This window comes from Parahoeflea alexandrii (assembly GCF_027214025.1).
Lineage (GTDB): Bacteria > Pseudomonadota > Alphaproteobacteria > Rhizobiales > Rhizobiaceae > Hoeflea > Hoeflea alexandrii_A.
Genome location: NZ_JAPWHB010000005.1, coordinates 529,899 through 587,569 on the forward strand (window position 1 = coordinate 529,899; position 57,671 = coordinate 587,569).

Annotated in this window: 48 protein-coding genes and 1 tRNA gene (1 of these 49 only partly in view); 22 read left to right on the forward strand and 27 right to left on the reverse strand. The window is 62.4% G+C overall.

Annotation, left to right across the window (positions count from 1 at the left end):
• The first annotated feature begins 479 nt into the window (after positions 1 to 479).
• The 3 genes from O4H62_RS18845 (at position 480) to O4H62_RS18855 (ending at position 4,028) form a co-directional block, all read left to right on the forward strand.
• The gene (locus O4H62_RS18845) at positions 480 to 1,514 is read left to right on the forward strand and encodes a TRAP transporter substrate-binding protein (protein WP_269390181.1); all 1,035 of its coding nucleotides are present in this window, start codon (positions 480 to 482) and stop codon (positions 1,512 to 1,514) included.
• A 158-nt stretch (positions 1,515 to 1,672) separates the two neighbouring features.
• Positions 1,673 to 2,425 carry a TRAP transporter small permease subunit gene (locus O4H62_RS18850; RefSeq protein WP_269390182.1) on the forward strand — a complete coding sequence of 251 codons (753 nt, stop codon included), beginning with the start codon at positions 1,673 to 1,675 and terminating at the stop codon, positions 2,423 to 2,425.
• Positions 2,426 to 2,429: 4 nt separating this feature from the next.
• On the forward strand, positions 2,430 to 4,028 hold the full coding sequence (locus tag O4H62_RS18855) for a TRAP transporter large permease (RefSeq protein ID WP_269390184.1): 1,599 nt from the start codon (positions 2,430 to 2,432) through the stop codon (positions 4,026 to 4,028).
• An 88-nt stretch (positions 4,029 to 4,116) separates the two neighbouring features.
• On the opposite strand, the gene O4H62_RS18860 is transcribed toward O4H62_RS18855, so the two are convergent.
• The 3 genes from O4H62_RS18860 to O4H62_RS18870 form a co-directional block, all read right to left on the reverse strand.
• On the reverse strand, positions 4,117 to 5,595 hold the full coding sequence (locus tag O4H62_RS18860) for an NAD-dependent succinate-semialdehyde dehydrogenase (RefSeq protein ID WP_269390187.1): 1,479 nt from the start codon (positions 5,593 to 5,595) through the stop codon (positions 4,117 to 4,119).
• Positions 5,595 to 6,890: a 4-aminobutyrate--2-oxoglutarate transaminase gene (locus O4H62_RS18865; protein WP_269390188.1), complete on the reverse strand. Its 1,296-nt coding sequence runs from the start codon at positions 6,888 to 6,890 to the stop codon at positions 5,595 to 5,597. Before O4H62_RS18865 ends, O4H62_RS18860 begins: the two co-directional genes overlap by 1 nt.
• Positions 6,891 to 7,161: 271 nt before the next feature.
• Positions 7,162 to 9,591 (reverse strand): beta-mannosidase, encoded by a 2,430-nt coding sequence (locus tag O4H62_RS18870; RefSeq protein WP_269390189.1) that lies wholly within the window; start codon positions 9,589 to 9,591, stop codon positions 7,162 to 7,164.
• A gap of 213 nt (positions 9,592 to 9,804) precedes the next feature.
• Here O4H62_RS18870 and O4H62_RS18875 point away from each other — a divergent pair, with 213 nt between their 5' ends.
• The 12 genes from O4H62_RS18875 (at position 9,805) to O4H62_RS18930 (ending at position 24,419) form a co-directional block, all read left to right on the forward strand.
• Complete coding sequence (locus O4H62_RS18875) at positions 9,805 to 11,319, forward strand: AMP-binding protein (RefSeq protein WP_269390190.1); 1,515 nt, start codon at positions 9,805 to 9,807, stop codon at positions 11,317 to 11,319.
• Between the two features lie 250 nt (positions 11,320 to 11,569).
• A complete protein-coding gene (locus tag O4H62_RS18880; RefSeq protein ID WP_269390192.1) occupies positions 11,570 to 12,220 on the forward strand; it encodes a helix-turn-helix domain-containing protein in 651 nt (216 codons plus the stop codon).
• A gap of 35 nt (positions 12,221 to 12,255) precedes the next feature.
• Positions 12,256 to 13,851: an ABC transporter substrate-binding protein gene (locus O4H62_RS18885; RefSeq protein ID WP_269390194.1), complete on the forward strand. Its 1,596-nt coding sequence runs from the start codon at positions 12,256 to 12,258 to the stop codon at positions 13,849 to 13,851.
• A gap of 82 nt (positions 13,852 to 13,933) precedes the next feature.
• Positions 13,934 to 14,959 (forward strand): ABC transporter permease, encoded by a 1,026-nt coding sequence (locus O4H62_RS18890; protein WP_269390195.1) that lies wholly within the window; start codon positions 13,934 to 13,936, stop codon positions 14,957 to 14,959.
• A complete protein-coding gene (locus O4H62_RS18895) occupies positions 14,956 to 15,789 on the forward strand; it encodes an ABC transporter permease (protein ID WP_269390197.1) in 834 nt (277 codons plus the stop codon). Before O4H62_RS18890 ends, O4H62_RS18895 begins: the two co-directional genes overlap by 4 nt.
• Entirely contained in the window at positions 15,786 to 16,664 is an 879-nt protein-coding gene (locus O4H62_RS18900; protein WP_269390198.1) for an ABC transporter ATP-binding protein, read from the forward strand. Before O4H62_RS18895 ends, O4H62_RS18900 begins: the two co-directional genes overlap by 4 nt.
• Entirely contained in the window at positions 16,661 to 17,479 is an 819-nt protein-coding gene (locus O4H62_RS18905) for an ABC transporter ATP-binding protein (RefSeq protein ID WP_269390199.1), read from the forward strand. The genes O4H62_RS18900 and O4H62_RS18905 overlap by 4 nt, the downstream gene beginning before the upstream one ends.
• Positions 17,476 to 17,976, forward strand: coding sequence for a GAF domain-containing protein (locus O4H62_RS18910; protein WP_269390200.1), 501 nt, complete (start codon positions 17,476 to 17,478; stop codon positions 17,974 to 17,976). Before O4H62_RS18905 ends, O4H62_RS18910 begins: the two co-directional genes overlap by 4 nt.
• On the forward strand, positions 17,976 to 20,051 hold the full coding sequence (locus O4H62_RS18915; RefSeq protein WP_269390202.1) for a hydantoinase/oxoprolinase family protein: 2,076 nt from the start codon (positions 17,976 to 17,978) through the stop codon (positions 20,049 to 20,051). Before O4H62_RS18910 ends, O4H62_RS18915 begins: the two co-directional genes overlap by 1 nt.
• 14 nt (positions 20,052 to 20,065) lie before the next feature.
• Complete coding sequence (locus O4H62_RS18920) at positions 20,066 to 21,724, forward strand: hydantoinase B/oxoprolinase family protein (protein WP_269390203.1); 1,659 nt, start codon at positions 20,066 to 20,068, stop codon at positions 21,722 to 21,724.
• 14 nt (positions 21,725 to 21,738) lie between these two features.
• The gene (locus O4H62_RS18925) at positions 21,739 to 22,836 is read left to right on the forward strand and encodes a M24 family metallopeptidase (protein ID WP_269390204.1); all 1,098 of its coding nucleotides are present in this window, start codon (positions 21,739 to 21,741) and stop codon (positions 22,834 to 22,836) included.
• Complete coding sequence (locus O4H62_RS18930) at positions 22,833 to 24,419, forward strand: hydantoinase B/oxoprolinase family protein (protein ID WP_269390206.1); 1,587 nt, start codon at positions 22,833 to 22,835, stop codon at positions 24,417 to 24,419. The genes O4H62_RS18925 and O4H62_RS18930 overlap by 4 nt, the downstream gene beginning before the upstream one ends.
• Before the next feature lie 56 nt (positions 24,420 to 24,475).
• Here O4H62_RS18930 and O4H62_RS18935 read toward each other — a convergent pair whose 3' ends face one another.
• Genes O4H62_RS18935 through O4H62_RS18960 form a run of 6 tightly spaced genes read right to left on the reverse strand, consistent with a single transcriptional unit; the run spans position 24,476 to position 32,099 of the window.
• The gene (locus O4H62_RS18935) at positions 24,476 to 25,435 is read right to left on the reverse strand and encodes an alpha/beta hydrolase family protein (protein WP_269390207.1); all 960 of its coding nucleotides are present in this window, start codon (positions 25,433 to 25,435) and stop codon (positions 24,476 to 24,478) included.
• Positions 25,432 to 26,463 (reverse strand): ABC transporter ATP-binding protein, encoded by a 1,032-nt coding sequence (locus O4H62_RS18940; protein ID WP_269390209.1) that lies wholly within the window; start codon positions 26,461 to 26,463, stop codon positions 25,432 to 25,434. The genes O4H62_RS18935 and O4H62_RS18940 overlap by 4 nt, the downstream gene beginning before the upstream one ends.
• On the reverse strand, positions 26,460 to 28,385 hold the full coding sequence (locus O4H62_RS18945) for a dipeptide/oligopeptide/nickel ABC transporter permease/ATP-binding protein (protein ID WP_269390211.1): 1,926 nt from the start codon (positions 28,383 to 28,385) through the stop codon (positions 26,460 to 26,462). Before O4H62_RS18945 ends, O4H62_RS18940 begins: the two co-directional genes overlap by 4 nt.
• On the reverse strand, positions 28,382 to 29,326 hold the full coding sequence (locus O4H62_RS18950; RefSeq protein WP_269390212.1) for an ABC transporter permease: 945 nt from the start codon (positions 29,324 to 29,326) through the stop codon (positions 28,382 to 28,384). Before O4H62_RS18950 ends, O4H62_RS18945 begins: the two co-directional genes overlap by 4 nt.
• A 14-nt stretch (positions 29,327 to 29,340) precedes the next feature.
• A complete protein-coding gene (locus tag O4H62_RS18955) occupies positions 29,341 to 30,861 on the reverse strand; it encodes an ABC transporter substrate-binding protein (protein WP_269390213.1) in 1,521 nt (506 codons plus the stop codon).
• A 59-nt stretch (positions 30,862 to 30,920) separates the two neighbouring features.
• The gene (locus O4H62_RS18960; protein ID WP_269390214.1) at positions 30,921 to 32,099 is read right to left on the reverse strand and encodes a CaiB/BaiF CoA transferase family protein; all 1,179 of its coding nucleotides are present in this window, start codon (positions 32,097 to 32,099) and stop codon (positions 30,921 to 30,923) included.
• A 183-nt stretch (positions 32,100 to 32,282) separates the two neighbouring features.
• Here O4H62_RS18960 and O4H62_RS18965 point away from each other — a divergent pair, with 183 nt between their 5' ends.
• Positions 32,283 to 33,206 (forward strand): LysR family transcriptional regulator, encoded by a 924-nt coding sequence (locus O4H62_RS18965; protein ID WP_269390215.1) that lies wholly within the window; start codon positions 32,283 to 32,285, stop codon positions 33,204 to 33,206.
• 486 nt (positions 33,207 to 33,692) lie between these two features.
• On the opposite strand, the gene O4H62_RS18970 is transcribed toward O4H62_RS18965, so the two are convergent.
• From O4H62_RS18970 to O4H62_RS19000, 7 genes are all read right to left on the reverse strand, one after another.
• Positions 33,693 to 34,142: a hypothetical protein gene (locus tag O4H62_RS18970; protein WP_269390216.1), complete on the reverse strand. Its 450-nt coding sequence runs from the start codon at positions 34,140 to 34,142 to the stop codon at positions 33,693 to 33,695.
• On the reverse strand, positions 34,139 to 35,284 hold the full coding sequence (locus O4H62_RS18975) for an aminotransferase class V-fold PLP-dependent enzyme (protein WP_269390218.1): 1,146 nt from the start codon (positions 35,282 to 35,284) through the stop codon (positions 34,139 to 34,141). Before O4H62_RS18975 ends, O4H62_RS18970 begins: the two co-directional genes overlap by 4 nt.
• A 28-nt stretch (positions 35,285 to 35,312) precedes the next feature.
• Complete coding sequence (locus O4H62_RS18980) at positions 35,313 to 36,605, reverse strand: TRAP transporter large permease (RefSeq protein ID WP_269390220.1); 1,293 nt, start codon at positions 36,603 to 36,605, stop codon at positions 35,313 to 35,315.
• Positions 36,602 to 37,087, reverse strand: a complete 486-nt coding sequence (locus tag O4H62_RS18985; RefSeq protein WP_269390221.1) for a TRAP transporter small permease — start codon at positions 37,085 to 37,087, stop codon at positions 36,602 to 36,604. Before O4H62_RS18985 ends, O4H62_RS18980 begins: the two co-directional genes overlap by 4 nt.
• 3 nt (positions 37,088 to 37,090) lie before the next feature.
• Positions 37,091 to 38,095, reverse strand: a complete 1,005-nt coding sequence (locus O4H62_RS18990; RefSeq protein ID WP_269390223.1) for a TRAP transporter substrate-binding protein — start codon at positions 38,093 to 38,095, stop codon at positions 37,091 to 37,093.
• Positions 38,096 to 38,333: 238 nt separating this feature from the next.
• Positions 38,334 to 39,272 (reverse strand): LysR substrate-binding domain-containing protein, encoded by a 939-nt coding sequence (locus O4H62_RS18995; protein ID WP_269390225.1) that lies wholly within the window; start codon positions 39,270 to 39,272, stop codon positions 38,334 to 38,336.
• Between the two features lie 437 nt (positions 39,273 to 39,709).
• Positions 39,710 to 40,639, reverse strand: a complete 930-nt coding sequence (locus tag O4H62_RS19000) for a LysR family transcriptional regulator (RefSeq protein ID WP_331284474.1) — start codon at positions 40,637 to 40,639, stop codon at positions 39,710 to 39,712.
• A 183-nt stretch (positions 40,640 to 40,822) separates the two neighbouring features.
• On the opposite strand from O4H62_RS19000, the gene O4H62_RS19005 reads away from it, so the two are divergent.
• From O4H62_RS19005 to O4H62_RS19025, 5 genes are all read left to right on the forward strand, one after another.
• Complete coding sequence (locus O4H62_RS19005) at positions 40,823 to 41,332, forward strand: TRAP transporter small permease (RefSeq protein ID WP_269390227.1); 510 nt, start codon at positions 40,823 to 40,825, stop codon at positions 41,330 to 41,332.
• Positions 41,329 to 42,621, forward strand: a complete 1,293-nt coding sequence (locus tag O4H62_RS19010) for a TRAP transporter large permease (RefSeq protein WP_269390228.1) — start codon at positions 41,329 to 41,331, stop codon at positions 42,619 to 42,621. The genes O4H62_RS19005 and O4H62_RS19010 overlap by 4 nt, the downstream gene beginning before the upstream one ends.
• Positions 42,622 to 42,648: 27 nt before the next feature.
• Positions 42,649 to 43,665, forward strand: a complete 1,017-nt coding sequence (locus tag O4H62_RS19015; protein ID WP_269390230.1) for a TRAP transporter substrate-binding protein — start codon at positions 42,649 to 42,651, stop codon at positions 43,663 to 43,665.
• A 55-nt stretch (positions 43,666 to 43,720) separates the two neighbouring features.
• Positions 43,721 to 44,161, forward strand: coding sequence for a hypothetical protein (locus O4H62_RS19020; RefSeq protein WP_269390231.1), 441 nt, complete (start codon positions 43,721 to 43,723; stop codon positions 44,159 to 44,161).
• An 831-nt stretch (positions 44,162 to 44,992) separates the two neighbouring features.
• Positions 44,993 to 45,334 carry a hypothetical protein gene (locus O4H62_RS19025; RefSeq protein WP_269390233.1) on the forward strand — a complete coding sequence of 114 codons (342 nt, stop codon included), beginning with the start codon at positions 44,993 to 44,995 and terminating at the stop codon, positions 45,332 to 45,334.
• Positions 45,335 to 45,381: 47 nt separating this feature from the next.
• Here O4H62_RS19025 and O4H62_RS19030 read toward each other — a convergent pair.
• A tRNA-Arg gene (locus O4H62_RS19030) sits at positions 45,382 to 45,465 on the reverse strand.
• Positions 45,466 to 45,605: 140 nt separating this feature from the next.
• On the opposite strand from O4H62_RS19030, the gene O4H62_RS19035 reads away from it, so the two are divergent.
• The gene (locus O4H62_RS19035; RefSeq protein WP_269390234.1) at positions 45,606 to 46,910 is read left to right on the forward strand and encodes a site-specific integrase; all 1,305 of its coding nucleotides are present in this window, start codon (positions 45,606 to 45,608) and stop codon (positions 46,908 to 46,910) included.
• 273 nt (positions 46,911 to 47,183) lie between these two features.
• On the opposite strand, the gene O4H62_RS19040 is transcribed toward O4H62_RS19035, so the two are convergent.
• The 10 genes in view from O4H62_RS19040 to O4H62_RS19085 are tightly spaced (at most 25 nt apart) and all read right to left on the reverse strand, a layout consistent with a single transcriptional unit that may run on beyond the window.
• Positions 47,184 to 48,644, reverse strand: a complete 1,461-nt coding sequence (locus O4H62_RS19040; protein WP_269390236.1) for an NAD-dependent succinate-semialdehyde dehydrogenase — start codon at positions 48,642 to 48,644, stop codon at positions 47,184 to 47,186.
• 15 nt (positions 48,645 to 48,659) lie between these two features.
• Positions 48,660 to 49,100, reverse strand: coding sequence for an acyl-CoA thioesterase (locus tag O4H62_RS19045; protein WP_269390237.1), 441 nt, complete (start codon positions 49,098 to 49,100; stop codon positions 48,660 to 48,662).
• The gene (locus tag O4H62_RS19050; protein ID WP_269390239.1) at positions 49,100 to 50,260 is read right to left on the reverse strand and encodes an iron-containing alcohol dehydrogenase; all 1,161 of its coding nucleotides are present in this window, start codon (positions 50,258 to 50,260) and stop codon (positions 49,100 to 49,102) included. Before O4H62_RS19050 ends, O4H62_RS19045 begins: the two co-directional genes overlap by 1 nt.
• 12 nt (positions 50,261 to 50,272) lie before the next feature.
• Positions 50,273 to 51,814 carry a class I adenylate-forming enzyme family protein gene (locus O4H62_RS19055; protein WP_269390240.1) on the reverse strand — a complete coding sequence of 514 codons (1,542 nt, stop codon included), beginning with the start codon at positions 51,812 to 51,814 and terminating at the stop codon, positions 50,273 to 50,275.
• 25 nt (positions 51,815 to 51,839) lie between these two features.
• Positions 51,840 to 52,595, reverse strand: coding sequence for an SDR family NAD(P)-dependent oxidoreductase (locus O4H62_RS19060; protein WP_269390241.1), 756 nt, complete (start codon positions 52,593 to 52,595; stop codon positions 51,840 to 51,842).
• Between the two features lie 4 nt (positions 52,596 to 52,599).
• Positions 52,600 to 55,011: a xanthine dehydrogenase family protein molybdopterin-binding subunit gene (locus tag O4H62_RS19065; protein ID WP_269390242.1), complete on the reverse strand. Its 2,412-nt coding sequence runs from the start codon at positions 55,009 to 55,011 to the stop codon at positions 52,600 to 52,602.
• The gene (locus O4H62_RS19070; RefSeq protein WP_269390243.1) at positions 55,004 to 55,765 is read right to left on the reverse strand and encodes an N-acyl homoserine lactonase family protein; all 762 of its coding nucleotides are present in this window, start codon (positions 55,763 to 55,765) and stop codon (positions 55,004 to 55,006) included. Before O4H62_RS19070 ends, O4H62_RS19065 begins: the two co-directional genes overlap by 8 nt.
• Positions 55,762 to 56,247 carry a (2Fe-2S)-binding protein gene (locus O4H62_RS19075; RefSeq protein WP_269390244.1) on the reverse strand — a complete coding sequence of 162 codons (486 nt, stop codon included), beginning with the start codon at positions 56,245 to 56,247 and terminating at the stop codon, positions 55,762 to 55,764. The genes O4H62_RS19070 and O4H62_RS19075 overlap by 4 nt, the downstream gene beginning before the upstream one ends.
• Positions 56,244 to 57,104, reverse strand: coding sequence for an FAD binding domain-containing protein (locus O4H62_RS19080; RefSeq protein WP_269390245.1), 861 nt, complete (start codon positions 57,102 to 57,104; stop codon positions 56,244 to 56,246). Before O4H62_RS19080 ends, O4H62_RS19075 begins: the two co-directional genes overlap by 4 nt.
• A 1-nt stretch (position 57,105) precedes the next feature.
• On the reverse strand, positions 57,106 to 57,671 hold the 3' portion of the coding sequence (locus O4H62_RS19085) for an enoyl-CoA hydratase-related protein (protein WP_269390247.1). It continues 202 nt past the right edge of the window; 566 of the gene's 768 nt are visible here — the last part of the coding sequence; the start codon falls outside the window, past its right edge — the gene reads right to left on this strand; its stop codon occupies positions 57,106 to 57,108.

The following is a 57,671-nucleotide window of genomic DNA, read 5'->3' on the forward strand; positions in this document are numbered from 1 at the left end:
TCCGGCTTCTTCACATCATTTGTAGGATGATATTGCGGTGCAACTCGCTGTTCGGTTGAAATTTCAGGGCGAATCATCAATTGACTCGCATTATTAGCGAGGATATTTACTGATCTCGACGAGGAGAATTATTAATTGTCCAACAAATAGGAGTGCCGTTGATACGCGCCCGGACCAGCCCAGCTCGAATGCCTCTCGCCCGAGACGGGATGGGCATTGTGGCGGTTCATCCGCAGGGCTCACGCCCTGGGAAGCTCATACGCACCGGACTGCCGGCAGGAGAGGGGCGCTGGCGAGGTGTGACGGGACAGCCGGACGGGATGAACCCGTCTCGCAGCAGGCTTGAGTCAGTCTGACGACTGATCGATTGCTGCTCGAAGCCTTGGGAGACGGCTTGCGAGCAATTCAGGGAAGGATCGCCGCACGACGTGGCGGATCTGGGAGGGTGCCAGCAAGGCGCCGAAGGAGGAGAGAACAGAATGAAACTGGGAACCGTAATTTCATCGGCGCTGGTCAGTGCGGCATCCGTCGCGCTGGTTGCTTCGGCATCGACAGCAGCCTATTCGCAGGAATTCAATCTGCGCATGCAGACCCACTACGCGGCGGAAACCGTTTCGGGCAAGCTGGCGCAGGGTTTCATCGACAATGTCGAGAAAATGTCCGGCGGCCGCGTCAAGATCGAGATGTTCTGGTCGTCCGCCGTGGTTGCCACCGTCGAGGGCTTCGACGCCGCCGCCACGGGCATTCTCGATGGCGAGATGCACGGCGGCGCCTATCAGACGGGCAAGAACCCGGCATTTCAGTTCGTCGGCGACCCGATGGGCGGCTACGACAATCCGTATCAGCTCTACAGCTTTTTCTACAATGGCGGCGGCCGCGAGGCAGCCAATGAACTCTACGAGAAGTACAACATGCATCTCGTCGGCTGGTGGGCCGGCGGGCAGGAGGCCATGTCCTCGTCCAAGCCGCTGCGCGGGCCCGAGGACCTGAAGAACTGGAAGTTTCGTTCGCCTCCGGGCCTCGAGACCGAGATCTTCGCCGAACTGGGCGCGTCCCCCATCGTGATGGATTTCACCGAGGTCTTCACCGCGCTCGAAACCGGCATCATTGACGGCGCCGACGCATCGAGCCTCGCCAACAATGTCGGCCTCGGCCTGTACGACATCGTCAAGCACGCAACGTTCCCGGGCTTCCATTCGATGCCGGTCGATCACGTGACCTTCAATCTCGATGTCTGGAACAGCTTTCCCGACGACATCAAGGCGATCTTCGATACGGCAACCCAGGCTCTCGCGCTGCAGACCACGATGACGTTTGACATCGCCAATCTCGAAGCAGCGGCGAAACTCCAGTCCCAGGGCGTGACCCTTTACGACTGGAGCCCGGAAGACCGGGCCGCCTTCCGCGAAGGCGCCATGCGGGCCTGGAACGGCTGGGCCGACAAGACCCCGGAAGCCAAGGCACTGGTGGAAGCGCATCACGCCTTCCTGCGGCGCACCGGCAAGATCAAGTAAATCCGCCGGCGTTTGACCGGATGTGATGAAGGGCGAGCCCCCTCGGGCGGGGCTCGCCCCCCTTGCGCAATACCAGCAACAATACAGAGGGCGTGAGAATGGCGGATCACGGTGGAAGCGTTTGGTTGGGTCCGTTCAGGCAACCGATGCGCAAACTCATGATTTTCAGCACGGTCGTGACCGCGGTCCTGGTGATCGGTCTCATGGTCGCCAACCTGTTCTTCAGTGCCGGTATCGACCTTAAGCAGTTTCTGTCTCCGTCGGACTCGGCGGTGATCAGCCTGACCATGATTGCGGGGGCGTTAGCCCTGCTCACGGCCAGCATCTACCTCTCCGATTCACGCGGGATGATCGAGCCGGAGCCGGCCGGTTTCTTCGATGTGGTCAGTCTGGTCTGCTCGCGTCTTTCCATGCTCGCCACGGCCATCATCGTGCTGGTGATGTTCTACGAAGTCGTCGCGCGCTACGTCTTCATCAGGCCGACGCTGTGGGCCAATGAGCTCTCGCTGTGGATCGCAGGCTTCGTGTTCCTGCTGGCCGGGCTCTATGCGATGCAACAACGCAGCCACATCCGCATCTACGTGGTCTACGATCTGTTCCCGCGCTGGCTGCAAAAGTTGTCCGATGTCCTGACCGTGGTGCTGGTCTGGGCCTTCGCCTTCGTGCTGATCTGGGGCGGTTACAACGAATCCCGCGACAAGCTGCTGCGCTGGGAAACCTTCGGCACCGCCTGGGACCCGCCGATCCCGGCCACCATCAAGCCCGCCATCCTGTTCATCGTGCTCCTGGTCGCCATACAGGCGCTCTCCAACCTGATTGCGGACTGGAACAAGCTGCCGGAACACCATTCCCCCATTGATGAGATCGACCAAAGGGAAATCGAGATCATCCGCAAGAGCATCAAGGACTAGACGGATGGATATTGGTACGCTTTCCCTGCTGCTGCTGATCGGCCTCTTCGTGCTTCTGGCAATGGGCATGCCGCTCGGGTTTGCCTCCGCCACGCTTGCGGGCGCAGTGCTGATCATGAAATTCGGCCCTGACCTGCTGTTCCGCGATTTCGGCCGCGGCCCGCTGGCGGTGCTTGGCCAGGCAATCTATCGCCAGATGACCAATTACGTGCTCATCTCGATACCGCTGTTTATCTTCATGGCGGCGTTGCTGGAGCGGTCCGGTATCGCCAAGGACATGTACACCTCGATCAATGTCTGGCTGTCGCGCACGCGTGGCGGCATCGCTATCGTGACCTCGATCATGGCGGTCGTCATGGCCGCGATGTCGGGCATTGTCGGCGGCGAGGTGGTGCTGCTCGGTCTGATCGCGCTGCCGCAGATGCTGCGGCTCGGCTACAACCAGAACCTCGCCATCGGCACGATCTGCGCCAGCGGCTCGCTCGGCACGATGATCCCGCCGTCGATCGTGCTGATTTTTTACGGGCTGATTACCGAGACCTCGATCAAGGCGCTGTTTACGGCATCCTTCCTGCCGGGCTTCATGCTCGCGTCGTTCTTCATCATCTACATCATCGTGCGCACGCGGCTCAATCCGGACCAGGCGCCATTGCCGGAGCCCGATCCCGATGACCCGCCGACGGGCGAGAAATCGCTGCTGTTCGGCGCATTCATGACAATTCTTGTGATGGGATTCACCGCCCTGTTGCTGGTCCGGGCGCTGTTCCAGACGGTGACCGGCGGCAATGCGATCCAGGAAGGCGTCGATCCGATACCGCTCGGCATGGTTTCCGACCTGCCTTACCTGATCGGCGTCCTCGTCGTAGGGGCGGCGCTGCTGCAGTTCGGCTTCGGGCGCGAGCGCACCATGACGGGATGGAGCATGGGCAAGGGACTTGTCGCGCCGGTCATCGTCATCGGTGTCGTCCTGGGTTCGATCTATGGCGGGATCACGGGCATCACCGAGGCCGCTGCGATGGGGGTTGTCGCGGTCTTCCTGATCACGCTGGCGCGCGGCGAGATGACCTTCGATATCGTCTGGGACTCGCTGATGCGGACCATGAAATCGACCGGCACCATCATCTGGGTCACGATCGGCGCCGCCGCCCTGGCCGCTGCCTACACGCTTGCCGGAGGGCCGACCTATGTGGCCAACATGATCATCGGTGCCGAGCTGCCGACCATGGGCGTCATCCTGCTGATGATGCTGATCTTCCTGATCATGGGCATGTTCATGGACTGGGTCGGCATCGTGCTGCTGATCATGCCTGTGTTCCTGCCCATCGTCATGCGGCTGCCGGTGGAGGAGCTGGGTTTCCTGGGCTCCATCGAACCGCAATATGTGGCGATCTGGTTTGGCGTGGTGTTCTGCATGAACATGCAGGTCTCGTTCCTGTCGCCGCCGTTCGGGCCGGCCGCGTTCTACCTGAAATCGGTCGCTCCGCCGCACATCACGCTGATCGACATCTTTCGCGGCTTCCTGCCCTTCATCGGTCTGCAGCTTCTGGCGCTCGGCGTTCTGCTCGCCTATCCGCAGATCGTGACGGTGTTCCTGGGCGACTGAGACCGCGGCAAGCCACCGGTTTCAACCGCGAAGAGTCCAGAAAGGGGCATGGCCTGAAGACCATGCCCCCTGGTACTCGTTGCTTCGATCAGATCCCGCCCATGCAGATATACTTGATCTCGAGATAGTCGTCGCAGCCGTATTTCGAGCCTTCGCGGCCCTGGCCCGACTGCTTGACGCCGCCGAACGGCGCGACCTCGGTGGAGATCAGGCCGGTGTTGACGCCGACCATGCCGTATTCCAGCGCCTCGGCCACGCGCCAGACCTTGGTCAGGTCGTTGGCGTAGAAATAGGACGCCAGGCCGAAGATCGTGTCATTGGCCTGTTCGATGACGTCTTCCACGGTGTCGAACTTGAACAGCGGCGCCACCGGGCCGAAGGTCTCGTCGCCGGCCACCTGCATCTCGCGGGTCACCCCGGTCAGGATGGTGGGCTGGAAGAAGGTGCCGCCGAGATTATGCCTTGTGCCGCCGGTGAGCACCTTGGCGCCCTTCGACTTGGCGTCTTCGATGTGCTCGACAACCTTGGTCACCGCGTCTTCGCTGATCAGCGGGCCGGTGGTCACGCCTTCCTCGAAGCCGTCGCCGATCTTCATCTTGCTCACGGCCACCGCGAGCTTTTCGGCGAATGCGTCATAGACGCCCGACTGCACGTAGATACGGTTGGCGCACACGCAGGTCTGGCCGTTGTTGCGGTACTTCGAGATCATCGCGCCTTCGACAGCGGCGTCGAGATCGGCGTCGTCAAAGACGATGAACGGTGCGTTGCCGCCAAGCTCCATCGAGGTCTTCTTGATCTGGTCGGCTGACTGGCGCATCAGGATCCGGCCCACTTCGGTCGAACCGGTAAAGGTGATCTTGCGCACCTTGTCGTTGGAGCAGAACTCCTGACCGATCGCCGAACTCGACTTCGAGGTGATCACGCTCAAGAGCCCCTTGGGCAGGCCGGCATCCTCGGCGAGTTTCGCCATGGCCAGCGCCGACAGCGGGGTCTCCGCCGCGGGCTTGGCGACGAAAGCGCAGCCCACGGCGAGCGCCGGTCCGAGCTTGCGGGCGATCATCGCATTGGGGAAGTTCCAGGGCGTGATCGAGGCCACGACGCCGACAGGCTGTTTGATCACGACGATGCGCTTGTCCGGCTGATGGCCCGGAATGACGTCGCCATAAACCCGCTTGGCTTCTTCCGCGAACCATTCGATGAAGCTCGCACCATAGAGGATCTCGCCCTTGGCTTCCGCCAGCGGCTTGCCCATTTCCGCCGTCAGGATCGCGCCCAGATCGTCGGCATTGGCCACCATCAGGTCGTAGAGCTTGCGCAGCACGGCGGCGCGCTCCTTGCCGGTCTTCTTGGCCCAGTCCTTCTGCGCCACATAGGCCGCATCGATCGCGGTCTTGGTCTCTTCGACGCCCAGATCCGGCAACGCCGTGATCAGTTCGCCGGTCGACGGATTGAGAACGTTGAAGGTCTTGCCGCTCGGTGCCGCCTTCATCCACGAGCCGCCGACATAGGCTGAAGTGACGAGAAGGCTCGGGTCTTTCAGCATCTCTGCGAGGGGTTTGCTGGTCATTATGCGGTGGCTCCAATTTCTGAATGAACTTCGCGGATGGACGCTTCGAGAAGGTCCAGCGCTTCCTGGAACACCCCGTCCTGGATGGTAATGGGCGACAGGAAGCGGATGACATTGGCGTAGACGCCACAGGTAAGAAGGATCAAGCCCTTTTCCAAGGCGCGGGCCTTGACCGCATTGGTGAAGTCGGGGCTCGGCTTGCCGGTCTTCACATCGTTGAACTCGATGGCGTTCATGAAGCCGGGGCCGCGGATGTCGACGATCTGAGGCACATCCTCGCGGATCGCCTGCAGGCGCTGCTTCAGCCTGTTGCCAAGCTGCATGGCGCGGTCGCAAAGCTGTTCTTCCTCGATAACGTCAAGCACCGCGTGGGCGGCGGCGATGCCGATCGGGTTGCCGCCATAGGTGCCGCCCAGTCCGCCCGGATTGGCCGCGTCCATGACGCTGGCGCGCCCGGTGACCGCTGCCAGCGGGAAACCGCCGGCCAGGCCCTTTGCCATGGTGGTGAGATCCGGCGCCACGCCATGATGTTCCATCGCGAACATCTTGCCGGTTCTGGCGAAACCGGTCTGGATCTCGTCGGCGATCAGCAGGATGCCGTGCTTGTCGCAGATCTCGCGGAGGAGCTTGAAGAAGCCGGCCGGCACCTCGTAGAAGCCGCCTTCGCCCTGGACCGGCTCGAGGATGATCGCCGCCACGCGTGCCGGATCGACATCGGCCTTGAACAGGGTTTCCAGCGCCATCATCGACTGCTCGACAGAGACGCCGTGCAGTGCTGCCGGGAAGGGGACATGGTAGACATCGCCCGGCATTGCGCCGAACCCTGCCTTGTAGGGGAACACCTTGCCGGTCAGCGCCATGCCCATGAAGGTGCGGCCATGGAAGGCCCCGGAAAACGACACCACGGCCGTGCGCCCGGTGGCCGCGCGGGCGATCTTGATGGCGTTCTCAACGGCTTCGGCGCCGGTGGTGACAAACACCGTCTTCTTGTCGAAATCGCCGGGGACGAGCTTGTTCAGACGTTCGGCCAGGTGAACGTAATTCTCGTAGGGAACGACCTGGTGGCAGGTGTGGGTGAAGCGGTCGAGCTGCGCTTTCACCGCCTCTATCACCTTGGGATGGCGATGGCCGGTGTTGACCACGGCGATCCCGGCGGCGAAATCGATGTAGCGGTTGCCTTCGACGTCCCACAGCTCGGCGTTCTCGGCGCGGTCGGCAAAGACTTGTGTCATCATGCCGACGCCGCGCGCGATAGCGTCTGTCTTGCGGATCTGAATGGCGGCGTTGTTACCCATTTTTCGCAACTTTCTTCGTTAATTGCATGTGCGGCTCGTCGAAAGAGGCCAGATGCGCACCCGAACTGGCCAGTCTGGGCAGATTATCTGCCTCCAGGGATGATTTCCGGTGCTGGTATATCGACTAAACAGCGCCTGGCAAAGCCACCCCTTGGCACGCATGCTGCCCCATTTCGCCGCATGGGAAAATACCCCCAAAGGTTCGTGCCGGCCACGGCAGAAATCAGGTTGCGCCAAGGGCTGACCGGGCCGGACATGATCCCGGAACAGGTCAACTCTTCAGGTACCGGATCTCGCGATCACCGTGAATCCCGCCGCGCGCCCGGGCGCGATGGACCACTTTCGGAATCCCCGGCAGCAGGGTGAAGCCATTGTCCGACCAGATATCCGACCCGCCATGATCGAGTGTGACAAAAAGTGCAGGCAGATTGCTGGTCAGCGCGATGCTGTCGCCTTCGTCCTCGACATGGATTTCCGGATCCGGAAAGCGGTAGTCCTTCGGGCGGCGCGGCAGGTAGTCGTTTTCCCCGACATGGTTGCCGGCAGGGTCCTGCCAACCGAAGTTCAGGAACGCGTCTTCACCGATGGTGTCGGGCCTGAACCGCGCCACCTCGACAGGACGATCTGCCGTACAGTGGAGTGCCCAGCTTCCGGCTTCGCTGATCAGGCCCGCCGTCGAAACCCGGCAGGCGGTGATGTGCAGATGCACTGTCTCGGCCGTGTCGTTGACCGCCCAGAGCACGATGTCGCCGGTCATCTCGTCGGGCTGGGCGGTCACCAGAACCGGCGCATAGAACTTTCGCGCCAGGTAGTGGGTCAGCTTCCAGCCGCCGCCATACTCCAGCGACGACCAGCTCGCCACCGGCCATGTGTCGTTGAGCTGCCAGTACAGCGCGCCCATGGTGCGCGGCTTGGATGAGCGCCAGAACTCGATCGCCGTCTTCATCGCCAGCGCCTGGCTCACCTGGCTCAGCCAGGTCATGTCCTCGAACCGGTCGGGAAAGCGGAAATAGCGCGCCAGCGTCTCGACGATGCGGCTGTTGCCGCCGGGATTGCGCTGGTGGACATCCATCACCCGCGAGGAGACGTTGCGGTCCTCTTCCTCGGTGAAGCTGGCGATCACCCGGTTGGACGGGAACGACTGGAAGCCGAATTCCGAGCAGAACCGCGGCTTAACAGTGCGATAGTGCTCGAAATCCTTCGACGAGTGCCAAACATCCCAGAAATGCATGTCGCCCGAGGTATCGTCGTGCCAGCCATCGCCGAAATCGAGCCGTCCGACCGAGGGCGAGGATGGCCAGAAGGCGACATCCGGTTCGCTTTCCGCAATCGCCTCTTCCAGCGCCGCGCTGAGCCGTGCGTAGACGGCGACATAGTGGTCCCGGTTTGCCTTGCTTTCGTCAAACCAGTTGAGCGCGCCGATCACCTCGTTGTCGCCGCACCACAGCGCCATACAGGGCTGCGAAGACAGGCGCCTGATCTGCTGCCGGGCTTCGAGCCGTACGCTGTCGAGCCAATCCCGGTCATGCGCCGGGTAGAGGTTGCAGGAAAACATGAAATCCTGCCAGACCAGCAGCCCCATTTCCGAGCACAGGTCGTAGAACCAGTCGGGCTCGTACTGGCCGCCGCCCCACACCCGGATCATGTTCATGTTGGCCTCGACCGCCGAGGTCAGAAGATCGCGCACTGCCTCAGGCGTGGCCCGCGCCGGCAGTGCATCAGCTGGGATCCAGTTGGCGCCGCGCATGAAGATCTCGCGTCCGTTGACCCGGAACAGAAACCGATGACCGGTCTCATCTGCGTCGGTGACGAGTTCGACCTGCCGCAACCCGATTCGCAGGCTGCGCCGCTCCGCCCCGAACCGCAGCTTGAGCGTATGGAGATGCTGCCGCCCGTGACCGGCAGGCCACCACAGTTCCGGCTGCTCGAGTGTCAAGGTCAGCCGGGTCTTGCCGGCTCCCGGCCAGACCAGCACCGGTTGCGCCGCTTTCTTGCCGTCGCAAACGAGTTCGGCTTCGACCGTGGCCGGCGCGAAAGCCGTGTAGTGCAGGTCGACCTCGAGGCTGACCGTGCCGTCCGGCTGATGCCGCTGCCGCACCATCACGTCGTCAAGCCGCGCCGCCGTGGAGCGTTTCAGGGTGACGGGACCGCAAAGCCCGAGCGGCGACAGGGCGATGTTCCAGTCCCAGCCAGCGTCGCATTGCGGCTTGCGCAGGAAATTGTAATGCGCAAGCCGGTTGTTCCACCTGATGTAGGGGACCGGGTAGGGCGAGGCGGCGGCCAGACGCTGAGCCTCCGCCGAATTGGACCGGAACACCACCTGCAGGCGGTTCTCGCCCGCCACAAGCGCATGACCGGCATCGAAATCATGGCGCAGGAACCGGTTCCGCACCAGTCCCAGCAGCACATCGTTCAGCCGGACCTCGGCCACGCAGTCAATTCCCTCAAAGCTCAGCGTCCAGGGGCCATCCTCTTTCGTCTCCAGATCGAAGACTTTTATCGCCGTCCATTCGCTTTCATGGATCCAGTCGAGCGAGATCTCCCGATCGCGCCAGTAGGGATCCAAGATGATGTCGGCATCGAGAAGCGCTGAATGAACGTCGCCGGGAACCGGCAAGGGCGCGCTGTGGGTGCCATCGGTGATGGTCCATCCGTCCGACAGGTCGCGGATGTCCTCGTTGGCTTCCGGAGCATGTGGCATGGCGCGGATCGCCTCCCTGATTGTCGAGCCTGTGTACCGTCGATGTCATGCCGGGCCGCTGTGGGCAAGTCCGCCCGTTACAGATCGGGCGCGACAGGCCCTGGAAGGGCCTCGACGATGCTGGCGCACATGGCGGCACGGAAGCGGCATGTCATGCCGTGACCGGCACTGGTGATTGATGTAGGTTGCCCAGCGGGATCATGGAGACTCACGATGAATCTGGCAGAATGGCTCGTCCGCACCGCCAAGAGACAACCCGGGGCGACGGCACTGATGTCGGGCGAGGACCCGGTAGCGACCTATGCGGAGTTTGCGGCGCGCGCGGCCCGCATCGGCGCCTGGCTGCAGACGCGGCACAACATTCAGCCGGGAGACCGCGTCGCCATCTTCATGAAGAACAGTCCCGCCTATCTCGAGGTGCTCTACGGCATCTGGTTCTGCGGCGCGTGTGCCGTTCCCATCAATGCCAAGCTGCATCCGCGCGAGGCCGACTTCATCATCGGGGATTCAGGCAGCAAGCTGGTCTTTGTCTCAGGAGCTGACGAGCTGTCGGCCCTGTTGCCGTCCACAATCGCATTTCACGACCTGGAAACTGAACCAGTTTCCGGAATGGAGGACGAGGCGCTCCCGGCACCGGTGCCGCGGGCCGGCGATGACCTGGCCTGGCTGTTTTATACCTCGGGCACCACCGGCAAACCCAAAGGCGTGATGCTGACCAACGCCAATCTGCACGCCATGGCTTACGCCTATTTCGTCGACGTCGACGATGTCCTGCCGCAGGATGCGGCGGTCTATGCCGCGCCGCTGTCGCATGGCGCGGGGCTTTACAATTTCATGCACGTGCTGCGCGGCAGCCGCCACGTCATCCCGGCTTCGGGTGGGTTCGATGCACATGAACTCTCGGACCTGGCGCCAAGGCTCGGCAACGTCACAATGTTCGCAGCGCCAACGATGATCAGCCGCTGGCTGGCGGCGGCCCGGCAGTCGGGATATGCGGGGGAGGGCATCCGCACCATCGTCTATGGCGGCGGCCCGATGTACCTCGCCGACATCGAGGCGGCGACGGAGCAGTTCGGCGCCCGTTTCGTCCAGATCTACGGGCAGGGGGAATGTCCGATGACGATCACCTCGCTGTCACGCACAGATGTCATGGACCGGCAGCATCCACACTGGCGCGAACGGCTTGCGTCGGTCGGAACGGCGCAATCCTGTGTTTCGGTCCGGGTGGTCGGCGCCGACGGCGAGGACATGCCGGTGGGCGAGATCGGCGAGATTGTCGCCGCCGGCGCGCCGGTGATGAAGGGCTACTGGAAAAACCCCGAAGCCACGGCCCAGAGCATCCGGGATGGCTGGCTTTGGACCGGCGACATGGGCTCGCTCGATGAGGACGGGTATCTCACCCTCAGGGACCGCTCCAAGGATGTTATCATCTCGGGCGGCACCAACATCTACCCGCGCGAAGTCGAGGAAACCCTGCTCACCCACCCTGCGGTGGCGGAGGTATCGGTGATCGGCCGGCCCAGCCCAGAATGGGGCGAAGAAGTCGTGGCCTTCGTGGTCGCCGCTGGCGCGGAACAGCCCTGCGCCGCCGAACTCGATACTCATTGCCGTTCCCTGATTGCCGGTTTCAAGCGCCCCAAGGCCTATTTCTTCGAAACGGCCTTGCCCAAGAACAATTACGGCAAGGTGCTCAAGACCGAGTTGCGCGAAAAGCTCTCCCGTCTTTGATGGTTTTGACCGTCGCAAGCGCCAAGGCGCGAGCGTGCCTGTGCCGCTCGCGATGTCTTTCATCCTGAAGCCGGGATAGAAAACCCATCGTTAAAATTGCAAAGTATATAATAATATCAATTGCTTGATCCGATGTCGGCGAGGGCGCCGATTCAGCTATCCAACAAAAAATTTAGTATTTGTAAAATTCGCTTGACGATTGGCGAGAGATGCCCCTAGATTTTACTAATACTAAAAAAGGAGCGTCAAGGTGAGCAGCAAGGCCACAGCGGAAGAGATCATCGAGCCCGGAAAAGCCGGTGATCCGCTTGGCCAGCGGCTGCGGGCCCGCCGCCGCGAGTTGTCGCTGACGCTCAAGGAAGTCGCCGACGCCGCAGGATTGTCCGTGGGGTTCATTTCGCAGGTCGAGCGCGGCCTGACGGTTCCCTCGCTTTCATCGCTTGCTTCCATCGCTGGCGTTCTCGGTTCGCATGTTACGACGTTTCTGGCCCAGCCGGAAGGAAAGACACCCCATACGCGGCGCAATGAACGCCCGGTCTATGCGGTCGACAAGGCTGCGCTGAGCTACGAGCGGCTTTCGACCACGTTTCCCGGCAGCGTTCTCAATTCCGTTATCGTTCACGAGCCGCCGGGCTACCGTTCGGAACCGATCCAGCACGTCGGCGAGGAAATGTTCTTCGTTCTCCAGGGCGCCATCACCATCGAGGTCGAACACGAGACAACAGTGCTAGAAGCCGGAGACTCGATCCATTTCGCCTCCATGCGGCGGCACTCGTCGTGGAACCATACCGCAGAGCCGGCCACCATCCTGCATGTCTGCACGATGGACGTGTTCGGCGACAATCCCCAGCAAAATCAAGAACCTGGAAATCGGGCAGGACACCGGAATCACCCCAAATGATCCATGAAGGTCTGACCACAGAGAGGACTTTGAAAATGACCACACCACTCAAAATGCTTTCGATCGCCGCAATGGCGTCAACCATGCTGGCAACCGCGCCATTGAGCGCGCAGGCGGGCGGCGTTCTCCGCCTTGACGAAGTCGCCGTGGGCGAACTCGATCCCGCAATCGCTTCGGACTATGCCGACTCGATCCTGATGTTCAATGTCTATGACACGCTGGTGCTCCCGGCCCAGGGTGCTCCGGGCCACGTGCCGCACCTGGCCGAAAGCTGGGAAGGTGACGGCACGACGTTCACCTTCAAGCTGCGCAGCGATGTGAAATTCGTCTCCGGCAACCCGATGACGGCGGAAGACGTGGTGTTCTCGCTCGATCGCATGAAGGCGATGGGCAAGGGCCTGTCCTATCTGTTCGCCAACGTTGCGGACGCCGAAGCCGTCGATGCCTCGACTGTGAAATTTACGCTCACCAAACCCTATGCGCCGTTTGTCGCTTCGCTGGTGCGCCTGCCGATCGTCGACAAGAAGACGGTGATGGCGAACCTCGGCGAGGGGGAAGGCGAGATGAAGGATTGGGGTGCTGCCTACCTCACCTCCACCAGCGCCGGAACCGGGGCCTACAAGATTGTCTCGCACAATCCGCAGGAAGAAACGGTGATGGAGAAGAACCCCGATTATTTCCTCGGCGTTCCGGCTCCCGCTCCCGATACCGCGCGTCTTCGCTACGGTCTGGAAGCGGCCACCGTCCGCACCCTGATCGCACAGGGCGAGCACGACATCGCCTCGCAATGGCTGCCGCCCGAAGTCATCAAGGCTCTGGCCGCAAACGGCGCGCAGGTGCTCACGGAAAGCGGCACCGGGGCCTTCTACGTCAAGATGAACACCACCAAGCCGCCGCTCGATGATGTCAACTGCCGGATGGCCTTCGCCAAGGCGTTCGACTACGGCGCGGCGCTCAAGATGATCGCGGTCACCGACACCGTCTCGCAAGGAGCTGCTTCCACCGGGGCTATCCCGGTCGGCATGTTCGGCGCCAACCCCGCCGATCAGGTGCTTGCCCGCGACCTCGAGGCTGCGAAACAGCATCTGGCCGCGTGCAAGTACAAGCCCGAGGATTTCACGCTCGAAATCTCCTGGATTGCCGAAGTTCCGGTGGAAGAACGCTTTGCGCTCTTGATGCAGGCAAACTATGCCGAACTCGGCGTCAAATCGGAAATCAAGAAAATGCCCTGGGCGTTGTTTGCCGAGCAGGTTTCCAAGCCAGAGAACACGCCGCACATGTCGCAGCTCTTCGTCAACGCGGTGACGGGCGATCCCGACACGCTGCTTTACGGCATGTACCACTCGTCCGCAGCCGGCACCTGGCAGTCGCCGGAATATCTCAACGATGCCGAGGTGGACAAGCAGCTCGATGCTGGACGCACCGCTGCCACGCCGGAAGGACGCGAGGAAGCATACTCCGCGCTGAACGCCCGGCTGATGGAGATCGCACCGACCATCTATGGCTACGACCGCCAGTCGGTCTTCGCTGCAAGCAATCGCGTCAAGGTTCCGGCCTTGTCCGATCCATCGAAAGCCTTCGGTCTTGACGGAATGGGTTTCACCTTCCGCCTGATGGAAGTCGCTGACTAGGGACACTCCCAGGACGGCCGGGATCGCTCGCCCCCAGGTGACCTTGGGCGGCAGCCTTCCCGGCCTGACGGAGCATAAGACCATGATACCTTTGGCCCGCCTTCTCGCGAAGCGGCTGGCAACGTCGCTGATTGTCCTCATCGGCGTGTCCATGCTGATATTCGCCATAGCCCGGATCATCCCCGGCGATCCCGCGCGCATTGCGCTGGGACCGAACGCAACCGCCGAACAGATAGCCGATTTGCGGGCCGAGTTGCATCTCGATGATCATATCGTCGTCCAGTACGGACATTTCATCGCCGATGTCGCCCGGGGTGATCTCGGCATATCGCTTTACACCAACCGACCGGTGACCGCGGACATCGCGCTCTACCTTCCCGCCACCCTCGAGCTTGTGCTCGTGGCCGGCGTGATGATGGTCGGTATCGGTTTGCCGCTCGGCATTTGGTCGGCGCGCTGGCGCGGGCGGGCGGCGGACAACATCATCCGCCTGATCTCGCTGCTCGGAGTGTCGGCGCCGAGCTTCGTCTGGGCGGTGATCCTGATGCTGCTGTTCGCCTTCTACCTGCCGCTGTTCCCCATTGCGGGGCGCATCTCCGACACTTACGCGATTTCCTCTGTCACCGGGTTTCTGCTGGTGGATACGCTGCTCCAGGGTGACATTCGCGCCTTCGGCAATGCCGCCTGGCACATTGTGCTGCCGGCCTTCGCGCTGGCCTTGTCGGGCATCGGCCAGGCGGCACGGCTGACCCGCGCCAACATGGTGGAAACCTATGACAAACCCTATATCGAGATGGCGCGGTCCTACGGCTTTCCGGCACGCCGCATCGCCAATCACTACGCGTTCCGCCCGTCACTGATTCCGTCGCTGACCATCATCGGCCTCGATTTCGCGGCCATGCTCGGCAACGCGTTTCTGGTCGAGGCGATTTTCGCCTGGCCAGGTCTGTCGCGCTACGGCGTGGCGGTGATCCTGCGCAAGGATCTCAACGCGATTGTCGGCACGGTACTGATCATCTCCGCCACCTTCCTCCTGGTCAACATCATCGTTGACCTGCTGATCGCACTTCTCAATCCCCGCATTCGCTACTCTCAGAGGCCGGCATGAAACGCACCCTTGCCATCCTTCTGGCCAATCCGCTGTCACTGCTGGGCGTCGTCCTCGTCTCGGTGGTGATCCTGTCGGCGGTGTTCGCCGATTTTATCGCGCCGTTTCCCGAGCACAGGGGCGCGGTGGTGGATTTCGCCAACTTCAACAAGCCGCCCGAGTGGCCCTATATCTTCGGCACCGACCTGGTGGGGCGCGACATGTTCAGCCGCATCCTCTACGCCTACCGGATCTCGCTGATCCTCGGCATCGTGGTGCTGGCCATTGCCGTTCCGGTTGGTGTCACCATCGGTCTGGTGGCGGGATATCTCGGTGGCTGGACCGAGTATCTGCTGATGCGGCTGACGGACGTCTTTTTGTCCGTGCCGCCGCTCGTACTGGCGATGTCGATCATGGGCGTGCTGCAGCCGACGCTGGCCAACGGAATGCTGGCGGTCACCGCGATGTGGTGGCCCTGGTACACGCGGCTTGTCTACAACATCACCCGCGGCGAGAAGGAAGAGGGCTACGTGCTGGCCGCCGAAGTGATCGGCGCGTCGAAGGCCCACATCATCTTTCGCGAAATCCTGCCCAATTGCGTGCCCGCGATCATCACCAAGATGACGCTTGACATGGGCTTCGTCATCCTGATCGCCTCGTCGCTGTCCTTCCTCGGCCTGGGCGTGCAGCCACCGACTCCGGATCTGGGCTCGATGGTGGCCGATGGCGCCAAGTACCTGCCCGACAGCTGGTGGCTGACGATCTTCCCCGGCCTTGCCATCCTGGTTGCCGTCTTCGGCTTCAACCTGATCGGCGATGCGCTGCGCGACATTTTGGGAGCCGAGCAATGAGCACGCCGACTCTCGATATTCAGAACCTGACACTCGGCTTCAAGGGCTATACCGGCTTCACCGAAGTGCTTCACGGCATATCGCTTTCGGTCAATCCGGGCGAACGCGTAGCGCTGGTCGGCGAATCCGGATCCGGCAAATCCGTTACCGCCCGCATCGTGTTGGGGCTGCTGCAGGAACTGCGTACGGCGCGCATCGGCGGCAGCGTCCGCTTCGAGGGGCGGGAGCTTGATCAGTTGAGCAGGCGCGAACGCCACGCCCTGCGCGGCAAGGCCATGTCGATGATCTTCCAGGACCCGACCTCCTCGCTCAATCCGGTGTTCCGGATCGGCGACCAGTTCCACGACGTGCTGCGCCGCGCCGATCCCGCGATCAGCCGCGATGCCGCGCTCGAACGTGCCGCGGCCATTCTCGCGGAGGTCTCGGTGCGCGACGCCGAACGGGTGCTCAACGCCTTTCCGTTCCAGCTGTCCGGAGGGCTCAACCAGCGGGTCATGATCGCCATGGCGCTTGCAAACGAGCCTGCGCTCTTGATTGCCGACGAGCCCGGAACGGCACTTGATGTGACGGTGCAGGCGCAGACGCTGCACCTGATGCGCAAGCTGGTTGAGGAGCATCACACAGCGGTACTGTTCATCTCGCACAATCTCGGCGTGGTGCGCGAATTCGCCGACCGGGTCTACGTCATCTACAAGGGCCGGATCGTCGAGCAGGGGGCGACGCGCGCGGTGTTCGAAGACGCGCGTCATCCCTACACCCGCGCCCTGATGGCTGCGGTGCCGCGGCTGACCGGCGGCGGCATTCCCGATATCGAGGAGAATTCCCCGGACTTCGGCGCGCCGCTCGAGATCCATGACGCGGAGGCTAGGGCATGAGCACTCCAATCCTCGAACTCGACGCGGTGTCCAAGACCTTCGGAACCGGCGCTGACGCGGTCCATGCGGCGCAATCGATCTCATTTGCCGTCAACAGGGGCGAATGCCTGGCGATTGTCGGGGAATCCGGATCGGGCAAGAGCACGGTCGCCAACATGATCCTTGGCATCTACCCGCCGACATCCGGCGAGATCCGGCTTGATGGTTCGGTTCTGCCCGCGCGCCGTCAGCTCGAACACCGCCGCGCCATCCAGTTGGTGCAGCAGAACCCGCTGTCATCGCTCAATCCGAAACGGTCTGTCGGCGCCTCGCTGCGCCTGGCGCTTGATGTGCACGATATCGGCGCAAGCAGCGAACGGGCGAAGCTTGTGGGTGCCCTTCTGGAAGAAGTCGGGCTTCCCGCCGATTTTGCCAGACGTTCGCCGGCTGCCCTTTCCGGCGGTCAGCGCCAGCGTGTGGCGATCGCCCGGGCGCTGGCATGCCAGTCGCAGATTGTGGTGCTCGACGAGCCGACATCGGCGCTCGACGTCCTGGTGCAGGCACGGGTTCTCAAGCTGCTCAACCAGTTGCGCGAAACGCGTAACCTTACCTTTGTCTTCATCACCCATGACCTGTCGGTTGTGCGCAACATCGCCACGCGGATCGCCGTTTTCGAGAAGGGGCGGATGATCGAACTTGGAGACACCGAAACCCTGTTTGCAAACCCCGCTCATCCCTACACGCGCCGGCTGATCAGCGCCGTGCCGGTGGTGACACGTGAAGAAGCCGCGCTGCGCAGTTCGCTGGCAGCGGGCCTGGAGGAAACGACCGAATGAACCAATTGCATAACCTTGCCAGCGCACTAGCGTCTCCCGACAACCAGCCGCGAACCACGTTCGAGGCCTTGTGCGCGTTTGCGCAACAGACGGTCGGCGCCAAGCTGTTTACCCTGATGACTTTCGAGGCCCGCACGCGTGGGGCGCAGCGGGTCTTTTCCAACATGCCCGACGCCTATCCTGAACTGGGCACAAAGCCCCTCAACGAGACCTGGTGGTCAGACCACGTTCTCGATGGCCACAAGACCTTCGTCGCCAATGACATCGACGCCATCGCCGAGGTCTTTCCCGACTACGAACTGATCGCGTCGCTGGGTTGCCAGTCGGTGATCAATGTGCCGATCGTCATCAACGGCATGGTCTCGGGCACCATAAATTGCCTCGACGCTGCAGGGCATTACACACCCGACCGGGTGGCGGCTTCCGAAGCTCTCAAGCTGCCCGGTGTGGCGACCTTCCTGCTCAACAAATCCATTTCATCCAGGAGTGACCTATAATGGGGAACAAGACCATCCGCGTTGCAACCGATGTCGGCGGCACCTTCACCGATCTGGTCTGTTTTGAAACCGACCTGACCACTGGCAAGTCGACGATCCGGACTGCAAAGTCCGACACCACGCCGCCCGATTTCGAGAAGGGGGTACTCAACGTTCTCGAAAAAGGCGGCGTCGATCCGGCGACCGTCGACTTCCTCGCCCACGGCACGACGGTCGTCATCAATGCGCTGACCGAGCGCAAGGGCGTCAAGGTCGGGCTGATCACCACCGAAGGCTTCCGCGACACGCTGGAGATCGCCCGCGGCAACCGCCCGGATTTCTTCAACCTGCATTACCGCAAGCCACAGCCGTTCGTACCGCGTTACCTGCGCCGCGAACTGCCTGGACGCATGACCTACAAGGGGGTCGAGCGCGAAGCGCTTGATATGAGCGGACTTCCGGCGATCCTGAATGATTTCAAGGCCGACGGCGTCGAGGCCGTGGCGATCTGCTTCCTGCATTCCTATGCCAATCCGGCGCATGAAAAGGCGGTTCAGGCAGAAGTCGAGAGGCTGTGGCCGGAGGTGGCTACCGTCTCCTCACACCAGATCACGCGCGAATGGCGTGAGTATGAACGCACCAACACGGCCGTGCTGTCGGCCTATGTGCAGCCGGTTGCCGCGCGCTATCTCAAGCGGCTCGATGAAGGTCTCACCTCGCGCGGTTTCAAGGGCAGCCCCTACATCATGCAGTCCAACTGCGGCGTGGATTCGCTGGACGCAGTTGCCCGGGTTCCAATCACCATGGTGGAATCCGGCCCGGCGTCAGGTTTCTGGGGCGCGGCCGAACTCGGCAAGATGATCGGCGAGGACAATGTGCTGGCGCTCGACATCGGCGGCACCACCGCGAAATGCTCGCTGATCGAGAACGGTCAGGTCAAGATCATGACCGATTACTGGATCGAGCGCGACCGCACCTCGGCGGGCTATCCGATCATGGTGCCGGTGGTCGATCTGGTCGAGATCGGCAATGGCGGAGGCTCCATCGCCTGGGTCGACGACTACGCCAAGCTGCATGTCGGTCCGCAATCGGCGGGCGCAGCCCCCGGACCTGCCGCCTATGGCCGTGGCGGCACCGAGGCCACCACCACCGACGCCAATCTCTGGCTCGGACGCATCAACAAAGACTATTTCTGCGGCGGTTCCGTCGAGGCCGACATGGAAGCTGCCCAGGCATCGATCCGGGCCGTCGGCCAGAAACTGGGCGTCGACACGGACGAGGCGGCGCGCGGTATCGTGCGCATCGCCAACAACAACATGGTCAATGCGCTCAAGCTGGTTTCCCTCAATCGAGGGTTCGATCCGCGCGATTTCACTCTGGTTGCCTTCGGCGGCGGCGGCGCGATGCATGCCGTGGCGCTGGCCCAGGAACTGGGCGTCAAGAAGGTCGTCGTGCCGGCCGGCGCCGCAGTGTTCTCGGCCTGGGGCATGATGATGTCGGATCTGCGCCGCGACTTCTTTGTTACCAGCCTTGCTGACCTCAAGCCTGACAGCGCCTCTTCCATCGAAGCGCTGTTTGTCGAGACGGAAGCACTTGCAAAGAGCCAGTTCGAAGCCGAGGGGGTTGAACCCGCAAAGGTCAAGTTCCTGCGGTTCGGCAAGTTCCGCTACCAGAACCAGGAACACACGACGGAAGTGCTTCTGGGCGACGGCGAAGTCTCCGCCGAACGCATCGCCGAGATCGCAGCCTCGTTCCACGAGACCTATGAGCGGGAATACACCTACCGTCTCGACGCGCCCGTCGAACTGGTCGGCATCCACCTGGTCGCCTCCGCCGAGGTCGGCAAGCTGACCATGGAGAAGAAGCCCCTCGGTTCCACAGAGGCGGATTCCGCAAGAAAGGGCGAACGTGAGGTGGATTACGCCACCGAGGGCCGCCATCTGGCGCAGATCTACGACGGCGAGAAGCTTGAGCCCGGGATGGAGTTCGCCGGTCCTGCGATCATCGAGGATCCCGGCACCACGATCGTCGTGCATCCGGGCAACCGGGTTGCGATCGACGGCTACGGCAATGTCATCATCACGCTTGCGAACTGAGAAGGGAAAACGCCATGACGACGAATGACCCGATCACCCTGGAGATCATCCAGAACTCGCTGCAATCGGCAGCCGACGAAATGTTCGCGGCGATGAAGAAGACCGCGATGAGTTCGATCATCTACGAAGTGCTCGACATGGGCACCGGCATCCTCGACGCCGAGGGCGAGATCGCCTGTTCCGGCGCCGGCATCCCCGCCTTCATCGGCGTGCTCGACAAGGCCGTCAAGGTGGTGGTGGCCAAGTATGACAAGCCCGGTGACATCGAGCCCGGCGACGTCTTCGCCACCAACGATCCATATTACGGCGGCGTCACCCACCTCAACGACATCGTGGTTGCCATGCCCGTCTTCTTCGAGGGCAAGATCATCGCCTGGACGGCCAATATCGCCCACAATTCGGACGTCGGCGGCATGGCGCCCGGATCGCTGACCGGCGAGGCCACGGAGATCTTCCAGGAGGGGCTCAGGCTTCCGGCAATCAAGATCATCTCCAAGGGCAAGCCGATCCGGTCGGTGTTCGACATCATCAAGGTCAATTCGCGTATGCCGGACGTGCTGGAAGGCGATGTCTGGGCGGCGATCGCCTCCGTGCGCATCGGCACGAAGCGTCTCGCCGAGATCGCCGAGAAATACAGCAGCGACACCTTCCAGGCCGCCATGACGCATTTCCAGGACTACGGCGAAAAAGTTTCGCGGGCGGAACTCGCGCATCTGCCCAAGGGCACGTTCGAACTCTCGGAAGAACAGGATGACGGACGCATCTTCAACGTCAAGATCACCATCTCCGACGACGAGTTCAAGGTCGACCTGCGCGACAATCCCGACCAGATGCCCAATCCGGTCAACACCAGCCGCGACGGCGTGATGGTGGCGGCGCAGATGATCTTCAAGTCGCTGACCGATCCCTATTCGCCGGCCAATGGCGGCTCGTTCCGGCCGATCACCCTGCTCACCCGCGAGGGCTCGGTCTTTCACGCCAAGGAACCGGCTCCGATCGGCTTCTATTACGAGATCGAGCTCAGGGTTTACGACCTGATGTGGCGCTGCCTTGCGCCGCACATGGACGGCAAGCTGGCGGCGGGGCATTTCGCGTCCGTCTGCGGCACCTTCATCGGCGGCATCCATCCCGACACCGGCCGCCAGTACACGATCATCGAACCGCAGATCGGCGGCTGGGGCGCAAGCCAGGGCCACGACGGCAACAGCGCCATCTTCTGCGGTTTCCACGGCGAGACCTACAATTGCCCGGCGGAAATCAACGAGGCGCGCAACGGGCTTTATGTCGACCGGATGGAGCTCAACATGGAACCCGGCGGGGAGGGCGAGTTCACCGGCGGCCGTGGCATCGTCATGGACTACCGCGTTCGTGCCGACAACGGCTTCCTGACGGCGGGCTACACCCGCTCCAAGTTTCCCGCCTGGGCGGTCGATGGCGGTGAGGAAGGCTCCTCCAACTATGTCGAGTACCGGCCCAGCGACGGCGAGCCGCAGCGCTATGCCTTCGTGTCCGGGCTGCAAACCAGGAAGGATGACGTCATCCGCGTGGTCACCGGAAACGGCGGCGGCTCGGGTGATCCGAAGCGCCGCGATCCCGAAAAGGTCCGCGCCGACATCCGCAACGGCCTGATAACGCCCGAGCGGGCAAAAGCCGTCTACGGCGTCGAGGCCTGACAGGAGTTCACATCATGACCCAGACTGCAAACCGCTTGAAGAACCTGCGCGCGGCCATGGCCGAAACCGGCACGGATCTGGTCGTGCTTGGACCGGGCGCCCACATGCACTGGCTCCTCGGCTTCCACCCGCACGGCGATGAACGGCCCTGCCTGCTGCTGATCGGCCGCGAGCGCGAGGTGTTCCTGATGCCGGCGCTCAATGCCCAGGGAACGCGGGCCGAAACCGATATCGCGTTTTCCGAATGGGCCGACGAGAACGGACCCGACGCAGCATTGAAGCAGGCCTTGGAACAGATCGGCGTCACTGGCTCCGTCAAGGTGGTTCTCGATGAAACCATGCGCGCCGACTTCGCGCTTCTGGTGCTGGGCGCGCTGCCCGGCGCCCGCCATGATTTCACCCTCGATACGGTGGGCGCGCTGCGCATGCGCAAGGATGCCGGTGAATATGCGAAGCTCAAGGAGAACGCGCTCATCGACGACCGCGCCATGCAGGCGGGCTTTGCCGCGCTCAAGCCGGGCGTCAGCGAGCTGGAAATAGCCGATGTCATTCGCGCCGAATTCGCCCGCCATGGCGCAAAGCCGGAATTCACCATCGTCGGGTCGGGGCCGAACGGCGCTTTCCCGCACCATGCGACCGGCAATCGCAAGCTCCAGCCTGGCGATGCGGTGGTCATGGACATCGGCGGCCGCAAGGACGGGTTTCCAAGCGACATGACCCGCATGGCCGTGATCGATCATGCCCCTGAAGGCTACGAAGAGGTGCATGCCATCGTCGAACGTGCCGTCTGCGCCGCACTGGTCGCGGCGCGTCCAGGCGTCAAGGCGATGGATGTGGATGCGGCGGCGCGCAACGTGATCGCAGAAGCCGGCTATGGCGAGTATTTCGTTCACCGGCTTGGCCACGGGCTCGGCATCGAGGTGCACGAGCCACCCTTCCTGACTGCGACCTCTGAGACCGTGCTCGACGAGGGCATGGTGTTCTCCATCGAACCCGGGATCTATCTTCCCGGCCGCTTCGGCCTGCGGCTCGAGGACATCGTCATCCTGCGCGCCGACGGTCCCGAGATTCTCTCGTCGCTGCCGCGCGATTTTCACGTGGCCTCGGCATGACCGGGCCCGCGCACGATCCGATCACCTTCAGCGTGATCCAGGCCGGGCTGACGGCGGCGGCCGACGAGATGTTTGCGGTGCTCAAGAAGACGGCAATGAGCCCGATCATCTACGAGGTGCTCGATGTCGGAACCGGCATCACCGATGCAAGAGGCGAGCTGGTCTCGTCGGGGGCGGGGATCCCGACCTTTGTCGGGGTGCTCGACAAGGCGGTCAAGCGCATCCTGGAGATCGAAGGAGCCGACAAGGTGCGCGAAGGCGACCTCTTCGTCACCAACGATCCCTCCTATGGCGGGGTGACGCATCTCAACGATGTGGTGATTGCCATGCCGGTGTTCGCCAGGGGCGAGCTCGTTGCCTGGACCGCATCGATCGCGCACTGGAACGATATCGGCGGCATGACGCCCGGATCGATGTCGACAAAGGCGAGCGAGATCTTCCAGGAAGGCCTGCGCCTGCCGGCGGTGCGCCTGTTTGACGCCGGGGAGCTTTTGCAGCCGGTGTTCGACATCATCATGGCCAATTCGCGGCTGCCGGATTTTGTCCGCGGCGATCTCTGGGCGCAGGTGGCAGCGAGCCGCAGGGCCGCGACGCGGGTCGCGCAACTGGTGGAAACCTACGGCCTCGAGATTTTCAAGGAAGCGCTCGAAAACCTGTTCGAGGAAGGCGAGCGGCGTGCGCGCGCAGGCCTCGCGCTGTTGCCGAAGGGCACTTTCCGAATCGAGGAGGAACAGGATGACGGCGCGCTCTGGCAGGCCGAGATCCGCATCACCGACGATACGTTCACGGTGGACCTGTCGAACAACCCGGCCCAGCGGGCAGCACCCTACAACACCAGCCGCGACGGAGCGGTAATCTCCTCGCAGATGATCTTCCGGGCCCTGTCGGATCCGACGCTCGCCGCCAATGCGGGATCGTTTAGGCCGCTTCAAGTGATCACCCGGGAAGGCACCATCTTCCATGCCACCGGCACCGCGCCGCACGGCTATTACTTCGAAACCCGCATAAGGCTCTACGACATGCTGTGGCAATGCATGGCGCGGGCGCTGCCGGAGCGGATGCCCGCCGGCCATTTCGCCTCGATCTGCGGCACGGTCCTGGCGGGCGATCATCCCGATACCGGCCGCCGCTTCACCATGGTCGAGCCGCAGATGGGCGGCTGGGGCGCGACGGCCGAGCGTGACGGGCTGGATGCCATGTATTCCGCCAGCCATGGCGAGACGTTCAACTGTCCGGTCGAGATCTGCGAAACCCGCTACGGCATCGATGTCGGCTACAAGCGGCTCAATGAAAGCGCCGATGGCCGCGGCGCGCATTCGGGCGGCAAGGGCCTGTCGGTTTCCTACAAGCCACGCGGACGGACCGTGCTCGCCGGCGGCTACAGCCGCAACCGGATCCCGGTCTGGGGCCTGAACGGCGGCGACAATGGCGGCACCAACGCGATCGCGGTCAGGCGCGGGGATGGGACGAGCGAAAGCTATGCATTCGTCAGCGGCCTCGAGGTGCAGCCGGGCGACGAGATCGTCATCTCGACCGCCAATGGCGGCGGCTGGGGCATGCCGGGCATGAAAACGGATGAATGAAGGAGTGGCAGTCACGAGCTGCGACCCGCCCAGGGGAAGCTCCCGCTTGTCTGTCGCTATTTCCGCTTGAACAGAAGCTCGCAGTTGCCGATCCGGTCATCCAGGCGCGCAAGCCAGTCTTTCGCTGGTGCGTCTTTCAACAGATAGGCGTCCAGAAACGCGAGCGTAAGCTGTTCAACAGCCTGCTTGTGCGCAGGCACGGGCGACTGGTCGGGCCGTGCGATGCCGCCGAGATAGTGATTAGCATCGGTCAGGAGAGCGAGATACTTGTCGCCCGGCGGCGCAAATTCATAGGGCTCCACCTTCCAGTGCCAGTCCTGGCCCTTGGCTCCACCGTCAAGCGTGCCGGTCACGTTGAGCAGCGGGCCGCTGATATCGTCCCATGATCCTTCTCGCAGGCCCTGCTGGTCACGGCCCTGCGCGCTGAGCAGGATCGCGGCTGAGAAGCGGTCATCCCTGAAATTTCGCGGTCCCTCGCCGGGGAGATCGATCCAGGCACCGGCCAAGAGTTGCGAGGTGTAGGCGCCGAAGGAATGGCCGGCGATGGCTCCGGGAACCGGATCTGGCAATCGTCCGCACGTCCCGGCCATGATCGCATCGAGTCCGCCCATCACCCGCCGGACAATCCGAATTCGCTCGAACCAGTACCATGGCTCATGCAGAATCTCGAACATGCGTGCCCGGACCTGCGGATCGGCCTGCCAGGCCGAGAGGTCGCCGGCCGGATCGAGACCGAGATGCGGTTCGGCTGCGGCAACCGCCCCGATCCAGTCGGGGAAGGTCGGGTGGATCACCAGATAGCCACGAGCCGCCCAGTATGCGGAAAGATCTGCATAGTCACGGCCGCTGGCGCTCAATCCGTGGCAAAAGACGACGTATCCCCGGGGAAGGCTGTCTTCCGGCCAGCGGCACACAAGCGGCAGCGCCATCCCGTCGGTCACGCCGGTCAGTTCGATGTCGGTTCGTACCTTGACGTTCCCGTGCCGGGAGGCGGGCGGATACGAGGCTTCGCTCATGAAACAACGGACTCCTTGTCCTTGGCGGTTCTCACCGTGTCGCAGGTTTCGGTGGCATGGAGAAAGCAGCTCGCCGTCCCGCCGCCGTCGATCGCATAGGCCGGCGGCATTTCCGACCGGCAGCGCGACATGACGTGTGGACAGCGGTTCTGGTAAGGGCAGCCCGACACCGACAGCCGCGGCGCGTCGGAAGCCGGGGCGGACTTGCGCGCTGTACGCCTCTGCCGCTGCGCCTGCGGATCAAGCAGCGGCACGGCATCGAGCAGCGCCCTTGTATAGGGGTGCGCCGGCGCATGATAGACGCGGTCGGACGGACCTTCCTCGACGACATGGCCCAGATACATCACCGCAATGCGGTCCGAGATGTGGTGCACCAGCGCCAGATCGTGGGCGATCATCAGATACGCGATGCCAAACTCGGCGCGTCGTTCATAGAGCAGGTTGATGATCTGGTTCTGGGTCGACACGTCGAGTGCGCTCACCGGCTCGTCGAGCACGATCAGCTTCGGTTGCAGTGCCAGCGCCGAGGCAATGGCGATGCGCTGCCGCTGGCCGCCGGAAAACTGGTGCGGATGGCGGTCGAGATGTTCCTCGGAAAGCGACACCAGCTTCAAGAGTTCGACGGCGCGGGCCCGCCGCTCTGCCCGGTCCATGCTGGTGTGCACGCGCAGCGGCTCGGTGACGATCGCCTCGACCGTCATCGACGGATTGAGCGAGGAATAGGGGTCCTGGAACACCGCCTGGATCTGGCTGCGGATGGCGGGCGGATAGCGCGTCTTCAGCGACGCCAGCTCGACGTCGCCGAAGCGGATCGAGCCGCTGGAGGCCTTGACCAAGCCGAGCACGGCGTTGGCGATGGAGGATTTGCCGGAGCCCGACTCTCCGACCAGCCCAAGCGTCTCGCCGGCGCGGATCGACAGGGTCGCCCCCTTGACCGCATGAAACTGTTTTCCGCCGAAGCCAAACAGCGAGCGGCCAGAATAGGTGACCTGGAGGTCGGTGATCTCAAGCAGTGGATTGTCGGTCACGACGCCGCCTCCATGCCGAATTCGCAGGCACGGATGCAGCGCACCTGTCTCTCGGTGCCGACCAGCGGGATGCGCGCATCGCAAGCAGCGATTTTGTAATCGCAGCGATCGGAGAAGCGGCAGCCGACCGGCCAGTCGCCGGGTCTTGGAACATTGCCGCGAATGGTCGGCAGCGGCGGCATGCGGTCGGAGGCATGCGGCATGGCGCTGAGCAGGCCGCTTGTATAGGGGTGCCGCGGTTCGGCAAAAAGCGGATCGACATCGGCCATCTCCACCATCTCGCCCGCATACATGACCGCGATGCGGTCGCAGATGTCGGCCGCGACGGCGAGATCGTGGGTGACGAACAGGATCGCCATGCCGAACTCGGCCTGCAGGTCGCGGAACAGATCGAGGATCTCCTGCTGCACGGTCACGTCGAGGGCGGTGGTCGGCTCGTCGGCGATCAGCAGCGATGGATTGCAGCTCAGCGCCCGGGCAATCGCCACGCGCTGGGCCATGCCGCCGGACAGCTCGTGTGGATAGGCCCGCGCACGCTCCTCCGGCCGCGGGATACCGACGCGGTCGATGAGTTCCACCGTGCGGTTCCAGGCCTGTTTCCGGGTGAGGCTCTGCTTCATGCGCAGAACCTCGGAAATCTGGCTGCCAACGGTGAAAGCCGGGTTGAGGCTGGTGGTCGGATCCTGAAAGACCATCGCAGCCTCGTTGCCGCGCACCTGTTCCATCTGATGGCGTGTGAGCTCCCTGAGATCCCGGCCATTGAGCATGATCGAGCCGTGAGTGGTGCGGACGCCGGTTGCGAGCAGGCCAAGGATCGCAAGCCCGGTCAGGGTCTTGCCGCTGCCGGATTCGCCGACCAGACCGAGCGTCTCGCCCCTGGCGATGCTCAGAGACAGGTCGGTGATCACCGGAACTTCGCCGCCGCTCCGCGCCGGCACCATCACCTGAAGGTTTTCGACCCGCAGGATCTCGTCCGCACGGCGGGCGAGCGATACGGGTTCTGCAGCCACCGGTTCTGGCGCAAAACGCTGGGCCGGCTTATCCGGCGTGACGGCGACCGCGATTCCCCGGCCGATCGAATCGCGCAGCACGTCACCCAGGAGATTGACGGAAAGCACCGTCAGGATGATTGCAACGCCGGGAGGCACCGACAGGAACCAGTTGAAGTCCATGAAGGCCGCGGCAGTGTTGAGCATCGTGCCCCAGCTTGCCTGCGGTGGCTGGACGCCAAGTCCGATAAAGCTCAGGCCCGCCTCGGCAAGCAGCACCGCGCCGACGGTCAGCGTCACCTGCACGATCAGCGGCGGCGCGATGTTGGGAAAGATGTGCCGGATGAGGATGCGATTGTCCGATGCGCCGACGACGCGGGCGGAGCGGACATAGACTTCCTCGCGCTCGGCCAGCACCACGCCACGCGCCAGACGCAGGAACGAGGTGGAAAACAGGATGCCGAGTGCGATCATCGCCCGGTGCAGTCCCGCGCCGAGAATGGCGATGATGACGATGGCCACCATGATGCCGGGGATCGAGACCACCGCCTCGACGATGCGCATGACGACCCAGTCCCACATTCCGCCGCGGTACCCGATGAACAGTCCGATGGGCACGCCGAGAAGGACGGCGATCGTGGTTGCTTCCGCCGCCGCGATTGCTGCGATCCGGCAGCCATGGATCAGCCGGCTGAGCACGTCGCGCCCGAGGTCGTCGGTGCCGAGCCAATGGGCAGCGGACGGTCCCTGCAAGGCTTCCATCAGGTTCTGTCGCAACGGGTCGTAGGGCGACACCCAGTCCGCGAAAACGGCGAGGAAGGCGAGAAGCACCAGAAATCCCGTCGCCATGCCGGTGATGATCTGCGCACCGTTCGGCCGCCACCGGGCGCGGTGCCGCACCGCTCCAGACAGATTGTCGGACTTGATGGTCATGAGGGCCGCGCCTTTGGATTGAGCAGGCCGTAGATGATGTCGGTCGCGAGTTGGACCAGCACGACCAGTCCGACCATGACCAGCACCAAGCCCTGCAGCAAAGGAATGTCCTGCTGCCGGACTGCCGCGATGGCAAGCGTACCGAGCCCGTTGATGGCAAACACCTGCTCGACGATCAGTGCACCGCCCAGCAGAACGGTGATCTGGAAGGACAGAACGGCGACCACCGGCACAAGGGCGTTGGTCAGCGCGTGCCGGAAGATGATGCGCCGGGTCGACAGGCCCTGGGCCCGCGCGGCGCGGATGTAGTCCTGCTGGAGAACGCCGACCATCGCCGATCGCACCTGCCGCGCGATTGCTGCGCTCGAGGAGGTCCCGAGCGCGATTGAAGGCAGGATCACGCTGCGGAGCCACTCCCACGGAGACTCGGTCAGCGGCGTGAAGCCTGTTGCCGGAAACCAGCGCAGATTGACCGCGAAGATGGCGACCAGGATCAGGCCGAACCAGAAATTCGGGACTGCCTGTCCGAAGGTGGCGCCGATTGTTGCGAAGCGGTCCACCCAGGACCTGGGTCTCAGCGCCGCCGCAACGCCTGCGGCGACACCGATGACGATCGCTATGAGGGCCGACATCGCCGTCAGGGACAGCGTGACCGGGAGCCGCTGCATCACGGCTCCCATCACACTGACGCTGTTGAAGAACGAAGACCCCAGATCCCCCTGGACCGCCCGCCCGAGCCATTGAAGGTAGCGCAGGTGGATCGGCTCGTTGAGGCCCAGCCGTTCGCGCACGATCTCGTACTGTTCCTCTGTGCCGGTGTCGCCGATGATCAGATCGACCGGATCGCTCGGCAGCAGCGACGTGAACGAGAACGTCAGCACCGAGACGATGAACAACAGGGGCAGCAGCGCGAGAAGACGCTGAACGATGAGCTTCAACATGGGGGATCCGCTGTTCAGTCGTTCGCCTTGAGGCCACGAAGATTAATCGAATCCTCGCCGTAGCGATAGACGACCGTCGGGTTGGCGTCGGTCTTTTCGCTGGCACCGATGAGGATCGGCGAATTGGCCACGAAGATCAGGAATGCTTCCTCGGCCAGTTTCGCCGCGAGTTTCTGGTAGATCGGTCCGCGCACATCGGTCTCGACCGACTGCAGACCGGCTTCGGCCAGCGACAACAGTTCCTCGCTCGGCTTGGTCTTGAACGGATTGTAGGCGGCGTCCTCGTAGATGTAGCGAAGCGACAGGAACTTCGGATCGGTGTTGGTGTTCCAGACCAGATTGGTCGCCGGGAAATCCGTCGTGCGGCTGCGCCGCGCAAGGGTGCCTGGTTCCACCGGCGCGATGTTCATGGTGATGCCGATTTCCTTGAAGAAGCCTGCCAGCGCCTCGAGCCGCGACTGGTAGATCGGGATCGAGGGCATGTCGAATGTGAATCCGTCCGGGAACGCCGATTTGGCCATGTACTCCTTGGCCTTATCGACGTCGTAGGCATAGACGCCCTCGAGGTCCGGATTGTAGGCCCAGCTGCCCTTAGCGTAGGGCTGGTAGGAATCCTCAGACAGGCCGAACAGCACCGCCTTGCCGAACGCCGCGCGGTCGATGGAATGGGCCATCGCCAGCCGCACGTTGCGGTCGGCGAAGGCGGGGACGACGGTGCCCTCGCGGTCGGAGATGATCACGTGGTAATTGAGGCCGCCGGTGTTGCGGACGAGCTTCAGGCCTGCCGTGCGGTCGATGATCGCGGCCTGCGGGTTGGCGAGCCAGTTGCCGGCGTCGATCTGGCCGGTCTTCAGCGCGTTCAGACGCGCGGTGTCGTCCGGGATTTCCCACACCTCGTAGCGGGAAAGCCCGATCATTTCCTTGTCCCAATAGGTCGGGTTCGGCGTGTAAACCTGCACCTCGCCCTCGCGCGATTGGTCCTTGCTGTGAACATAGGGACCGGTGCCGATCGGATTGCGGTCGATCGTCGGATCGGCCATCGCCGCCGGGGCCAGCATCATGCCGCCGGTGTAGCACAGGCTGTCGATGATCGCCGGGTCCGGCTCCTTGAGCTTGATGACGAAGGTGTAGTCGTCGATCGCCTCAGCGCTTTCGACGGTCTTGAGACCCTCGATGATGGCAAGCTGGACGCCGCGGTTGATGTTGGCCGCGGCGACTTCGGCGTTGAAAGCCTCGCCGTTGGAGAAGCTTATGCCCTGGCGCAGCATGATCTTCACGTTCAGGCCGTCGATCTCGTATCCGGTGGCAAGCAACGGCACGGCCTTGCCGTCAGGCGCCTTCTCGAACAGCGATTCATAGACCGGCCGCAGGTATGGGACGCCGGAGCCGCTCTGCTGCTGCGGATCCATGGTGATGAGTTTCACCTGCTCGGCGTATTTGAACGTGCCCGAAGGTTCGGCATTTGCGGTCGCGCCAAGCCCCAGCCCGACACACACCACGGCCGACACGATTGAATTCCTTATCAAAGCTTTCATTTCTATTCCTCCCTATTGAATCCCAGTACGAACTCCCGTCGGCATCGGCCTGCAACCCGCTATCTTGCACTTTCGGGTCTGACCAATTCCGGCTCTGCAATCGATTTGTAAGTCTCGGTGTGCTCTCCCAGGTGCGGCGCACGCGGCAGTGCAGTCGCGGGCTGGCCGACCCAGCGAAACGCCGGCCCCAGTGCCACCGGTTCGCCCTCGACGCCGATGCCCGGCGTCTGTGGATAGAGCTCTGAGAGATACTCGCCGAGATCGCGCACCCGCGCCGCCGGCACGCCCGCCTCGTTCAGAGCCGTTTCCAGAGCATCGGCGGAAGCCGTTGCGAATGCCCGCCCCAGTTCGCCGCGCAGTTCTTCGGTCGCCGCGTTCGCAAGGAAAGCGCCGCTCGACAAGCCTGCAGGTAGAAAGGGTGGCAAGCACAGTTCCGGGCGGCCGAGCAAGCGGCAGAGTATGGTGAACTGCCCCATCGTGTTGGCTGCGACCGAGATATGACCGTCCGCCGTCGCGAAGGTTTCCGCGCCCGGACTTCCGACGAAACCGCGATTTCCCACACGTTCGGGCGCCAGTCCGCTCGACAGCGTATTGGCGACGGGGCCGGACATCAGCGCCAGCGCGCAGTCGACCATCGAAACATCCAGCGTGATGGGTGCTGTGTCGCCGCGAAGCCGGCGGATGAGCGCGGCGAGGATCGCTTCGGCCGCGGACATCCCCGTGGCGATGTCGATCACCGGAAATCCGACCTTCACCGGCGGCTCGTCGGCGCCGCCTCCCTGCAATGCCATCATGCCGGTCGCCGCCTGGATCACGTGATCATAGGCACCCCGAGCGCTGTTGGGTCCGCTCTGGCCCCAGCCCGAGATCGAGCAGTAAATAACGTCGGGGCGCACGGCGCGGATATCTTCGGGAGCAAGGCCCAGCCGGCGGGCGGCGCCCGGCCGGAAGTTCTCTACGAACACGTCGCAGCCGGCCGCGATCCGCAGAAGCAGCGCACGACCTTCCTCTGTCGCCAGATCGATCACAACGGACTTCTTGCCGGCGTTGAGCGCGCGAAAGCCGGGTGTCAGCCCGCTGAGTGCCGGCTGCATGTCTAGCGCCCGCATCGGATCGCCGCCGCCGGGCCGCTCGATCTTTATCACCTCGGCGCCCATACAGCGCAGGTGGTGGGTGGCACAGGGGCCAGCCAGCACATGGGTCAGGTCGAGGACCCTAAATCCTTCGAGCGGAAGCATGCAGTTCTCCTGTTCTCGGTGCTGGACGGCGCGGAGCGCTTCAAATGCGCTCCGGTCCCTGCCGGCACGAGGCTCCTCCCAGAGCCGCCTGGTCGAAGCATAGAGTTGAGTGTGCTATTACCGGTAGTTATATTTGCTAAGGTCTGTGTTACAGTTTCCTGAAACCTGAAGATGGATGCCTCGATGGACTTGAGACAAATCCGCTATTTCGTCGCCGCCTGCGAGGAGGGGTCGTTGAGTGCTGCGGCAATGCGACTGAACTGCACGGCGTCGGGGATCAGCCAGCAAATGAGCGCGCTCGAGGCGCGGCTCGGGGCCGGATTGCTCGAGCGAACGCGGCGCGGGGTCAAGCCCACGGCCGCCGGCTGGCGGTTCTATGCGCGTTGCCTGGCAATACTCAAGGCTGTCTCCGAGGCCGAGACCGAGCTCGAGGATTTCTCGGCCGGATTGAGCGGTACTGTCTCGGCAGGTTTCGCGCCGGGGCTCGCCAAGGCCGTGCTGCCGCAGACACTGGCCAGGTACACCCGTGAATTCCCGAAGATCGATATCGAGATATCGAGCGGGACCGCGGATGCCCTGGTCGCCGAGGCGTCCCGCGGCGGCCTCGACTTCTATGTCGGCCAGTTTGCCAAGCCGCAGGTGGGGCTGGCAGCGACCCCTATCGGGCGGTTCCCGGTTGCGCTCATCTCCGGATCGCGTCGCGGCTTCATGCCGATGCAACCGCTTCGCCTCAATGAAGTCTTGCCGCTGAAGCTCTCCATTCCGTCCGCGACCCACAGTCTGCGGCCGCGGATCGAAAGCGCCATGCGCAATGGCGAGATCGCGGTCGAACGCACCATTTCGATCGCTAGTCTCTCCGCAGGACTCGAGTTTGTGGCGCTTACCGACTGGTCATCGATCCTGCCTTACTGGATCGGCTTGAAGGAACTCGGCAACGACCGTGTCACCGTCAACCCCATCACCGAACCGGTGCTGAGTGTCGAACTGGCCCTCATTCACCCTGTAAGGCGTCCGTTATCCCGACCGGCGGAGTTGCTCTACAAATATTTTTTCGAGGAATTGAAACGCAGCGAGAGCGAGTGGGAGCGCATGCTTCGACAGGATTAACCAACGCTTACAGAAGCCTCTCGAAGAGATAAGAATTCTTGATTGTTGTTCAGGTCTTCCTTGTTGTCTGGAGGAACGTAGTGGTTCAAACCAGTGGTTGCGCCGAGTTGCAGAAATGGCCGGTACCGGCGGGAAACCGGCCGCCGCACGACAAGGCGGGTTATAACCCGCACCGCGGCCGGGAGGACTCAGGCCTGCAAGCGGTTACAAATGCAGCCTTGGTGTTTGCCCCATTTGCAATCACAAGGACCGCATAGCATCTCGCGATCATAGGTCCCAGTCCTCGATCGGGTGTTCGCTGGCCGGACGAGAACTGAAACAAATCAGCGACGGCGAGCTCCCTTGCCATCCTGGATCATGCCAGCCGATCAATGCACATCAATGGGTTCTGGGCCTAGCTATTTCCGGCCAAGTCCAGACCGTACCATCATCCGCGATCACCTGGTTTGCCACGCGGTGTGCGTTTCAAGCTGGAAACCCACAAAGTCAAACGCGAGAGTATGTCGCTTCGCACTGCGACTTGATAAGGTACATTTCCGCCTCGTGGGTGACACAAAGACGGTGCCACCGGGCGTCATCCATATCGGTCGCGCGCCAGGCTGTCAGCGTGACATAGCATTGCTCTTTGCCCAATCCGCAGATGTCGGCGGGCACTATCCTGGCAGACACTCTGGGAACCATGTGTTCCGGCGACCCCAGGTGATAATCTACAATCAGGCGGTCACGATCTGTCTCGATTTCGAAAAACCCTTGCGCGCCGTCAAACAGCGAATGACCGGAGTGGGTCCTTGTCTGCTTCACAGATCGGGTATTCATGCAACCAAGCGACCATTGTCCAAGAGCGATCGGATCGGCCATGAAAGTGAATGCGGCTTCGGCCGGCACATCAAGAAGGCCGGTCACGCTGTGCGCGTAGTTTGAAGACGGATTGATCATGCTGCCTTCGCAACTCCTCTCAGCCCGGCAAAGAGCCGGTCAACGCCTTCCGCGTTCGTTACCGTTCCCGGCGAAAGCCGCATGGTCCGCCCCCGGCAATCGGTAAAAATGCCCTGATCGCGCAACCGGTCGACCGACGACGCGGGGTCGGCCCCCTCCGGCAGTTTCAGCATGATGCTGCCTCCCCGGCGCGCAGCGTCGCGCGGGCTTGCCAGCTCCATGCCGAGCGAAGGCGCGGCATCGATGATGGCCTGGCCGAGGCTGCGGTTATGCGCAAGCAAGGCGGGCTGATCCTGCCGGGCGTGCCATTGCAGCGCCGGCACGGAACCGGCGCAAGCCAGCACCGAAGGTGTGCCGTGGTCAAAACGGCGGGCGTCGCCGGCATAGGCGAAGGCGTCGAGATCCCATGAAAAGATGTTGTCCTGGCTGAACCAGCCGCGCAGTTCGGGCTCGCAGGTCGCAAGCAGCGGCTCCGCCACGTGGATGATCCCGGCGCCGGGCGTTCCGCACAGCCATTTGAGGCTTGTCGATACTGTGAAGTCCACCTGCGGTTGGTCGACGTGGAACGGCAACAGACCTACGCCCTGGGTGATGTCGACGCCGACCAGGCTGCCCATCTTGCGCCCATGGGCGACGAGGATTTCGAGGTCGCAGCGGTGCGAGGCGGTGGACGTGACGAAGGTCAGCAAGGCAAGCCCGACGCTCTCGTCCCAGGCCGCGATCATGTCCTCGTCGCGGACCCAGCTTTCGCCCGGCCGCAGCGGCACGGTTCTGAGCGTGAAGCCGAACCGTTTTGCCAGGCCCACAAGTAGGAAGTGCAGACTCGGAAAGCAGTCGCCCGCAACCAGCAGCGTCCGGCCCTTGAGATGATGTTCGGGCAGGGCCCCGATGAGACTGTAAAGCGCGGTCGTTACGTTCTCCGCTGAAGTGAGCGTGCCTTTCGGGGCTCCAATCAGATCGCTCCACAGGTCGATGAACTGCTGCCGCGCGCCCAGCGCCCGCATCCACTGGCCGTCATCCAGCGCGCCCCAGCTCTTCGAGAAGCCGGAAAACGCGGCCTCCATGTCCTCGGCCTTGCCGGGATACATGCCGATCGAATGGTAGAGGAAGTAGCCAGAACCGTCTTGTGTCTCTTGTGTCATGATCGTTCATGCTGCCTTTGTCATTGTCTTAGAAACCGAGAACGCCGGGAAGCCAGAGGCTGATGCCGGGGAAGGCGGCAACCAGCACCAGCATGCCCAGCGTCACCAGCAGGAAGGGCGCTGTCGAACGCAATAGCGGCCCCAGTCCGCAGCCGGCGATTTTTTCCGCAGCGAACAGACACACACCAAGCGGCGGCGTGAGCAGGCCGACATTCAGGTTGAGAATGGCGACAGCTCCGAAATGCAACGGGTCGATCCCGGCCCGCGTTGCGGCGAGCGAGAGCAGCGGGCCGAACAGGATGATGACGGTGGTCGGATCGATGACCATGCCGAGCACCAGCAAGATCAGGTTGAACACCAGCATCGTGCCCAGATAGCCCAGGCCCCAGTTCTCGACCGTGGCGCCAACCAGTTGCGGCACGTTCTCCATTCCCATCGCCCAGGAGAATGCCGCGCCGCAGCCGACAATGATCAGCAGTTGCCCGGAAAAAAGCGCTGAGCGGCTGAACACATCGGCCAGCGCGGACAGGCGGATCGACCGGTAGAGGACGACGGATACGATGAGCGCATAGGCAGCGGCAATGCCACCGGCCTCCGTGGGCGTCATGATCCCGCCGAGCATCCCTGTGAGGATGATCACCGGGATCATCAGCGGAACAAGGGCATGGCCGGTGGCGCGACCGATGGCGCGCGGCGAGCGGTCCATCTCGACGCGTGGAAAATCGTAGATCCGCGCCTGCACAGCCACCAGCCCCATCTGGACAACCCCGATCAGCAGGCCCGGGATCAGCGTCGCCGCCATCAGCGCGCCGATCGAGACATCCGACATGGAGCCGTAGATCACCGCGATCAGCGACGGCGGAACCATCGGCCCGATGATCGACGAGGAGGCAGTCACCGCCGCTGCATAGGCCGGCGTATAGCCCTGGCGGATCATCGCCGGGATGAAGACGCGGCCCAGCGAGGCGATATCGCCCAGCGCCACGCCGGTGATGCCGGAAAACAGGATCGATGCGCCGACATTCACCTGGGCAAGCCCGCCGCGCATCCAGCCGAAGATGGCGTTGGCGAAGTTGACCAGACGGTCGGTGATTTTTCCGGCGTTGACCATCTCGCCTGCGAGGATGAACAGCGGCACCGCCATCAGCACGAAACTGTCCATGCCCTGGTAGACCCGCTCGGAGGTGATCGGAAGGAAAGACCAGTTTCCGGTCATGGACACCCAGACCAGGACAGAAGCCATCATGGCCCAGGCAATCGGAAGGCCGACCAGGATCAGGCCCAGAAAGCTGACGAGAAGGGCAAGCAGGGAAAGGGTCACGAGCGGGCGTCCCCGGCGATGATGCGCAGCATCGCGAACACCGATGCAAAGAAGAACGAGATCGGCAGGATGCTGTAGGGGTAGGAAAGCGGGATCTGCATCCCCTCGCTGGTCTGGCCGGCGGCAAACATCATTGTGTCGGCGCCGAACCAGATCAGCGTCAGGAAGACCATGAGCGAAATGACATCGAGTAGCACCTCCAGGATCCGCCGCGCCTTGGGCGACACCGCGCCCAGCATGGTCGGCACGAAATCGATCCGGATATGGGCGGCGTCGCGTACCCCGATCGCGGCGGCGAGCAGCGCCATCCAGATCATGGCATAGCGTGCCGTTTCCTCGGTAAAGAGCGGGACGCTGCCCCAGCCGTAGCGGCTGATCACCTGGAAGACCACGAGCATGGCGAGGGCAACCAGACACAGCGCCGCGATGGCGCGCAAGCCCTTGTCGACAAGGTCGATGATGATGCGCGCCATCGAGGTCATGGTTTATTCCGCCGCTTTTGCCGCACGGATTGCGTCGTCGATCAGGGCAGGTGTATCGACATTGTCCTTGAGCCAGCCAATGGCTGCGGGCTGCATGACATCGCGGAACGCCGCCTTGGCGTCCTGGTCAAGCTCGATGACGGTGACGCCGTTCTGCTTGGCGAATTCAATGGCGCCGGCTTCCATTTCGCGGGACTTGGCGCGGTTGAACGCGATGGCCTTGGTTGCCGCATCGGTGATCACCTTCTGCTTGGCCTCGTCGAGGCCGGTGAAGAAACGGTCATTGATGCCGAGGGGGCCGAACGCATAGGTGTGGCCGGTCAGGGTGAGATGCGACTGCACTTCATAAAGCTTGACCAGGTTGAAAACCGAAACCGAATTGTCCTGCCCGTCGACGACGCCGGTCTTGAGCGAGGTGTAGAGTTCGCCGAAGGCGACTGGAGCTGCCGACGCGCCGAGCGCCTCGACTGGTATCGTCGCCAGCGGACCGAGCACGCGCATTTTCAGGCCCTGCATGTCAGCGGTTGCCTGGATCGCCTTGTTCGCGCTGAAATGCTTGAAGCCGCCCGATTCCCACCATCCGAGAACCCGGATGCCGGTCTTTGCTCGCACGTCTTCCGCCAGTGCCTGTCCAAAGGGACCGTCAAACACCGCCCAGGCGGTTTGTTCCGTGGGAAACAGATAAGGCATGTTGAGGATCTGGATGTCGCGGTGGATGGTCGCGTAATTGCCGTCGGCCGCGTCGCTCATCTGGATGACGCCGCGCCGCATCTGGTTGAGGCGTTCATTGGGTGCGCCCAGCGCTCCGGCATAGACGAGGTTGACCGTCATGTCGGAATTGGCTTCGACTTCCGACTTGAAGGTTTCGTACATTCCGTTGACGAAATCAAAGCCTGTCGCGTTCTGAGGCAGGGAAAGGCCCACCTTGATCTCCTGGGAGAGCGCCGGCGCCGCGGTCGCCGCCATGACGGCGCTGGCAAGCAGGATTGATCGAATAAGAGTTTTCATCAAAATTCCCCATTCTGGTTTGGCCTCGGTTGACCCGATGACCGTTCACTCGGTGTCGCGTCACAAGCGCGAAGGGCCGACACGTCAAAAGCTTCAGGTTATCCGGCCCGGCTCCATCTCCCGAAGATCACCGGTCAGCTCTGACCGGGCCTTTTTGGGAGAACAGGTCGATGCCGACAAGCCGACTGTTGCACTGGAACGATACGGGCTTCTCCGGGTGGAGAAAGACGAGGAATAATCATCCCAATAACATTTTGTCATCATGCGGGGGCTGGTTGGCGCGGGACAGGTTGCGCGCCGCAGATCCGAAGCTGGCAGCAAGCGCCGCGGCCGCCGGCGTGAAAAAGCTCGCCCGCCGGCGGATCAGGCACAGCTCGGCACTTTCCAGACGGTCCTCGATCGGCACCTCGACAACGCCTGCAAGCGTTGCGATGCTCTTGACCATTTCGCTCGGAATGAGGCCGATCAGATCGCTTGACGCAACGGTCATGATCATGGCGGTGAACGTCTCGCAGGTCAGTTGGCAAAGCGGCCGGGGCATGTCGAGTCGCTTCGCCGCGGCGTGCAGGGCCTGAGCCGTGGCGCTTTCCTGGGTCGGAAGCACCCATTCGGCACCCGCAAGCTCTTTCAGTCTCGATGCCGATGCGAGCGGATGGCCGCGCCGCACCACCGGCGAAAGGGTCGTTGCCATCAGCGGTTCGCGGACAAGGTCTTCAGGCCAATCGGTTTCGGGCGCAGGCGCGACGGCGAAGTCGAGCGAACCTTCGCGAACCTGCGGCAGCAGGAACGGATAGGCGCTGGCCGCGATACGCAAGCTGATATCGGGCCATTTCTTGCGAAAATTGGTGAGCACCACAGGCAGGAGCAGCGTACCGGGCAGATGCGACAGTGCAACCGAGATCGAGCCCTTCCGGGCCCCCTTGAGCTGGTCGAGCGCTTCGATGGACGTCTTGAGTTCCGAATCGATAAGCCTTGCATGGGCAAGCAGCACCTGCCCGTATTCCGTCAGAACCGCGCCATGCACGGAGCGGTCGAACAGGCGGACATCAAGTTCCGCCTCCAGCCTCTGCAGGGCTTTCGTGACAGCTGGCTGGGTGAGCCCGAGGACACGCGATGCGGCGTGCTGGCTGCCGGTGTCAACGATTGCGAGAAATATCCTGAGCGGATTGAGTCTCATTGGCCTAGGCCCTTCTTCGGTCTCAGGTTTCAGCTGCTGTTGTCGTGGGATGTGAACTCACGTGCATGATGACCTCTTGCCCAGTGGTCGACGCCTGTGAGTAAGTCCGATCCACCTTGTGTTCCATTCGGGACTTGTTTGCAATTTGGCTTGGGCGAAGTGGTCGAGTTTACCGTCTTGGGGGAGGAGGATCAGTGGAACGAGCAAGCGTGCGAACTGCTGGGAAGCGGTATTCAAGGAACATCCAGAGTTCTTCCGCGTCAACTCGGGAGACAACGAGGCGTCCCTGGTGTGGAGGGGGCAGTTCCCTCGAAATTTCAATGTGGACGACATCAAGGAAACTGTTCCGGACGATGAAATCGATGGCACCGCAGAGGACCGTGTCAGCCGAAAGCGCCTGGATGCCGAGCAGATTACTGCGCTGATAGATGTGGCCGTCAAGCCTCATTCGTCTCCGGCAATTCGCTAGATTCCACAAGATCCTTCAAGACAGCAAGAAACGCGGCGAGTGTCGGGGATATGTCATTACGCCTGTGCACCAGGTTCAGGGCTTGGGATACATTGAGATCCCTGATCGGAGCAAACCGTACGCCGTGGGGTTGGCGCCACTGCTGAAATGCGTTCGCAAAAGCCAGGCCTGCCCCTGTGCTGACCAAGGCAAGGATTTCCGTTTCGTTGGTCGGCTCCGCCACGTAATTCGGTGAAAAATCAACGGTGGAAACGGCATTGTCCAGATCATCGAAGAACTTCGGGCTGGCCGCGCGCTGGAAGCCGATCATGGAGTATCCCTTGAGATCGCGCAGATAGATGTCTTCCTTCTCGATCAGCGGGCAGCCCAGCGGCATCGCCAGGATGACCGGCGAGTCTGCCAGATGGATCGCAACCAGATCCTCAATGTTGAGCGGGTTGTAGACCAGGGCGGCTTCGGTATTTCGCTGCCGCAGATGGAAGAGCTGCAGCGCGGTGGGCATGGTTGCCAGCGAAACCTCGACATTGGGATGAAGTTCCCGGAACATACGAAGCGTGTCGGGGATCAGTCCGTGCCACGCCACGCTCTCGATCAGGCTCAAACGCAGCACACCCTGCTGGCCGGTCGAGACGGAGCGTGCCGAGGCGATGCTGCGCTGGAGCTGAAGTTCCAGTTCCTTCATCTCCGACAGCATGACACGGCCGGCCGGAGAGAGCCGCACACCGCGCGGCAGCCTCTCGAACAAGTCAAAGCCGAGCTCCGCCTCAAGCATTTGCATCTGACGGCTCAGAGCCGGCTGCGCGATCCGCAACCTCTTGGCGGCACGGCCGAAATGCTCTTCTTCTGCGATGGCGATGAAATACCGGATTTGTCTCAATTCCATTTCTATTGATACCATTTCGGCATCAGACGAAGCAAGGCTTTGAATTGGACGCAATCCCTGGGCGGCGGTTAGTCTTCGATGGAGAGTCTGCTTTCAGGCACTTTCTGTGCGCAGCGCTGGCGGACTGGCCTGTTGGTGCGGGCGAGCCTGGTCGCGATGCCGACTGGATCGGACAGGCCGGGAAGACAGGAAGGGGAGATGTTCAGCATGCATCTGTTGAAAATAATGTCTTTTGTCGAGCGGACACTCCTGCTGCTCTCCGTGCTCATCCTGCTCGCAATGGCCGTCATCACCTTTTTGGATGTCACCGGCCGCTATCTTTTCAACGCGCCGCTACAAGGCGCGTTCGAGTTGATCGGCATGGGAATGGCGCTGTTGATTTTCACAGCCCTTCCGGAGGTCACGGCCCGCGGTGCGCATGTGGCGGTGTCGCTGGCGGGGTTTCTACCCCCGCGCATTCAGGCGGTGCTGCGGGTGATGATGGCGGTGTTGATATCCGCTGCGTTCTGCATTCTCGCCTGGCGATTGTTCGAGCATGGCAAGCGCATGTCCGACTACGGCGATTATGCCATGTTTACCGGCATTCCCTATGCGCCGGTCGCGTTCTTCATGGCGGTGTGTGCTGCGGTGGCGGGGGTGTTTCGCGTGGTCCGGCTGGGCCTCGATCCCCAGGACCTTCTGACCGAAAAAAAGGACGCACCGGAATGACCGCAACCCTGATTGCCCTTTTGCTGCTGTTTCTGTTCCTGTTTTTGGGGTTGCCGATCGGGATCGGCATGGGCGTTGTCGGCGTCGCCGGATTTGCCTGGCTCATCGGTTTTTGGCCGGCAATGCATATGCTGGGGCAAACTTCCTATGACACCGTGGTCAATTACAACCTGTCGGTTCTGCCGCTGTTCATCCTGATGGGCCATCTTGTCTCGCAGGCGGGGCTTTCGCAAAAGCTGTTCGAGGCTGCCAACGCCTGGGTCGGACATGTGAAGGGCGGCCTGGCCGTGGCTTCGGTGATGGCCTGTGGCGGGTTCTCAGCCGTCTGCGGGTCCAGCATGGCGACGGCAGCCACGATGGGGCGCGTCGTGATCCCGACCATGCGCAGCTACGGCTACGACGCCGGGATCGCGGCGGGGGCGGTGGCCGCCGGCGGCACGCTTGGCATCCTGATCCCGCCCAGCGTTCTTCTGGTCGTCTACGGCATTCTCACCGAGCAGAATATCGGAGCCCTGTTCGCCGCCGGCATTCTGCCCGGCATCCTGGGGATCATTCTCTACAGTGCCGCTGTCATGGTCGTGGCCCATTTCGCCCCGCGCAAGGCTCCTTCAGGACCCCGCAGCAATTGGAGCCACCGCATCTCGGCGCTCAAGGGGATTGCGGGCGTCGCCATCCTCTTTCTTGTCATCATGGGTGGGATCTATGGCGGAGTTTTCACGCCCACCGAAGCGGCGGGGATCGGCGCGGTCGGGGCGTTCCTCATGGCGTTGCTGTCCGGAAACCTGACCTGGAAGATATTTAACGAAGCCCTCGTCGACACCGTGCTCACAACGTCGATGATGTTCATTCTCGTGATCGGGGCGATCACTTTCACGAACTTCATCAACGTTGCAGGGTTCCCTCAGGCCATCAACGCCTTCCTGGCGGAATACCGGCCTTCGCCGATGACCGTGATCCTGGCGCTCGTCATGGTCTATCTCGTGCTCGGCTGTTTTCTGGAGAGCCTGTCGATGATCCTGCTGACCGTGCCGGTGTTTTATCCGGTGGTTGCCGGCCTTGGCTTCGACCTGGTCTGGTTCGGGATCTTCATTGTCATTCTGGTGGAAATCAGCCTGATCACCCCGCCTGTGGGCCTGAACATCTTTGTCCTGCATTCCGCTTTTCCAGACATCAAGCTGTCGACCATCTTTCGCGGTGTCCTGCCTTTCGTCGCCGCCGACGTGGTGCGTCTGGCGCTGGTGATCTTCATCCCGGGAATTGCGACCCTTCTGCCGAGACTATTCTTCTGACCCTTCAACAAAGCAAAGGACACTGATATGAGGCTTTCTTTTCTGGCGACGACCCTCGTTGCGATGGGCATGACAACCGGTGCGGCCCTGGCTGAAAACGTCACTCTGCGGTTTTCCAACTGGTTGCCGCCAACCCATTACATCGTCACCGAGATGATCCAGCCCTGGATGGACAAGGTCGCCGAGGCGACCGAGGGCCGCGTCACCTTCCAGATCCAGCCCGCGCTCGGGGCCCCGGCCGCCCACCTGGACCTTGTCGCGACCGGTGTCGCGGATCTGGCCTTCATGCCGCATGGCTACACGCCCGCCCGTTTCAAGCTGACCGAGATTGGCGAACTGCCCTTCACGTCGGATGACGCGGTGTCGAATTCGGTGGCGTTCTGGCGCACCTATCAGAAGTTCATGATGGGCGAGGACGAGCACCGCGGCGTCAAGCTGCTTTCGATCTGGACGACGACGCCGTCGCAGCTGTTCCTGGCCGGTGAGGTCACCAGGCTGGACGAAGTCGCGGGCAAGAAAATCCGGGTGACGAGTCCGACGCTGGAGGCGGTTGCGCGCACGCTCGATCTTACCTCCATCACGGCGGCGAGCTCCGAGATCTACGAAATGATGTCGCGCGGAACCGTGGACGGCACCTTCTTCCAAAGCGACTCCGTCGTTGCCTTCCGTCTTGTGGATTTCGTGAAGTCGCAGATCTCCGTGCCCGGCGGATTTGTCCATTCCAGCCAGATGCTGATCATGAATCCTGCCATGTGGGACAAGATCTCGGCCGAAGATCAGGCCAAGATTGATGCGCTTTCCGGCGAGGCGATGTCGCGCGCCTTTGCCGAGGTCTGGGACGCCAAGGCAAAGGAAGGCGACGTGACACTGGCCGAGGCGGGTGTGACCGTCACCGAAGTGGGCGGCGAGGCGCTTGACTCCCTGAAGCAGGATTTGTCCTTCCTGCGCACCGATTGGGTCGCTGCCGCCAATGATCGCGGCATCGACGGCGAAGCCGCCCTGGCGTTCTACCACGCACAAATTGAAGAGCTTTCGGCGGAATAAACCAAACAAGGCAAGGCGTTGAGCCTTGCCTTCACTCACTTGAAAAGGACATTTGATGATCGACCAACATTGCCACACGAGCAGCATCAGGGTGAAACGATCCGCTGCAGCAGTCTTTGACCTGATGTCCGATGGGATAAAGCAGGGGCACTGGGCCTGGGGCAGCTTTCAGCGCGAGGAAGTCAGCAAGGGCCTGTTTGTCGGAACGTCCGTCTTTGACGGACAGCAGACCTTCGTGCGCCTGAACAGCGATGTCGAGCGCCTGACCGTCGACTACGAGGTCGGCAAGTCGGAAGCAAACATGCAGTTCCGGAACATGTCGCGCGTTCTGCCAGGACCCGTGGTCGGCTTGAGCGACGAGGAATGCATCGTCAGTTTGATAACATGGCGTTTGGCGTCGCAGGACGACGATAGCTGGTCACAGATTGGAACCGTGCATGAAGCGGAAATGTATCTGATCCGGGGCCTCGCTGAGCGCGGCTTGCCCAACGCCTGAACTTCCGGCGGGTATCCATTCGATCGTTTTTCGATTGGATTGCTGTTGGAAAGCTTCCCGCCGGGCTCAGCAGTCCGGTATGTGTTTGATGATCTGTCAATTGAATTCAGCAGCAAGGTTTCCTCGTTTTGACGGGTGGTTTCCACCCGTCAAAACGGACAGTTACCATCTCAGTCCCGGCAAACCCAGGCTCGGGGACGCCGCCTTCTGCACGGTGCCAGCATCGCCAGGATTTGCGGTTCGCTAATCCTGCCCGTCTTCATCAAGTATTCTCGATCCTATTGCCGAGAAAACTTGCACTTGAAGCCCCACCTGTCGTGCGGGGCAGCACCGTAATGGTGTGAACGCTGAATGATCCGCTCATGGGTTCGATGCACCTCTGCATTATCGAGTGTGACCCGACGCAACGCCGGTGTCATTTTCGGGAGAAATCACCGATTCGTGGGCCTACAAGGACGGCGCGCGCTCGCAGTTTTGCTCTGAAGTGGCAGAAGAATGGAGCGCCGCGCCGGGAGAAGATGAGAATTATGTCTACGCTATAGCCCTCTAAGTTCACGACTGGACGTCAAACAACCCTTCGCCACCGAAGAGCTGTTTGCGACCTCATGGTGGCCACGGGATCGATTTTGGCTGCATCCTAAAAGCCGACGATCTGCAGATGTTGGTTAATGTACAGGGGTTCGCAATTTAGAAGCGACGCCGGCGCGCGTCGTCCTGCTGGACGATGAGTCCGCTTTCGCTAATCTGGCCATCTCCAAGAAGCGCGAGGATGCGAAAGCGGTCGAGGCGGAGGAAGCGGCTGGACGCGCCGAACAGGATGCCATTCGCGACTTGCATTCAACTCTGGAAGCCAAGGGTCGCTGCATGGACCGCGAGGCGTTTGATGCGGACGTGTCTTGCGCCGGCAAGCGCGCCGGGTTGAAGCTAGCTGCGCCGATCAAGACGGCAGTCTTTGCCGCGCTGGGCGAGCGCGATCCGAAAGCCGCGATTTGCCGTGACGGCAAGGGCAGGCCGGAATCAGACAGCGAATTGCACGACACCGAGAACATCCCGCTGGCCGGTACGTTGTACTTGTGCCTGCCACTTGTCATTGCGTTTTCTAAGGGATGCCACGTCGGGAACTCCTGTCAGTGTGACCAGATTGGGACCGGTGACAAAACAGGGTTGTTCTAGGGCTTGTTCGTCCGCGCATAACCCATTGTGTTTGCTAGGTTATGTAGTGGCGCACCCGACAGGATTCGAACCTGTGACCTCTGCCTTCGGAGGGCAAGTCGCATACTCCGCCTTTTCCCCGCCACCGGCGCCATTATCTCTATAATTGTATGAATATGTTGACATTTCTGGTATGGCGATAACAATGTTGTTCGCCACGCTTCGCCATCACACGGGTTAATTTGGTGAGTTTCTGGTGAGTTTTCCTAATCGTCAATCGGGAGGGACGCAGATGGCAAAACTGACAAAGTCTGTAGTCGACGCGGCCGCGCCGCGCGAAAAGCAGTACACAATCTGGTGCAGTGACCTTAAGGGCTTCGGCCTGTTCGTGCAGGCGAGCGGCGTACGGACTTACTTCGTCGACTATCGAAATTCAGCGGGCGTCCGGCGTCGCATGACGATCGGACGGCACGGCACTGTCACAACAGAGCAGGCGCGCAAACTTGCGATCGCAACCCTTGGAGAGGCGGTTCGGGGCGTCGATCCTGCAGCCGAGCGCAGGTCGCGCAGAGGATCGATCACGATGAAGGAACTGTGCGAACAATACTTGGAGTTGGCTGACAAGGGCCTCATCCTTGGAAAGGGCGATCGACCGAAGAAGGGGAGCACGCTATACACAGACAAGGGTCGGGTCTATCGGCACATCGTACCATTGCTTGGCTCTAAGTTAGTCAAAGACATCAAATCGGCTGACGTGAGCAAGTTTATCCGCGACGTAGCGGCGGGAAAGACGGCAATCACCGCCAAGACCGCAAACAAGCGCGGAAAGTCCATCGTGAAAGGAGGGCTGGGCACAGCGGCACGCACGGCAGGCCTTCTCGGCGGCATTCTCTCGCATGCGGTGTCCGAAGGAATAATCGAGAGAAATCCTGCGCAGGGCGTCCGGCGTCCGGCCGATCAGCGCCGGACGCGGCGACTCAATCGTGAAGAGTATCGCCGCCTCGGCCAGGCGATCGAGGAACTTGCTGGAGACGAGACCGATCAAGCGATCCTTGCGGTGAAGCTGTTGGCACTGACGGGGTGCCGATTGGGAGAGATTGCGCGGCTACGATGGAGCGAGGTGGATAGCGCGGCGCAGTGTTTCCGCCTTGCGGACAGCAAGGAAGGTGCTTCGGTCCGCCCCGTTGGAAAGGTCGTTCTGGAGGTTCTCGGCGAGCCGTCGAGTGATGCGGCCTTCGTCTTGGCGGGAGCACGCAAAGCCGAGTCGTTTGGGGGTCTGCCAAAGGCATGGCAGAGGATCGCCAGGCGCGCAGGCCTTGTCGGTGTCACTCCGCACACGCTTCGGCATTCGTTCGCTTCCGTGGCTGGAGATCTCGGCTACTCCGAGCCTACGATCGGCGCAATGCTTGGTCATTCGGCTGGCTCAGTCACGAGCCGCTACATTCATCACCTTGATGAAGTGTTGGCCGCCGCGACGGACCGTGTGTCTGAGACCATCGCTGAGAAGATGTTTGAGGACGTCGCTGAGGGCGGTTCGTCGAAGCGAGCGCGGGCCGAAGGCGAAAGTCAACGAAATTCCCCGCGCGAGGCGGCCTAGCCAACAACATTTTCCATGCAAGGACTTATCTGTTCGGCGCGAACCGACGTTAGTGTCTGTGGTGCGGCAGGGTGTAATGGGCGCGTTGGATTCAAATTCAATAGTAGCGATATTTGTCAGTTCGCGTCACTCCGTGTGATCAGCACCAAAGTTTAACCCCTGCGCCGGAAGATATCAAGCCATTGAATACAATTAATAATCTAGAAGATGGGTCGGGTCTAGATCGGCACCGATCTTGACCCTACCGAAAAAACGCAATCCGTGATGATCGCACTAGGCTATGCTTAGGCAGAAATACTTGGTTTCAAGATAGTCCTCGATGCCGTGATACGATCCTTCCCGGCCATGGCCGCTCTGTTTCATGCCGCCAAAGGGTGCGATTTCGGTGGAGATCATGCCGGTGTTTGCGCCGACAATGCCGAAATCGAGCGCTTCCGCTGTCCGCCAGATCCGGTTCATGTCGCGGCCGAAGAAATAGGCTGCAAGGCCGAAAGGCGTATCGTTGGCCATCTCCAGAACCTCGGTCTCGCTGGCGAAGCGAATGATCGGGGCCACCGGGCCGAATATTTCCTCGTGAAAGATATCCATGGCGGGCGTCACGCCAACGACGATGGTGGGTTCATAGAAGGACCCGCCAAGCGCGTGCGACTTGCCCCCGGTGGTGATCCGCGCGCCCTTCACGATGGCATCTTCGAGCAGGACATTGACCTTATCCACCGCAGGCTGATCGATCAGAGGCCCGATCTGGGCGCCGTCACCGAATCCATCGGAAACCTGCAGCTGCCGGACGCGCGCGGACAATTTCTCGACGAATGCGTCATGGATTTTATCCTGCGCGAACAGACGGTTCGCGCATACGCAGGTCTGGCCGGCATTGCGGTATTTTGACGCGATCGCCCCCTCGACGGCCGCGTCGAGATCGGCGTCGTCAAAAACGATGAAGGGCGCATTGCCGCCCAACTCCATGGATGTGCGTTTCATCGTCCCCGCGCACTGGCGGACGAGTTCCTTGCCGACTTCGGTGGAGCCGGTGAAGGACACCTTGCGGATCATCGGGTTGGAGGTGAGCTCCGGACCGATTTCCGAAGACGAGCCGGTGACGCAGGACAGGACGCCCGCGGGCACGCCCGCGGCTTCCGCCAATACGCACAGCGCCAGCGCCGTCAGCGGCGTCTGGCTGGCCGGCTTGATGATCATGGTGCATCCGCTTGCCAATGCCGGACCGGCCTTGCGGGTGATCATGGCCGCCGGGAAGTTCCACGGCGTGATGGCCGCGCACACCCCGATCGGCTGCTTGAGTATGACAATGCGCTTGTCCCGCTGATGGCCTGGGATGGTGTCCCCGTAGATGCGCTTGGCCTCCTCGCCGAACCATTCGATATAGGCGGCCGCGTAGTCGATTTCGCCGATCGCCTCGGAAAGAGGCTTGCCCTGCTCGGAGGTGAGAATGGCGCCGAGATCCTCGCGATTGTCGCGGATGAGTTCGAACCAGCGCCTCAATATCGCGGCCCGCTCCTTGCCGGTCCGCGCGGACCAGTCCTTCTGGGCCCGATGCGCGATTGTCACGGCATCACCGACTTCGGCCGCAGAGAATGCCGGCACGTTGGCGACGCACTGGCCCGTGGCGGGATTGGAAACCGGAATCGTCCTGCCGCTCGCAGCCGCTTTCCATTCGCCGCCGACAAAACAGACCTGGCGAAACAGTGCGGGATTCCTGAGATTTTTAAGAGACATGGGCAATCCTTCGGATCAGCGGATTTGGAGCGTCCGCAGTGCGACGCTGCGGATGGCGTCGATCGGCACCGGACGCCGGGTCTTGGCGTCGACATAGACATGGACAAAAAAGCCCTCGGCGGCGGCGCTCTCGGCCTCATTGGCAAATAGGCCAACCTCGTAGCGGACGGAGCTCGTTCCGATCCTGGTGACCCTGATGCCGGCCGTGACCAGGTCGGGGAACGCCATCTCCGCGAAATAGCGGCAGCCGGTTTCGACCACCAGGCCGAACGTTTCGCTTATGCGCGGATCGAGCAGGCCTTTTTCGATCAGCCAGCCGTTCACGGCCGTGTCGAACAGCGAGTAATGCACCACATTGTTCATGTGGCCATAGACATCATTGTCCATCCAGCGGGTCTGGATGACATAGAAATCGGCGTAATCGCTGCGCGTCGACGGGCCCTGTCGCTCGGCCATCACCAGGCCGCCCTGTAAATTGCCAGCGCATCAGATTCGGTGACCTCGCGCGGATTGTTGACCAGCAGACGCTGCTGCACCATTGCGTCGGAGGCCATCTTGGCGAGCGCGGTTTCGGGAATGCCGACATCGCGCAGCCGTGTCTTCATGCCCAGCCTGACGGCAAGGCCGGCGAGTTCATCGATGAAGGCCGAGCAGATGGCCTGGCTTCCGGCGTCCCTTGGAAGATGGGGGAAGGCGTCGTGCGCAATCTCAGCATAGACCGCGCCGGCGTTTGGCGCGTTGAAGCGCAGCACATGCGGCAGCACCAGTGCGTTTGACAGACCGTGCGGCACGTGGAAGGTGCCACCGATCGGATAGGCCAACGCGTGAACGGCTGCCACGGGCGAATTGGCGAAGGCCTGCCCGGCGAGCATGGAGCCGAGCAACATTGAGCCGCGCGCCTCGACATTGCGGTCGTCAAACACCGCGGCCTCGATGTTGGCGCCAATCAGTCGAAGCGCCTCGCGCGCCAGCAATCTCGACAGCGGATTGTTGTTGGCGTTTTTCGAAGCATAGGCCTCAATGGCGTGCACCATGGCGTCGACGCCGGTCGCCGCGGTGATGTCGGCGGGCAGACCGAGCGTCAGGTCCGGATCGAGAATGGCGATATCGGGGAGAATAACAGGCGAGGAGACACCACGCTTTTCCTCGTCCCCGACCGTGATGATCGACACCGGGGTGGCTTCCGAGCCAGTGCCGGCCGTCGTGGGAATCAGCAAGAGCGGCAGCCGTGGCCCTTTGGCGTTGCCGACCCCCCATGCCTGATCGAGATCCTCGCCGGAGCCCAGCAACAGGGCGGCGAGCTTGGCGACATCGAGAGAGGATCCGCCGCCAAAGCCGACAACGCCGGTGACCTCCGCCTCGCGCCCCGCTTCCACGGCAGCCAGCAGGGTTGCCAGGCCGGGGTCTGCCTCCACAGTGTCAAACACCGTGACCTGGATCCCCGCGGTCTCCAGGGAAGCGATCGGCGCATCGCTCAGTCCGATCTTGCGCAGGCCCGGATCGGTGATGAAAAGGCAGCGCCTGCCGATCAGGCCGGCACTGCTCGCGGCGAGTTCGGCCGCGGCACCAGACCGGAAGACAATGGATTTGGTCGTGTTGAAAATGAAAGGATACATCAGCCTCGCCCGTTAGTTCTTGTGATTGAGTTCGTAGATTTCGCGAAGACGATAGCGCAGAACCTTGCCCGATCCCGTCCGCGGTATCGACTCGATAGGGACGAGATCATGCGGCAGCTTGTAGGAGGACAGGGTTTGCAGACAGAAGTCCTTTACCTGCTGCATTTCAGGCATTGCTTCCCGCGCAACGATGAAGGCCACGGGCACCTCGCCCAGGGTCTCATGGGCGACGCCCACTATGGCGCAGTCAATGACGCCCTCCATTTTCTGAACCGTCTCCTCGACTTCCGCAGGCGAGATATTCTGGCCGCCGCGGATGATCAACTCCTTGAGCCGACCGGTAATGGTGAGGAAACCGCTGGGATTGGCGCGTGCGAGGTCGCCTGTGTGGTACCAGCCGTCCCTGAGCGCCGCCTCGGTCGCCTCGGGCTTGGCGTGGTACCCCCGCATGACATTGGGACCTCGGACAATCAGTTCGCCTTCGCCGCCCTGGGCCACGTCCTTGCCGCTGCCCGGATCGACGATACGGACGGCAAGGCCGGGCAAGGGCAGTCCGCAGGAGCCCGGGATGCGGCCTTGGCCGGGCCAGTTCATGGTCACCATGGTCGAGGTTTCGGTGATGCCGTAGCCGTCCAGCAGCTCGACGCCGAAATAGTCTTCGAACTGCTTGTTGAGCGCGGCGGGCAGGATGGCGCCGGCTGACACGCAGCGATCGACCGATTCAAACGGGTTGATCCCGGCCTCCTTGGCCGCCAGCATCAGGTAGTGGAACATGGTCGGCACCCCCGGCATCTTGGTGAACCGGTTGGTGCCCAGAAGAGCCAGGGCCTCCTGGGTCGAGAACCGCTCCATGACATATTCGGTCGCCCCGTTGGCGACGATCGAGAGCACGCAGAAATTCAGGGCATAGGAATGGAACAGCGGAAGCGGCGAGAGCACCACGTCGTCCGGACCCAGGCCAAATATCGGCGCCCAGCAGGCCGCATTGACCCAGAGCATGGACCTGGTCGTCAGCATGACGCCCTTTGGCTGTCCGGTCGTTCCAGAGGTGTAGACGATCATCGACACCGCGTCGATGTCGTCCTCCGGGAGTTCAATTCCCTTGGCCGGACTGGCGCACAGCGTGGCGAAGCTCGCGGGGTCATCGCCTCCGTCTGTGTAGATTATGGTATCCGGACATTCATCCCCGAGTGCCTCGAGCGACTTGCTGTTGACGACCCTGGTGACGATCAGGCCGATGGCTGCATCGCGAACGCGGTAGGCCATTTCAGTCTGCTTGGCATCATGGGCGATCGGCACGGCGATCGCGCCCGCGCGGATGGCGGCCAGCGTCGCCACCACCCAGTCGACCGAGTTCGGCAGCCAGATGCCGACCGTGCCGCCCGGCTCAATCCCGCGGTCGCGGAAATGCGTGGCCAGCGCTGCGACCTCGTCATTCAAGTGGCTGTAGTTGATGCTTCGTGCGGCATCCTCGAACGCCGTCTTGGCGCCGAAGGCCCCGGCCTGGCGTTGCAGCAATTCGGCCAGTGGTGCGATGAGATCGGTCCGGATCATGTTTTCCCCCTCCCTGAGCGTTGGCTCAGACCATGCTGAAGCCGCCATTGGCGCTGATTACCTGGCCAGTGATCCAAGACGCTTGGTCGGAGGCCAGGAATGTCACCAGAGGCGCGATGTCGTCAGGCGTGCCGATCCGGCGCAGCGGATAGGCCTTGACGATCTTCTCCATGTTCTTGGCGAGGAAATCCGCGTCCGAGTGGGCCGTCTGCACCAAGCCGAGAGAGACGGCGTTGACGCAGACATTCGAGCGGCCCAGTTCGCGTGCCAGCGACTTGCCGAGAGCCACGGTGCCCGCCCGTGCAGCGGCGGCCAATGCCAGATTGGCTTCCCCGATGCGGGAGCTGTCGCCGATGAGGCTAATGATGCGACCGCCGTTCTGTTCGATCATGTAGGGAGCGACCGCGTGGCAGCAGTGCAGAGCGCCATAAAGACAGGTATCAATCTGGGCCTTCCAGTCGGCGGGACCGCTTTCGACGAAACGCTGGTATTTCACATAGCCTGCGTTGTTGACGAGAATGTCGATCCGTCCGAAATCCGCGACCAGGTCGGAGACCATCCGCTTGACCTCTTCGTAGTCGCCAATGTCAGCCTTGTAGGCTTTGGCCTTGCCGCCGCTTGCCAGGATCTCGTCCACCAGCCTGGCGGCCTCGTCCGCGGAATTGCGATAATTGACGGCAACGGCAGCGCCTTCGGCAGCCAGCGCCTTGGCGATGTGGGCGCCGGTGTCGCGTCCACCGCCGGTAACGAGGGCGACCTTGTCCTTGAGTCCGAATTCCATGGTGTTATTCCCTATCCTTGGTAAGATTTTTGGCGGCGATGAGCCGATGAAGCTTGCTGGGTGTGATCGGCAACTCCGATATCCCGATGCCAAGATGCGCCAGTGCGTCGGCGACAGCATTGGCAATGGCCGCCGGCGCGCCGATGGTGCCGCCTTCGCCCATGCCACGAAAACCGCCCGGATTGTCCGGGAGCACGGTTTCGAGATGAATGACCTCGATATGGGGTGATTCCGCCGAGGTGGGGATCAGGTAATCGGCAAGGCTGGCCGAGAGCAACTGCCCGGTTGCGTCGAATTCCAGCTCCTCCAGCAACGCCACGCCGATACCCTGGACGACGCCGCCATGGACCTGGCCGTCCACCACCTGCGGGTTGATCATCCTGCCGCAGTCTTCCGCGACGACGAAGCGGGTGAGACGGATCGACAATGTTTCCGGATCGATCTCAACTTCGGCGATATGCGTCGATGAGGTAGTCGTTCCCAGAACAGGATCATAATTTTCCTGAGATTCGAGGGTCTCTCGGGCGGCCAGCGGCAGGGTCGCCATGTCGGAATAGACCGCACGCGCCAGCTCGTCGAATCCGATGCGATGGTTGGTGCCTGGCACGTAGATCTCGCCGTCGCCGGTTTCCACTCGGTCAGGGTCGACGTCGAACAGCCGGCCGGCCACCCGTTTGACCTTTTTCAACAGGGCGCGGGTGGTGATGATCGCGGCGCCGCCGCCGATCACCGCGCTGCGACTGGCATAGGTGCCGGTCCCATGCGCGGTCATGCCGGTGTCGCCCTGAACGATCTGCACGTCCTGCGGACGCACGCCGAGCTCTTCCGCAACGATCTGCGCCAGGGTCGTTTCCAGGCTCTGTCCGTGCGAAGCCGTGGCGAAGGTGGCGATTACCGCGCCGGTGGCGTCGATGCGGACGGTGGCGGTTTCGTTGCCGGTGTTGATCGGCATGCCCGGCGCGACAGCAATGCGGGAGCCGATCCCGGTCAGTTCCGCATAGGAGCCTATTCCCAGGCCAATCCAGCGGCCTTGCTCACGCGCAGCGATCTGGCGCGCCTTGAATCCCGCGTAATCCACGGCCTTCACCGCGGCGTCCAGGCACTCGGTGAAACCGGAGTGGTTCCAGATGATGCCGGACCCGATCCGGTGGGGAAACTCGTCGGGTTGCACCATGTTGCGACGGCGGATTTCGGCCCGGTCCATGTCGAGCTTCTGCGCCGCCATGTCGACAAGGCGCTCTAGCGCGAACACCGCCATGGGCCGACCCACGCCACGATAAGGTCCTGTCGGCGGCTTGGGCGTGCAGACTCCACGCACCCTTCCCCGGTAATGTGGCGTCTTGTAGGGGCCGGGCAGGAAGCTTGCGACTTGCACCGGTTCCAGAGCCGCCGTCCAGGGGTAGATGGAGTAGGCGCCGATGTCGCCGATCACCTCCGCCTCCAGCGCGATGAACATACCGTCATCGTCGAAAGCGAGCCTGGCTTCGACATATTCATCGAAGCCCTGGCTGGTGGAGGTCAGATCCTCCAGCCGGTCGCTGACATACTTGACGGGTCTGGCCAGGCGCCGCGCGAGGGCGGCAACAATGATTTCTTCGGGATACAAGGATCCCTTGCCGCCAAATCCGCCGCCGACATCGGGCGCGATCACGCGAATGCGGTTGCCGGCGATGTCGAGAAGCTTCGCCAGTTCGTCCCGGACCACGCCGGGGATCTGGGTGGCCCCGTAGAGCGTCAGCGCATCCCGGCCGCGGTCATAGTCAGCCACATAGGCGCGGGGCTCCATCGCCATCGGCGACTTCCGGCGCAGGCGGAACCTGCCCTCGACCACATGGGCCGCGCCAGCTATGGCCGAGCCGGCGTCGCCGGTAGCGAAGCTGCGTTCAAGAACGAGGTTGCCGGGCACCTCGTCATGCAACAACACAGCGTCGCCGAGCAGCGCGGCTGCAGGGTCGGAGCTGGCCCCGAGCGGCTCGTAATCGACAACAACGGCATTGGCCGCGTCTTCGGCGAGATATCGGTCGGATGCCACCACGACAGCGACCGGTTCACCGACATAGCGCACGGTGTCGCGTGCCAGCACCGGGCAATGAGTAGGATGATAGTTCTTCATGCGCGAAGGCGCCACGAGATCGGGGATCTCGGAGAAATCCTGCGCCGTCAGCACCGCAATCACGCCGGGAAAGGTTGCGGCATCGTCTGTGTCGATCCCCAGGATCCGCGCATGGGCCTGATCGGATCGGACAAAAGCCAGGTGCACCATCCTGTCGAAGCGGATATCCGCCGTATATCGACCCGTGCCGGTGAGCAGGCGCGGGTCCTCAAGACGCTGGACCCGCTCGCCGATGTATTTCGGGCGTGAGGTCTCGGGCGCCGGTGCGCTTCTTATGTCCTTGGGGATGGCGGCGTCATTCATAGGCGTCCGCTCCCTTGCGCAGCGCCTGCCACTGTTCGTCGTCGTGGCCGCAGACGATCATCGCGCCTTCCGCCTCGTAAAGCCTGATCCGGGCGTAGCTGGCCAGCAGCGCTTCGGAGTTCCACGCATTTTTCGGGACTTCGTCCTGGTCGAGGTTGCGCCGCAGGCTGACTGCGTCGGACACAAGCAAAACAGCGCCGGTGCTCTCAAGCCGTGCATGCAGGCCAATGAGACCCGGCGTGTGCCCGGGCAAGGCCACCACCACGAGCTTGCCATCGCCGAGCACATCGTGGCCGTCGGTGACGGCCTCAAGCGGCATGGGGTGGTCCCATTCGCCGGCGAGATACCCCATTGCCTCGGCGCCGCTCGCCCGGGCGGCCTCAAGTTCCTCTTCGTGGCAGAGGAAGCGGGCGCTGCGGAAGAATTCGTTGCAGCCGCAGTGGTCGGGATGGAAATGTGAATTGACCACAATGTCGATATCGTCGGGGGAAAGACCCAGGTCCCGCAAGGAGTCTATCACATTCGACGTATGGTCGCCGATCGGCGTCATCACGCTGGCCAGCTTGCCCCAGCGCGCCTCGGCCGCGGTCGAGACTGACGGATGGCATCCGGTGTCATAGAGGATGTTGCCCTGCTCGTGCCGGAACAAGACCGCAATCACCGGCAATTCGATCATCTCGGTCTTGTCGGCGTCCGGGACATAGATGCGCCGTCGCATTCTCAGCCTTCCACCGTCGAGGATGTGCATCTTCATGCCTGAACTCCATCTCTTTGATTAACCAGGTCGCGAACGGCGCGCACGATGTGCTCATAGCCGGTGCAGCGGCATAGATTGCCCGACAGGGCGTCGCGGATCTCATGATCAGTAGAGAGCGGCAGAGTCTGAAGGATCTCCGAAACGGTCATAAGGAAGCCGGGCGTGCAAAAGCCGCACTGCAGGGCATGATGCTTCCGGAAAGCCTTCTGGATGTCATTGAGGTCTTGCGGCGCGGCAAGGCTTTCAACCGTCTCTACCACGGCGCCGTCGAGTTGGGCTGCGAACAGCAGGCAGGATCGGGCCACCACGCCGTTAAACCGGATCGTGCACGCCCCGCAGACACCTTGCTCGCAGCCGACATGGGTGCCGGTCATCAGCAACACGTCACGGATGAAGTCGGAGGCGAGCATCCGCGGTTCGGCGCGCCCGGTGACCGCTTCGCCGTTTAAGGTCAGGGCAATGTCAATCTTTGCGTTCATCGGGTTGCTCCCGCACGCAGAACCGCTGCCTCGAGCGCGCGTCTGGCCAGGACAGGGATGAGCGATCGCCGGTACTCGGCTGTCGCGTGCATGTCCTCGTTGGGCTCGAGCCCGTCCGCACAGCCGGGCGTGATGCTGTCGATGGCCTCCGGTCTCTGGCCGGCCAGAGCCGCCTCGACCTCAAAGAGCCGGACAGGCACGTCGCCCGCGCCGCCGAGGGCCAGGCGAACTTCCGCGATGACGCCGCGGTCCATCAGCACCGTGGCGGCCGCGGCAACCACCGCGAAATCTCCGGCCCTTTGAGCTATTTCGGTGAAAGCCATCCCGGTGCCGGGGGACAGGATCGGCAGGCGGACTGCAACCAGGATCTCGTCGTCCTCGATGGTGGTGACCAGGGGCGCGACAAAGAACTCCTCCGGTGCGGCGTGGCGTAGGCCCTCAGGTCCGGCAATCTCGATCTGGCCATCGAGCAGCGTGACGAGCAGCGGCCACTCGGCCGAGGGATCGGCATGGACAAGGCTGCCGCCGATCGTGCCCCGGTTGCGGATGGCGACATGGGCAACATGAGCCATGGCTTCGGCGATGATCGGCAGGTGGTTCCTCATCAGGTCGTGGCGCGCGGCTTCGGCATGACGGACCAGCGAACCGATGCGAATTGTCCCGCCATCCAGCACGATCTCGCCCAAGCCGGGGAGCGAGTTGATGTCGACCAGCCGACCGGGCTGAACCAGCCGGAAATTCATCATCGGAACCAGGCTTTGTCCGCCAGCAATGATCTTGGCATCTTCGTGATTGAGCGCCGCGAAAGCTTCCTCGATCGTTTTTGGCTGGCAATACTCGAAGGGTGATGGCTTCATCTCAACGGCCTTCGAATTTTGGTGGGCGCTTTGCCGCAAAGGCGTTGCGGCCCTCGGAATAATCGTGGCTTGCTGATGCCTCATCGATAAGACGCTGAGCCTCGGCGGCATCAAACGTTCCGAGGGTTAGCCCGTTGAGCATGTATTTGGCGCCCGCAATCGACAAAGGTGCGTTTGTCGAAAGCGACTTGGCGAAGGCCACCGCATCTGCCATCGGGTCCTCACTGACGGCGTCGACAAATCCGATTTCCAGGGCCTTGCGGCTGTCGAAGCGTTCGGCGGAATAGAGAATGCGCTTCGCGTTGGATACACCGACCAGAGCCAGCAGCTTCCGCGTCGCCTGGACGCCGTAGACGATCGACAGGCGGGCGGCAGGAATGCCAAAAACCGAATCGGTATGGGCAAAGCGGAAATCCGCGGACATGGACAGATGGGCGGCGCCCCCGAGCGTGTAACCGCGATTGACGGTGATGACCGGCTTTGACGCATTGGCGATGCCGGCGCAGCCGTAATCGACCGCCACTTCGTAGGCGCGGGATTTGTCCGCGTCGCCGCGCACCGTCTCGA

Bases quoted from the DNA above. Each gene is read 5' to 3' on its own strand.
- O4H62_RS18845 (WP_269390181.1), top strand. From the start codon at position 480: ATGAAACTGGGAACCGTAATTTCATCGGCGCTGGTCAGTGCGGCATCC.
- O4H62_RS18850 (WP_269390182.1), top strand. From the start codon at position 1,673: ATGATTTTCAGCACGGTCGTGACCGCGGTCCTGGTGATCGGTCTCATG.
- O4H62_RS18855 (WP_269390184.1), top strand. From the start codon at position 2,430: ATGGATATTGGTACGCTTTCCCTGCTGCTGCTGATCGGCCTCTTCGTG.
- O4H62_RS18860 (WP_269390187.1), bottom strand. From the start codon at position 5,595: ATGACCAGCAAACCCCTCGCAGAGATGCTGAAAGACCCGAGCCTTCTC.
- O4H62_RS18865 (WP_269390188.1), bottom strand. From the start codon at position 6,890: ATGGGTAACAACGCCGCCATTCAGATCCGCAAGACAGACGCTATCGCG.
- O4H62_RS18870 (WP_269390189.1), bottom strand. From the start codon at position 9,591: ATGCCACATGCTCCGGAAGCCAACGAGGACATCCGCGACCTGTCGGAC.
- O4H62_RS18875 (WP_269390190.1), top strand. From the start codon at position 9,805: ATGAATCTGGCAGAATGGCTCGTCCGCACCGCCAAGAGACAACCCGGG.
- O4H62_RS18885 (WP_269390194.1), top strand. From the start codon at position 12,256: ATGACCACACCACTCAAAATGCTTTCGATCGCCGCAATGGCGTCAACC.
- O4H62_RS18890 (WP_269390195.1), top strand. From the start codon at position 13,934: ATGATACCTTTGGCCCGCCTTCTCGCGAAGCGGCTGGCAACGTCGCTG.
- O4H62_RS18895 (WP_269390197.1), top strand. From the start codon at position 14,956: ATGAAACGCACCCTTGCCATCCTTCTGGCCAATCCGCTGTCACTGCTG.
- O4H62_RS18900 (WP_269390198.1), top strand. From the start codon at position 15,786: ATGAGCACGCCGACTCTCGATATTCAGAACCTGACACTCGGCTTCAAG.
- O4H62_RS18905 (WP_269390199.1), top strand. From the start codon at position 16,661: ATGAGCACTCCAATCCTCGAACTCGACGCGGTGTCCAAGACCTTCGGA.
- O4H62_RS18910 (WP_269390200.1), top strand. From the start codon at position 17,476: ATGAACCAATTGCATAACCTTGCCAGCGCACTAGCGTCTCCCGACAAC.
- O4H62_RS18915 (WP_269390202.1), top strand. From the start codon at position 17,976: ATGGGGAACAAGACCATCCGCGTTGCAACCGATGTCGGCGGCACCTTC.
- O4H62_RS18920 (WP_269390203.1), top strand. From the start codon at position 20,066: ATGACGACGAATGACCCGATCACCCTGGAGATCATCCAGAACTCGCTG.
- O4H62_RS18925 (WP_269390204.1), top strand. From the start codon at position 21,739: ATGACCCAGACTGCAAACCGCTTGAAGAACCTGCGCGCGGCCATGGCC.
- O4H62_RS18930 (WP_269390206.1), top strand. From the start codon at position 22,833: ATGACCGGGCCCGCGCACGATCCGATCACCTTCAGCGTGATCCAGGCC.
- O4H62_RS18935 (WP_269390207.1), bottom strand. From the start codon at position 25,435: ATGAGCGAAGCCTCGTATCCGCCCGCCTCCCGGCACGGGAACGTCAAG.
- O4H62_RS18945 (WP_269390211.1), bottom strand. From the start codon at position 28,385: ATGACCATCAAGTCCGACAATCTGTCTGGAGCGGTGCGGCACCGCGCC.
- O4H62_RS18950 (WP_269390212.1), bottom strand. From the start codon at position 29,326: ATGTTGAAGCTCATCGTTCAGCGTCTTCTCGCGCTGCTGCCCCTGTTG.
- O4H62_RS18955 (WP_269390213.1), bottom strand. From the start codon at position 30,861: ATGAAAGCTTTGATAAGGAATTCAATCGTGTCGGCCGTGGTGTGTGTC.
- O4H62_RS18960 (WP_269390214.1), bottom strand. From the start codon at position 32,099: ATGCTTCCGCTCGAAGGATTTAGGGTCCTCGACCTGACCCATGTGCTG.
- O4H62_RS18965 (WP_269390215.1), top strand. From the start codon at position 32,283: ATGGACTTGAGACAAATCCGCTATTTCGTCGCCGCCTGCGAGGAGGGG.
- O4H62_RS18970 (WP_269390216.1), bottom strand. From the start codon at position 34,142: ATGATCAATCCGTCTTCAAACTACGCGCACAGCGTGACCGGCCTTCTT.
- O4H62_RS18975 (WP_269390218.1), bottom strand. From the start codon at position 35,284: ATGACACAAGAGACACAAGACGGTTCTGGCTACTTCCTCTACCATTCG.
- O4H62_RS18985 (WP_269390221.1), bottom strand. From the start codon at position 37,087: ATGACCTCGATGGCGCGCATCATCATCGACCTTGTCGACAAGGGCTTG.
- O4H62_RS18990 (WP_269390223.1), bottom strand. From the start codon at position 38,095: ATGAAAACTCTTATTCGATCAATCCTGCTTGCCAGCGCCGTCATGGCG.
- O4H62_RS18995 (WP_269390225.1), bottom strand. From the start codon at position 39,272: ATGAGACTCAATCCGCTCAGGATATTTCTCGCAATCGTTGACACCGGC.
- O4H62_RS19000 (WP_331284474.1), bottom strand. From the start codon at position 40,639: ATGGTATCAATAGAAATGGAATTGAGACAAATCCGGTATTTCATCGCC.
- O4H62_RS19005 (WP_269390227.1), top strand. From the start codon at position 40,823: ATGTTCAGCATGCATCTGTTGAAAATAATGTCTTTTGTCGAGCGGACA.
- O4H62_RS19010 (WP_269390228.1), top strand. From the start codon at position 41,329: ATGACCGCAACCCTGATTGCCCTTTTGCTGCTGTTTCTGTTCCTGTTT.
- O4H62_RS19015 (WP_269390230.1), top strand. From the start codon at position 42,649: ATGAGGCTTTCTTTTCTGGCGACGACCCTCGTTGCGATGGGCATGACA.
- O4H62_RS19020 (WP_269390231.1), top strand. From the start codon at position 43,721: ATGATCGACCAACATTGCCACACGAGCAGCATCAGGGTGAAACGATCC.
- O4H62_RS19035 (WP_269390234.1), top strand. From the start codon at position 45,606: ATGGCAAAACTGACAAAGTCTGTAGTCGACGCGGCCGCGCCGCGCGAA.
- O4H62_RS19040 (WP_269390236.1), bottom strand. From the start codon at position 48,644: ATGTCTCTTAAAAATCTCAGGAATCCCGCACTGTTTCGCCAGGTCTGT.
- O4H62_RS19045 (WP_269390237.1), bottom strand. From the start codon at position 49,100: ATGGCCGAGCGACAGGGCCCGTCGACGCGCAGCGATTACGCCGATTTC.
- O4H62_RS19050 (WP_269390239.1), bottom strand. From the start codon at position 50,260: ATGTATCCTTTCATTTTCAACACGACCAAATCCATTGTCTTCCGGTCT.
- O4H62_RS19055 (WP_269390240.1), bottom strand. From the start codon at position 51,814: ATGATCCGGACCGATCTCATCGCACCACTGGCCGAATTGCTGCAACGC.
- O4H62_RS19060 (WP_269390241.1), bottom strand. From the start codon at position 52,595: ATGGAATTCGGACTCAAGGACAAGGTCGCCCTCGTTACCGGCGGTGGA.
- O4H62_RS19065 (WP_269390242.1), bottom strand. From the start codon at position 55,011: ATGAATGACGCCGCCATCCCCAAGGACATAAGAAGCGCACCGGCGCCC.
- O4H62_RS19070 (WP_269390243.1), bottom strand. From the start codon at position 55,765: ATGAAGATGCACATCCTCGACGGTGGAAGGCTGAGAATGCGACGGCGC.
- O4H62_RS19075 (WP_269390244.1), bottom strand. From the start codon at position 56,247: ATGAACGCAAAGATTGACATTGCCCTGACCTTAAACGGCGAAGCGGTC.
- O4H62_RS19080 (WP_269390245.1), bottom strand. From the start codon at position 57,104: ATGAAGCCATCACCCTTCGAGTATTGCCAGCCAAAAACGATCGAGGAA.